This window comes from Bartonella sp. SD1336NMGDW (assembly GCF_042193565.1).
GTDB classification, from domain to species: Bacteria; Pseudomonadota; Alphaproteobacteria; order Rhizobiales; family Rhizobiaceae; genus Bartonella; species Bartonella grahamii.
The window spans coordinates 1-57671 of record NZ_JBHILW010000006.1 but is presented as its reverse complement, the minus strand read 5'-3'; the positions used below and the strand labels follow the sequence as shown (position 1 = coordinate 57671).

At 37.0% G+C, this 57671-nt stretch carries 42 protein-coding genes, 3 tRNA genes and 1 pseudogene (1 of these 46 running past the window's edge); 21 read left to right on the top strand and 25 right to left on the bottom strand.

Going from position 1 to position 57671, the window contains the following annotated elements; all coding sequences use genetic code 11:
* Positions 1-412, bottom strand: the 5' end (the start) of a protein-coding gene (locus ACFIKH_RS04905; RefSeq protein WP_375626936.1) for an NADP-dependent isocitrate dehydrogenase. It extends 803 nt beyond the left edge of the window; 412 of the gene's 1215 nt are visible here — the first part of the coding sequence; it begins with the start codon at positions 410-412; its stop codon lies beyond the left edge, outside the window.
* Between the two features lie 789 nt (positions 413-1201).
* Positions 1202-1276 (bottom strand) — tRNA-Glu (locus ACFIKH_RS04900).
* Positions 1277-2514: 1238 nt separating this feature from the next.
* Here ACFIKH_RS04900 and ACFIKH_RS04895 point away from each other — a divergent pair.
* Both ACFIKH_RS04895 and glpX read left to right on the top strand, forming a co-directional pair.
* Positions 2515-3831, top strand: a complete 1317-nt coding sequence (locus ACFIKH_RS04895; protein ID WP_375625979.1) for a homoserine dehydrogenase — start codon at positions 2515-2517, stop codon at positions 3829-3831.
* A gap of 143 nt (positions 3832-3974) precedes the next feature.
* On the top strand, positions 3975-4961 hold the full coding sequence (glpX, locus tag ACFIKH_RS04890; RefSeq protein WP_375625978.1) for a class II fructose-bisphosphatase: 987 nt from the start codon (positions 3975-3977) through the stop codon (positions 4959-4961).
* 104 nt (positions 4962-5065) lie between these two features.
* On the opposite strand, the gene ACFIKH_RS04885 is transcribed toward glpX, so the two are convergent.
* Complete coding sequence (locus ACFIKH_RS04885) at positions 5066-6172, bottom strand: branched-chain amino acid aminotransferase (protein WP_375625977.1); 1107 nt, start codon at positions 6170-6172, stop codon at positions 5066-5068.
* Positions 6173-6478: 306 nt separating this feature from the next.
* On the opposite strand from ACFIKH_RS04885, the gene ACFIKH_RS04880 reads away from it, so the two are divergent.
* Positions 6479-6754 (top strand): hypothetical protein, encoded by a 276-nt coding sequence (locus tag ACFIKH_RS04880; protein ID WP_375625976.1) that lies wholly within the window; start codon positions 6479-6481, stop codon positions 6752-6754.
* Between the two features lie 176 nt (positions 6755-6930).
* On the opposite strand, the gene ACFIKH_RS04875 is transcribed toward ACFIKH_RS04880, so the two are convergent.
* From ACFIKH_RS04875 to ACFIKH_RS04865, 3 genes are all read right to left on the bottom strand, one after another.
* Positions 6931-9468 (bottom strand): SPOR domain-containing protein, encoded by a 2538-nt coding sequence (locus ACFIKH_RS04875; protein WP_375671098.1) that lies wholly within the window; start codon positions 9466-9468, stop codon positions 6931-6933.
* A 151-nt stretch (positions 9469-9619) separates the two neighbouring features.
* Entirely contained in the window at positions 9620-11377 is a 1758-nt protein-coding gene (gene argS / locus ACFIKH_RS04870; RefSeq protein ID WP_375626928.1) for an arginine--tRNA ligase, read from the bottom strand.
* Positions 11378-11407: 30 nt separating this feature from the next.
* Entirely contained in the window at positions 11408-12610 is a 1203-nt protein-coding gene (locus tag ACFIKH_RS04865) for a deoxyguanosinetriphosphate triphosphohydrolase (RefSeq protein WP_375625971.1), read from the bottom strand.
* 108 nt (positions 12611-12718) lie between these two features.
* On the opposite strand from ACFIKH_RS04865, the gene ACFIKH_RS04860 reads away from it, so the two are divergent.
* From ACFIKH_RS04860 to glmS, 5 genes are all read left to right on the top strand, one after another.
* On the top strand, positions 12719-13042 hold the full coding sequence (locus ACFIKH_RS04860; RefSeq protein WP_015856510.1) for an iron-sulfur cluster assembly accessory protein: 324 nt from the start codon (positions 12719-12721) through the stop codon (positions 13040-13042).
* Positions 13043-13081: 39 nt separating this feature from the next.
* The gene (locus ACFIKH_RS04855; RefSeq protein WP_375671129.1) at positions 13082-14071 is read left to right on the top strand and encodes a carboxypeptidase regulatory-like domain-containing protein; all 990 of its coding nucleotides are present in this window, start codon (positions 13082-13084) and stop codon (positions 14069-14071) included.
* 46 nt (positions 14072-14117) lie between these two features.
* Complete coding sequence (locus ACFIKH_RS04850) at positions 14118-14903, top strand: cytochrome c biogenesis CcdA family protein (RefSeq protein ID WP_375648136.1); 786 nt, start codon at positions 14118-14120, stop codon at positions 14901-14903.
* A gap of 14 nt (positions 14904-14917) precedes the next feature.
* Complete coding sequence (gene glmU, locus ACFIKH_RS04845; RefSeq protein WP_375671096.1) at positions 14918-16267, top strand: bifunctional UDP-N-acetylglucosamine diphosphorylase/glucosamine-1-phosphate N-acetyltransferase GlmU; 1350 nt, start codon at positions 14918-14920, stop codon at positions 16265-16267.
* Between the two features lie 173 nt (positions 16268-16440).
* Positions 16441-18264 (top strand): glutamine--fructose-6-phosphate transaminase (isomerizing), encoded by a 1824-nt coding sequence (glmS, locus tag ACFIKH_RS04840; RefSeq protein WP_375625966.1) that lies wholly within the window; start codon positions 16441-16443, stop codon positions 18262-18264.
* Positions 18265-18656: 392 nt separating this feature from the next.
* Here glmS and recG read toward each other — a convergent pair whose 3' ends face one another.
* On the bottom strand, positions 18657-20765 hold the full coding sequence (recG, locus tag ACFIKH_RS04835; RefSeq protein ID WP_375671094.1) for an ATP-dependent DNA helicase RecG: 2109 nt from the start codon (positions 20763-20765) through the stop codon (positions 18657-18659).
* 392 nt (positions 20766-21157) lie between these two features.
* Between recG and dnaE the strand changes: the two genes are divergently transcribed.
* Complete coding sequence (gene dnaE / locus ACFIKH_RS04830) at positions 21158-24646, top strand: DNA polymerase III subunit alpha (protein ID WP_375671092.1); 3489 nt, start codon at positions 21158-21160, stop codon at positions 24644-24646.
* A 189-nt stretch (positions 24647-24835) separates the two neighbouring features.
* Here dnaE and ACFIKH_RS04825 read toward each other — a convergent pair whose 3' ends face one another.
* Both ACFIKH_RS04825 and ACFIKH_RS04820 read right to left on the bottom strand, forming a co-directional pair.
* On the bottom strand, positions 24836-26083 hold the full coding sequence (locus ACFIKH_RS04825; protein ID WP_375671090.1) for an FAD-binding protein: 1248 nt from the start codon (positions 26081-26083) through the stop codon (positions 24836-24838).
* 49 nt (positions 26084-26132) lie between these two features.
* Positions 26133-26381, bottom strand: coding sequence for a zinc-finger domain-containing protein (locus tag ACFIKH_RS04820; protein WP_375611536.1), 249 nt, complete (start codon positions 26379-26381; stop codon positions 26133-26135).
* A 326-nt stretch (positions 26382-26707) separates the two neighbouring features.
* Between ACFIKH_RS04820 and ACFIKH_RS04815 the strand changes: the two genes are divergently transcribed.
* On the top strand, positions 26708-28888 hold the full coding sequence (locus ACFIKH_RS04815) for an RNA degradosome polyphosphate kinase (protein ID WP_375626912.1): 2181 nt from the start codon (positions 26708-26710) through the stop codon (positions 28886-28888).
* 6 nt (positions 28889-28894) lie between these two features.
* Positions 28895-30412 (top strand): exopolyphosphatase, encoded by a 1518-nt coding sequence (gene ppx / locus ACFIKH_RS04810; protein ID WP_375626910.1) that lies wholly within the window; start codon positions 28895-28897, stop codon positions 30410-30412.
* A 272-nt stretch (positions 30413-30684) separates the two neighbouring features.
* On the opposite strand, the pseudogene ACFIKH_RS04805 reads toward ppx, so the two are convergent.
* Positions 30685-30871: pseudogene (locus ACFIKH_RS04805) on the bottom strand (helix-turn-helix transcriptional regulator).
* Positions 30872-31510: 639 nt separating this feature from the next.
* Positions 31511-32665 (bottom strand): ribonuclease D, encoded by a 1155-nt coding sequence (gene rnd, locus ACFIKH_RS04800; protein WP_375626908.1) that lies wholly within the window; start codon positions 32663-32665, stop codon positions 31511-31513.
* 132 nt (positions 32666-32797) lie between these two features.
* Between rnd and aspS the strand changes: the two genes are divergently transcribed.
* Complete coding sequence (gene aspS / locus ACFIKH_RS04795; RefSeq protein ID WP_375671089.1) at positions 32798-34591, top strand: aspartate--tRNA ligase; 1794 nt, start codon at positions 32798-32800, stop codon at positions 34589-34591.
* A gap of 781 nt (positions 34592-35372) precedes the next feature.
* On the top strand, positions 35373-37622 hold the full coding sequence (parC, locus tag ACFIKH_RS04790) for a DNA topoisomerase IV subunit A (protein WP_375651843.1): 2250 nt from the start codon (positions 35373-35375) through the stop codon (positions 37620-37622).
* Between the two features lie 341 nt (positions 37623-37963).
* Here the strand turns inward: parC and ACFIKH_RS04785 are convergent, their stop codons facing one another.
* The 10 genes from ACFIKH_RS04785 to rpe all read right to left on the bottom strand — a co-directional run bounded on the left by ACFIKH_RS04785 (position 37964) and on the right by rpe (position 47066).
* On the bottom strand, positions 37964-39220 hold the full coding sequence (locus tag ACFIKH_RS04785) for a multidrug effflux MFS transporter (RefSeq protein WP_375626902.1): 1257 nt from the start codon (positions 39218-39220) through the stop codon (positions 37964-37966).
* A gap of 67 nt (positions 39221-39287) precedes the next feature.
* Positions 39288-39620 carry a Grx4 family monothiol glutaredoxin gene (gene grxD, locus ACFIKH_RS04780; protein WP_375625948.1) on the bottom strand — a complete coding sequence of 111 codons (333 nt, stop codon included), beginning with the start codon at positions 39618-39620 and terminating at the stop codon, positions 39288-39290.
* A gap of 98 nt (positions 39621-39718) precedes the next feature.
* Complete coding sequence (locus ACFIKH_RS04775) at positions 39719-39952, bottom strand: BolA/IbaG family iron-sulfur metabolism protein (RefSeq protein WP_375625946.1); 234 nt, start codon at positions 39950-39952, stop codon at positions 39719-39721.
* Positions 39953-40012: 60 nt separating this feature from the next.
* Entirely contained in the window at positions 40013-42223 is a 2211-nt protein-coding gene (gene purL, locus ACFIKH_RS04770; RefSeq protein WP_375625944.1) for a phosphoribosylformylglycinamidine synthase subunit PurL, read from the bottom strand.
* Positions 42224-42517: 294 nt separating this feature from the next.
* The gene (purQ, locus tag ACFIKH_RS04765) at positions 42518-43189 is read right to left on the bottom strand and encodes a phosphoribosylformylglycinamidine synthase subunit PurQ (protein ID WP_375625942.1); all 672 of its coding nucleotides are present in this window, start codon (positions 43187-43189) and stop codon (positions 42518-42520) included.
* 11 nt (positions 43190-43200) lie between these two features.
* A complete protein-coding gene (purS, locus tag ACFIKH_RS04760) occupies positions 43201-43440 on the bottom strand; it encodes a phosphoribosylformylglycinamidine synthase subunit PurS (protein ID WP_375651844.1) in 240 nt (79 codons plus the stop codon).
* A 78-nt stretch (positions 43441-43518) separates the two neighbouring features.
* Positions 43519-44283: a phosphoribosylaminoimidazolesuccinocarboxamide synthase gene (purC, locus tag ACFIKH_RS04755; RefSeq protein WP_375651845.1), complete on the bottom strand. Its 765-nt coding sequence runs from the start codon at positions 44281-44283 to the stop codon at positions 43519-43521.
* A 172-nt stretch (positions 44284-44455) separates the two neighbouring features.
* Positions 44456-45004: an RBBP9/YdeN family alpha/beta hydrolase gene (locus ACFIKH_RS04750; RefSeq protein WP_375625938.1), complete on the bottom strand. Its 549-nt coding sequence runs from the start codon at positions 45002-45004 to the stop codon at positions 44456-44458.
* A gap of 68 nt (positions 45005-45072) precedes the next feature.
* Positions 45073-46380 carry an adenylosuccinate lyase gene (gene purB / locus ACFIKH_RS04745; protein WP_375626068.1) on the bottom strand — a complete coding sequence of 436 codons (1308 nt, stop codon included), beginning with the start codon at positions 46378-46380 and terminating at the stop codon, positions 45073-45075.
* Complete coding sequence (gene rpe / locus ACFIKH_RS04740) at positions 46380-47066, bottom strand: ribulose-phosphate 3-epimerase (protein ID WP_375625936.1); 687 nt, start codon at positions 47064-47066, stop codon at positions 46380-46382. Before rpe ends, purB begins: the two co-directional genes overlap by 1 nt.
* 145 nt (positions 47067-47211) lie before the next feature.
* On the opposite strand from rpe, the gene ACFIKH_RS04735 reads away from it, so the two are divergent.
* Both ACFIKH_RS04735 and dksA read left to right on the top strand, forming a co-directional pair.
* Positions 47212-47751, top strand: a complete 540-nt coding sequence (locus ACFIKH_RS04735; RefSeq protein WP_375611549.1) for a flavin reductase — start codon at positions 47212-47214, stop codon at positions 47749-47751.
* 313 nt (positions 47752-48064) lie between these two features.
* On the top strand, positions 48065-48481 hold the full coding sequence (gene dksA, locus ACFIKH_RS04730; protein ID WP_015856486.1) for an RNA polymerase-binding protein DksA: 417 nt from the start codon (positions 48065-48067) through the stop codon (positions 48479-48481).
* Positions 48482-48533: 52 nt separating this feature from the next.
* On the opposite strand, the gene ACFIKH_RS04725 is transcribed toward dksA, so the two are convergent.
* Positions 48534-49010, bottom strand: coding sequence for a hypothetical protein (locus ACFIKH_RS04725; RefSeq protein ID WP_375648123.1), 477 nt, complete (start codon positions 49008-49010; stop codon positions 48534-48536).
* 211 nt (positions 49011-49221) lie between these two features.
* On the opposite strand from ACFIKH_RS04725, the gene ACFIKH_RS04720 reads away from it, so the two are divergent.
* Complete coding sequence (locus tag ACFIKH_RS04720) at positions 49222-51756, top strand: response regulator (protein WP_375626893.1); 2535 nt, start codon at positions 49222-49224, stop codon at positions 51754-51756.
* 283 nt (positions 51757-52039) lie between these two features.
* On the opposite strand, the gene purN is transcribed toward ACFIKH_RS04720, so the two are convergent.
* Together purN and purM are read right to left on the bottom strand one after the other, a co-directional pair.
* A complete protein-coding gene (gene purN, locus ACFIKH_RS04715; RefSeq protein ID WP_375626891.1) occupies positions 52040-52651 on the bottom strand; it encodes a phosphoribosylglycinamide formyltransferase in 612 nt (203 codons plus the stop codon).
* Positions 52648-53739: a phosphoribosylformylglycinamidine cyclo-ligase gene (purM, locus tag ACFIKH_RS04710; RefSeq protein ID WP_375625928.1), complete on the bottom strand. Its 1092-nt coding sequence runs from the start codon at positions 53737-53739 to the stop codon at positions 52648-52650. Before purM ends, purN begins: the two co-directional genes overlap by 4 nt.
* Before the next feature lie 158 nt (positions 53740-53897).
* Here purM and ACFIKH_RS04705 point away from each other — a divergent pair, with 158 nt between their 5' ends.
* The 5 genes from ACFIKH_RS04705 to ACFIKH_RS04685 all read left to right on the top strand — a co-directional run bounded on the left by ACFIKH_RS04705 (position 53898) and on the right by ACFIKH_RS04685 (position 57090).
* On the top strand, positions 53898-55109 hold the full coding sequence (locus ACFIKH_RS04705; RefSeq protein ID WP_375625926.1) for an AI-2E family transporter: 1212 nt from the start codon (positions 53898-53900) through the stop codon (positions 55107-55109).
* Positions 55106-55795: a DnaA regulatory inactivator HdaA gene (gene hdaA / locus ACFIKH_RS04700; RefSeq protein WP_375626887.1), complete on the top strand. Its 690-nt coding sequence runs from the start codon at positions 55106-55108 to the stop codon at positions 55793-55795. Before ACFIKH_RS04705 ends, hdaA begins: the two co-directional genes overlap by 4 nt.
* A gap of 707 nt (positions 55796-56502) precedes the next feature.
* Positions 56503-56579: transfer RNA gene (locus ACFIKH_RS04695), tRNA-Pro, on the top strand.
* Positions 56580-56668: 89 nt separating this feature from the next.
* Positions 56669-56974 (top strand): ETC complex I subunit, encoded by a 306-nt coding sequence (locus tag ACFIKH_RS04690; protein ID WP_375626885.1) that lies wholly within the window; start codon positions 56669-56671, stop codon positions 56972-56974.
* A 39-nt stretch (positions 56975-57013) separates the two neighbouring features.
* A tRNA-Arg gene (locus ACFIKH_RS04685) sits at positions 57014-57090 on the top strand.
* A gap of 230 nt (positions 57091-57320) precedes the next feature.
* Here ACFIKH_RS04685 and ACFIKH_RS04680 read toward each other — a convergent pair.
* Positions 57321-57563: a hypothetical protein gene (locus tag ACFIKH_RS04680; protein ID WP_375670321.1), complete on the bottom strand. Its 243-nt coding sequence runs from the start codon at positions 57561-57563 to the stop codon at positions 57321-57323.
* Positions 57564-57671 lie beyond the last annotated feature (108 nt).

Here is a 57671-nt window from a genome sequence, read left to right as displayed (position 1 = left end):
GATCAGCAAAAGCGTGACGTCCGATGATAATTGGCTTTGTCCAGTTAGGAACAATGCGAGGGACGTTTTTACAGATAATGGGTTCGCGAAAAATGACTCCTCCTAAAATATTGCGGATTGTGCCATTAGGTGATTTCCACATTTTTTTTAGGTTAAATTCTTTAACGCGTGCCTCATCAGGTGTGATGGTTGCACATTTTATACCAACCCCATATTTTTTGATAGCATTGGCAGAATCGATTGTTACCTGATCATTGGTTGCATCACGATTTTCGACGGAAAGATCATAATATTTGAGATCAATGTCGAGATAGGGATGGATTAATTTATCTTTGATATATTTCCAGATGATACGGGTCATCTCATCCCCATCAAGTTCAACAACGGGGTTTTCTACTTTGATCTTTACCATTAGAAGTCCTTTTTTTTTAAGCGATACTACTTTATAGCACTTTCAAGTTTATAATGAAAAGTAAAAACAAGGGAAAAAAGCATTCAAATATGAGCTTTTAGAATATATTATCAATAGAGTGTAAAGTTTTTTTGGAGGGTTTAATTTTTGAAAAGAAGTGATGTGTTTACAAATCTATAATTATTCTATGATCGATGAAGAATCTGTTTACTAGATAAGGTAGTTAGATCACTGGGGAAGAGGGATTATGCATTTTTATTTATCAGAGATTCTATTTAATAAGTTGATCGTATTCTAAATTATAGTTTCTTGATTTGTTGTGTTAGGTGAATAAGAATCTATTTTTATATCGTATTTCAATTCTAAGATTACGGTCTGTTTGTTTATAGAAAAATTTAATGTGATACAAAGGCACTGTAATTAGAAATGCTTCATACAAAATGCGTTTTGGGGTAAATTTCAGTTTTGAAGGTTGGAAGAAACGTATAAATGATGTGGCTGGTTTTAATTTAAAAATTAACGGCATACGCAAGAATATGGTTTATAAACTTACCGTATCATGAGCTAGAACCCTCTAGTTTTTATATTTTATCGATTTTTATTGTTATCAACTGTGCGCAGTAAAGCACTACTATCGAAATGCAACAAAGAAATTAATCATCTAATGATTCTCGTATCTTTTTTACGAAGAGATCCCTTTAAAAATCTTATTCCTCGTTTTTATTTATACATTCCTCGTTTTTAAAAATACAAATAAAATGAATGTATTAAACATAGAAAAAAGGATTATGGTACGCCCAAGGGGAATCGAACCCCTGTTTCCGCCGTGAAAGGGCGATGTCCTAACCGCTAGACGATGGGCGCAAACCATTGATGAGGCTTATAGAGAGGATCTTTTTACTTCGCAAGCCCTCTATGTCATTTTTTTTGAAAAAAGTGTGTTTTATTGAATAATTTTTGAGCAATTCCTGTTTGGATTGTTTCTTTTCAGTTTGAGTAGTAGGCAAAAATGATCAAAACATTATTTTAAATGTGTTTATTTTTTGCATATTTTATCGTTTGTTATCTTTTCTTGCACATGAGAATATTATTTAACTTGCTTGAAAGAGCCTTTATACAGAAGATTTCTTATTTGAGCTTATCATAAAGCAAAAAACTGTATAAATTTATGAAGTATAAAGCAAATATTTATTACCAAATTAACAAATAATAATAATCATACAAAAGTTTTTTGAGGATTAAGCTATATATTACTTTTATTTTAAAAATATAAATATATTATGTATGATGAAAATGAGAATATTAAATCAATTTTACAGAATATATTAAAAATATTTTTCTTATCTTTACTTTTACATGTTTGTGAGAAATTTAAAATTAAAACCCCTTCATTTGTTCCCTCACATATTTGGAAGGTTATTTATTTGAAAATGAATTAGCTTGGGTGAAGGGCAGATTGAGGTTTTTGTCATTTCAATTCGCTAGTTTTTCAAAGGGGTGGCGATAAGTTTAGGTAAAATATTCGAGTTTTGCAAATTTATTCTCCATATTTATAATATGGCAGAATTATGGTGTGCACATATTAAGTTTTGTTTTTTACTTTAATGTAAGGTTCTATTTTGATATATGGGTGCATTAAAGATTTATAGTTCAAGCTATGGAATGGTAGGAAGGAATGTGTTATTATCTACTGCTCTACTTTGTTTTATCCATTCTCTTAATTTATCATATGAAAGAATGTTTTTTGTCCAGTACTTGTTGATTTAGAAGAGATGTTTTTATTCTTTCTTACCAAGTATTCAATATTCTTTAATTTGTTATTGATTATTTTTTAGAACTTTTTTTTATGGCAACTTGCATTTACTAGTTTTACAGATTTTCATTCTGAATTAGATATTTTATAAAGATTCTGAAATCTTTGAAGACAATAAATATTATATTTTTAGGAATGTTGATTGAACAAGCGGGGATAATTCTATTGGAGAACATGGAGTGAATAGAGCGGGGTATTTCTTTTGTTCTTATGGATGTAAGTACTCTTTGTGTTGATTGGCACATCATTTAAACGATTTTTCAGTGAAGATAGGGATCAGTGGTTAATAATGGCAGAAGCTTTAAAAGTTGGTGTTGCGGGACTTGGTACGGTTGGTACTTCAGTTGTTCGAGCTCTATGTGAAAAAGCGAATAGTTTAGCTTGTCAATGTGGGCGATTCATCAAAGTCGTTGCTGTTAGTGCGCGCGATAAAAGCCGTAATCGTGGAATTGATCTCAGTGATATAAAATGGTTTGATTCACCTGTGGAGTTGGCTGCTTCTGATGAGATTGATGTTTTTGTAGAGTTAATTGGTGGTGAATTAGATGTGGTGTACACCGCTGTTAAGAGAGCGCTTGAGGCAGGACATCATGTTGTAACAGCCAATAAAGCTCTTCTTGCTCGACATGGAGTAGAGCTGGCTATAATTGCAGAAAAAAAAGGTGTTTTTCTTCATTTTGAAGCAGCTGTTGCAGGTGGAATTCCTGTCATCAAAGCGATGAGAGAATCACTTGTCAGTAATCACATATCCCGAATTTATGGTATTCTCAATGGAACCTGTAATTATATATTAACACGCATGTTTACGGAAGGCCTTTCATTTAAAGATTGTTTAGCAGATGCACAGAGACTTGGGTATGCTGAAGCAGATCCAAGTTTTGATATTGAGGGAAATGATACTGCTCATAAATTAGCTTTGTTGACAAGCTTGGCATTTGGAACGGCTGTTTCGTTAGATGATGTTTATGTTGAAGGAATTCATAATATTTCGCAAATTGATATTCGGGCAGCTGATGAATTAGGGTATCGGATTAAGCTTTTAGGGGTTGCATTAAAAACGGATTCTGGAATAGAGCAACGCGTTCATCCAACAATGGTACCAACATCTTCAATGATTGCACAGATAAATGGCGTAACCAATGCTCTTTCTATTCAAAGTGATTTATTAGGTGAATTACTGTTTTCTGGTCCTGGCGCCGGAGGAATGGCAACAGCATCAGCCGTTATTGGTGATTTGGCTGATATAGCAAAAGCGCGTTCTGGTTTTCAGTATGCACCTGTTTTAAGACGTCCAGCATTAGAACTTGCTCCTCATAAAAAAGCACGTATTTCGCATCATGCAGGGGGGTATTTTATTCGTTTAAATGTTCATGATCGTACTGGTGTTTTTGCTGCGGTCGCAAGGCATATGGCTGATAATCACATCTCATTGGAGTCGATTGTTCAAAGATCTTTTGTAGAAGATCAAATTGAAAAAACAATTATTTTAATTACGCATGAAACAACAGAGGTGAATGTACGACAGGCACTTGCAGAAATTGAAAAAGATGGACATCTTGTTGCAAAATCTCAATTTATTCGTATTGAGCCTATGGCAGAGAATTGATAACTTTCTTGATAATGACAAAAAGGCAAGCTTGAGTCCTTTTGTCTCTTGTGGAAAATTTTCATCTTTGCCAAAAACTTTATTCTTAGTATTTAATAAGGACTCATATTTTTTCTGGTATTCATTCGGTAGGATTTTTTCATATGCCCACAACTCAGAAGATTTTAAATGGACTTGATCGTATTTTGACGCTTGAATTGGTACGTGTTACTGAACGTGCTGCTGTTGCTGCTGCACGCTGGCGCGGGCGTGGCGATGAAAAAGCTGCGGATCAGGCTGCTGTAGATGCAATGCGGCAGGAACTTAATCGATTGCCTATTGATGGTACAGTGGTGATTGGTGAAGGTGAGCGGGATGAAGCGCCTATGCTTTATATTGGAGAAAAAGTAGGTCTTCAAAGTGGATTGGCGATCGATATTGCACTTGATCCACTAGAGGGAACAACACTTTGTGCTAAAAATATTGCCAATTCTTTGGCAGTAGTTGCAATTGCTGAAAAAGGTAATCTCCTTTATGCTCCTGATGTTTATATGAAAAAAATTGCTATTGGTCCTGGTTATCCAAAGGGAGTAGTAGACATAGATGCTTGTCCTACCGATAATATCTATGCTCTTGCGAAGGCTAAAGGAGTGGCTGTTAATCAGATTGTTGTTTGTATTATGGATAGGCCTCGTCATGAAAAGTTAATTAATGAAGTACGAGCGACAGGGGCATCGATTCGCTTGATTGGGGATGGAGATGTTGCTGCTGTTATTGATACAACTGATCCAGAAGAAACAGGTATTGATATCTATATGGGGATTGGGGGAGCACCTGAAGGTGTTTTAGCTTCTGCTGCTTTGCGCTGTATTGGAGGACAGATGCAAGGTCGTTTGCTGCTAGATACAGAAGAGAAAATTGCTCGTGCAGCTAAAATGGGGATTAGTGATCCCAATAAAGCTTATACAATGGAAGAAATGGCAAAGGGTGATGTTTTGTTTGCAGCAACAGGGGTGACAGATGGCAATATGCTTTCTGGTGTTAAATTTACATCTCGTTACATTCAAACGGAAACTCTCGTAATGCGCTCCCATACGGGTACAGTCCGTAATATTAAAGCGCAGCATAGAGATCATTCAAAATTTGATTAATGTTTTCTTTTTTCGTCATTAAAAATAGAGGGAGTTTTTTAGGAAATACGCTTCCATGAATCTGCTTTCATGGAAGCGTTTATAGATATGAGAATATCTTATTATTATGAGAGCTGGACAGAATGAACCCAGCCATTTTTATCTTCTATGTTCCCTTTTTGAAGGCCAACCAATTGTGTACGAAGCTGCTTTGTAACTTCTCCAACTGTTTCATTTCCAATAATAAATTCTCCCCCTTTATATTTAAAACGACCAATTGATGTGACAACGGCAGCTGTACCACAAGCAAAGACTTCTTTAAGGTGTCCACTCTTTGCATCTTCTTGAAGCGCTGCAAAAGAATAAGGACGCTCTTCTATTTTTAAACCCATTTGTTGAGCTAATCTTAAGATTGAATCACGAGTTATCCCTGGAAGGATAGTTCCATTAAGTGTGGGGGTTACAAGTGTATTATTGTCCATAATAAAGCAGACATTCATACCACCAAGTTCTTCAATCCATTTATGTTCAATCATATCAAGGAAGAGTACTTGGCTACAATTGTTTTCGGTTGCAGTTTTTTGTGCAAGTAAGCTTGCTGCATAGTTTCCACCACATTTCGCAGCGCCTGTGCCCCCTGGACCAGCGCGGCTATAATCTGTTTCAATCCATACACTAACAGATTTTTCTTCTCCTTTGAAATAGGATTCAACTGGAGAGGCTATGATACAAAAAAGATATTCTTGAGAAGGGCGGACTCCCAAAAAGTTTTCATTGCCAAACATAAATGGACGGATATAGAGGCTAGCGTTGGGATGATCAGAAACCCATTTTTGATCAATTTTTACTAATTGATGAACGGCATCCAGAAAAATATCTTTTGGCAATTCTGGCATAGCTAAACGCCTCGCTGATTCTATAAAGCGTTGTGCATTGGCATCAGGACGGAAGAGCAAGATGCGCCCATCTTTTGCTCGATATGCTTTTAAACCCTCAAAAATTTCCTGTCCGTAATGTAAAACGGTACTTGCAGGGTTAATTTCTAAAGCTTTGTATTGAGAAATGATGGCATTATGCCAGCCTTTGTCTTCAGTCCATTGAATAGTACACATGTGGTCTGTAAAAAATTGACCAAAACCGGGACTTTTTAAAATTTCTTCACACTTTTCTTCTGACAGAGGAGATGGGTGTTTTTCTATTTTAAAGGGAAGCGACGATATAGGAGATTTCATAAAAAAACCTTTTGAGTATGTTTCATTTTTATTAATAAAAATAATGAGATATTTTGATCACAACTCTATTATTAACAAAACCTTTGTGTCAATGTTTTATTATAGAACACAAAGAGGTTTATTATAGAATTCAAAGGCTATGATAGATATTTTAATTCTACTCTCGCCTCTTTTTCTCAACTTTATGAAGTAAGCTGGAACTTTTTTCTATAATTATCGTTTTCTCAAAATAAGTATCTGAATAATTTCATATATGCATATTGTCTAGAAATTAAAAGGTAAGGGAATTGAGAAAAGGAATCTACTATGATTGATAAAAATTATCACACATATGAAGAACGTATGGCAGCAGAAAGAAGAGATAGTGAACAACGTGTTTCAATCGCTAAGGGTATTTTTGCTATTCTTCTTGCGATCGTTATTATCTGGTTTGTTTTTGGTTTTTTAGGATCTTTTTTTGCAAAATCTCCTGAACATAGTTCGCGTTATAATACTCCAGAAACAAGTCAAAGCGTAACAACGCCCAAAAAAGATTTAAATTCGCTCCCTCCTGTACCTTATACTTATAAGGGTACGGAATGACTTTTTCATAAATATAATCTTTTAGATAGGGCGAAAATCGACGTAGATTAAGGAATAAAGTCAGCACAAAGACATAAAAAAGATTGGACGATTTTAATTTCTGAAGTTTTTGATACGTAATTAAATGGTATGGAAATAAATCATGCAACGGTTGTTAAAACCGTTGCATGATTGGTTTAGCGTGTGATGAAGCAGCTTCCACCAGAACTTTTAATGGATTCACAAAGGATTATGGCTTCATTACGGTCTTGCGCTTGAATCCGAACACGGTAATAAGTACCTTTTCCTGGTATAAAAGCGGATTGAATATTTAAAGAACGGGCACCGATAAGGAATCCAAACTTAGATTTCATATTTTTTAAAGAATTTCTAGCTAGCTCATGCGTTGGTTGAGATGCAAGTTGTACGTAATAACTTTCTGAATTTTGTGCTGCGACTTTGTTTGATGATGTGGGGCGAGACGCGGCGGGTGTTTCAACTTGTGTATTTCTTTCTGCATGAGAAGGAATAGGGATAAATTTTTCTTCAATATTTGAGTTAGAAGTACTTTCTGCGATTATTTTATCAATATTATTTTTGAGATCAAGGTCTATTTCTTGATTGTTTATATCAGAATCATGCGACGAAACAAGGGACGAATCTTGAAGTTCATTAGGAGTTTGATCAATGTTTTCTTCAGACTGAGCAGCAGTTTTGCTCTTTGTTTGATGTACGGGAGCTAGTGTAACTGTACCATCTTGATTTACAATAACAGTTTGTACTTCTTGCGTGGGAATAGTATGGTTTATGGCTTCTGTGACTGCATCTTCAACATCAGATTCATTTAAAGAAGAAGATGAAGCGTTTGAAGATTCTTCAGGATTTAATTCTTTTAAATTTTCAGGTTGTTCAGAGTTATCAATAAGAAATTGTTGTGTGTTTTCTTGTTTTTCATTTTGTTCAGTTGTTTGCTTATAGATATCTAAATTATGTGCAACATCATTTTTCGGTTCAGTTGTTTCTGGTTTGAATTTAAAAGGCGCATTATCAGCGTGGATAATGATCGTTTCTTCATTTTTTTGTGATGACATAAAAAAGTGCGAATAACCAGCAAATCCAATTCCTATTAAAATAAGTATAAAAATACCTTTAATGAAAGTTTTACCAAAAATAAAACTTTTTAAGGGAGGAGGAGCTGGTGGATGCGTGGGAACTTCATCTGAGCTTGTGTATGATGAATTCTCGCTAAAAGGGGGAAAATTATATTCCATATTGGCAGAAGAAAAATAGTCGGAATTTTGTTCTTTAGAGTTTATATAAACACCTTCTTTTGAATTTTGCATAGACTGATGAAAAACTTCACTAAAAACCTCATTTTTCTGTTGTTTTTGAGAAAAATTATCCGTTGGGACATTTCCTACATTAAGTACATCAGCAAATTCTTCCTCTAAACCACCACTAGTTGGCACATCATATTCTGGCGCTTCATACGGGACTTCTGGAACCATAATAGGGCCAGTTTTTTCTACGATTTCCTCTGAAAATTTATAAGTATCAACATTGGGAGGGGGAGTATCTCTGTGCGTATAGTTATGGGCAAAAAAGCCATCCGTTTGTTTTGTATTCAAAGAGGCTGATGAGGAAAGAAACTCATCTGAATTACTTTCATTATATGAAATTTCTCTATTTGGGTTAGAGGTACTTTCGGTGTTATTGATGTATTGGGCTTGAGCCTCATTATATATTGGAACTTTTTCGCTATAAGTTTCTTTTTGTGAAGGGTTTTCTTCAAAAAAATGGGGATAATTGGTTGTATGATCTTCTTGTGAAGCCCCCTTTAAATAAGATTGTCTATCAACTGGTGGAGAATCCAAAGGTGAGGAGAAGGTACTTTTTGTTTGATTTCTTGCAGTGTTTTGTCTTTCTGACATAAGGTTAGAAGATGAGAAAAACTCATTTGCCTCTGTAGAAGAGGAGACATCAGGATAAGAAGAGGAGACATCAGAATAATCTTTTTTGATCCAATTTTCTTGATCAGCTGAAATTTTATAGGGATGGTTTACAGGAGTGTCATAGAGGTTTTGATTGTCATCATGAGTTTGTTGTATATTCGTAGCTTTAGGCTGTTGTGAATTTGTTTGTGAAAAACGATTGGTTTGTTCAACAGATTCTGGAATCTCTTTCTTATTTTCGCGCCTTTCAGATTTATCAAAAAAGAAATTTTCTGATTCTGATTGTGAAATAAGATTACTTTTTTTATGAAACGAATCAGCACTGGTTGCTGTTGTTTTCTCTTGAGGGGATTGGTTCTTTGGGATTGGTAATGGAGAAAGCTCATCTAAAATTTGTTCTTCATCATGGCTGCTAGGTGAAGAATATTTCTCTTCAGATAAATTATTTTGTTTTGAATGGTTGAAAGAAACAGTTTGTGCAATATCTGAGGCTGTTGCGTTGCTGGTTGCATGCAAGTCCCATTGTTTTTTTTGATCATCAAACGGTAAGTTATGTGCTAAATTATTTTCAAGTTCTTCTTCTAGAAAGGACAAATCAAAATCATCATCATGGGATGATGTTTCGGGGTGAGATGTTGATCGATCTGTCTGTAAAGAAGATTGCTCATTTTGGTTTCCGCTTTGTTTGTGCGGATTAAAAATGCGCGTAAGCCTTTCCAAAGGATCATGGTGTTCATGATCGTGTTTTGTTCCGTGTAGATTTTTGCGATCGTTATCGCTCATAGCTTTTCTCACATGGTGATTTGCACTTACGTGCAATCAATGGTTGATTTTGATTTGTTATATTAAAATTATAAATTTTCCCCCTCTCATGCAAGGATACATGAAAAAGTTTATCAATAGAGTACCTATTGTATGTATTTATAGAACTTTTTCAACGCATTTCTATTGGTGCTTCGACTCCTATGATGGTAAGTCCTGATGATAAAATATTGATAACAGCTTGTATCAACCCCAATCTTGCAAAGGATAACTCTTTATCATCAGGTTGAATAAAGCGTAAATTGAGATTTTCACTCCCTTTATTCCAATGGGTGTGAAAGCTGGAAGCAAGGTCATAAAGATAAAACGCTAATCGATGCGGTTCCTTATGAACGACGGCCTGTTCAATGATACGTGGATATTCAGAAAGTTTGCGTATTAACAATATTTCATGGTCATCTGTTAATCGATGAAGATGGGCGATTAATGTATCATTTGAAAAGCTTTTAATATGAAGCGCTTCCTGTGCTTGACGAAAGACTGAGTGACAACGTGCACTTGCATATTGTACGTAAAAGATGGGGTTATCTTTTGATTGTTCTGTTACTTTTGCAAAATCAAAATCAAGAGGTGCTTCACACTTACGGTATAGCATCATAAAACGCACAGGATCACGCCCAACCTCTTCGACAACATCGCGTAGAGTGACAAAAGATCCTGCTCTTTTTGACATGCGTACAGGATGACCGTTGCGAAAAAGTTTTACCAACTGACATAAGAAGACGCTTAATTTAGCTTTATCCCCAGAAATTGCTTTTGCCATTGCCTCTAGCCGCTTTACATAGCCAGCGTGGTCTGCGCCTAGAATATAAATCATTTCATCAAAATGACGATTAAATTTATCCCGAAAATAAGCAACATCAGCAGCAAAATAAGTGTAAGAACCATCAGATTTGACTAAAACACGGTCTTGGTCATCACCAACATTTGTTGAACGGAACAAAGTTTGTTCACTTGGTTCCCAATCTTCTGTATTTTTTCCCTTGGGAGGGGGGAGTTTTCCTTTGTAGATATAACCATTTAAAGTGAGGTCGTTGATGGTGTTACGAATGGCGCGTGCATTATCTGCATAAAGCATTCGCTCAGAGAAAAAGATATCATGATAAATATTAAGAGCAGCCAAATCTTCGCGAATCATGGTCATCATTGCATGAATTGCACGTTCTTTCACAAGAGATAAGGCTTCATCTTTATCCATCGTGAGGAGTTGGTCACCAAACTCTTGAGCAAGTGATTGTCCCAATGGTATCAAGTATTCTCCAGGATAGAGCCCTTCTGGAATTTCATTAATTTCTTGCCCAAGAGCCTCACGATAGCGCAATAGTACAGAGTGGGCGAGGACTTCGATTTGTTGACCAGCATCATTGATATAATATTCTTTCGTAATGTTATAGCCCGTAAATTGCAGCAAATTGGAGAGAACATCTCCAACAACCGCTCCGCGGCAGTGCCCTACGTGCATTGGTCCTGTCGGATTTGCTGAGACATATTCAACATTGACGCGTTTTCCTTGTCCCATTGGGATACGACCATAAGAAGTGCCTGATTCAAGCATGGATTTTATAGCATCTTGCCAAAATAATTTTGTAAGCTTTATATTTATAAAACCAGGACCGGCAACATCTATATTTTCGATAGAGGAATCATTTTTAAGAAGTTCTATGATTTTATCTGCAAGTGCACGCGGATTGATTCCAATAGATTTTGCAAGCACCATAGCAGCATTGGTTGATAAATGACCATGGGAGGAATCACGCGGAGGATCAACAGTGATTTTTGATAAATCTAGATCTTCTCCATTTTTCCCTTTTATATCAGATAATTCAATTGATCTCTTAATTTTTTTTTCGAAGTTTTTAAAGATATTCATATTTAGCTTCCATGATGATTCCAAAAGCCATTAGACGAAATTATCTGTATGGTCAAATAAACGGTGATATTCACGTAGAGCGTAGTGATCTGTCATGCCTGAAAGAAAGTCAGCAATCAAACGTGCTAACTCTTGATTTTTTAAGTGCACTGTTTTGTTCTGCCAACTTTCAGGCATTGTATTTGGTTTTTCATAATAACAATTGAATAATTTTTGTACAATGCGTTTTGCTGCATTGCGACGACTAAGAACTTGTTCATGGTAGTAAAGATTTTTAAATAAAAAGTTTTTTAGTTCTTTTTCATAAACAGTCATTGTTGGTGAAAAGGTGACAATAGTTTGTTTTGCTTGGTGAATATCGTTTATGCTTGCTGGTTTGATGCGTGCTAAATTTTCTTGTGATTGTTTGATAACATCTTCAACCATGGTTGTTATTTGTCTTCGTACAAGTGTGTAACCACGACGCGCTTGGTCGAGATGGGGGTGCTCATCTGTTATATCTTTTAATATTGCTGCTGTTAGTGAAACATGTTCAAATTGATCGAGTGTTAAAAATTGCGAACGTAGACCATCATCAATATCATGCGCATTGTATGCGATATCATCTGCAATAGCAGCACATTGCGCTTCTAGTCCTGCAAAACAATCGAGTGCAAGGTCTTGCTTTGCATTGTATTGTAAAATATCGATAGGAACCTCCTTATTCTTCGCGTGAGGACCTAAAAGGGGACCATTATGCTTTACAAGTCCTTCGAGGGTTTCCCATGTAAGGTTAAGTCCATCAAAATTTGCATAGCGCTGTTCTAGTTTTGTGACAATGCGTAATGCTTGTGCATTATGATCAAAGCCACCATAATGTATCATGGCTTCATTAAGCGCATCTTCTCCAGCATGGCCAAAGGGCGTGTGTCCAAAGTCGTGAACAAGGGCAATGGCTTCGGCAAGGTCTTCATCAAGACAAAGGGCACGGGCTAATGTTCTTGCAATTTGAGAGACCTCTATGGAATGGGTTAGGCGAGTACGATAATGATCGCTTTCATCAGCAATAAACACTTGCGTTTTATGTTTAAGACGTCGAAATGCATTAGAATGGATAATACGATCTCTATCTCGTTGAAAAGGTGAGCGTGTGGCGCTCATCGTTTCATGAAATAATCTACCACGGCTTGTTTGCGGATGAGCACTGTACACTGCTCGAGATTGGTAATTGAAGTTGATATTGCCTATATCCATTGCAAGCTGCCCATTATCATCTTAGAATTGAGAGTGGTTTATGACAAATAAACTTCTCTTTGAATATGGGATACTCTTTCTTGATGGTTTAATGCAAGGATATATAAAATGAATGTGAAAATTTCAGATGTTGCTGCCAAAAAAATTGCACAGATACTTTTGCGTGAACCCGATAAAATAGCATTGCGTATTTCTGTTGAAGGTGGTGGGTGTTCTGGTTTTTCTTATAAATATGACTTGGTTTCTGAAATGTGTAAAGATGACCTCGTTCTCAAAAAAGATGGGGCAGTTGTGTTTATTGATTTACTATCACTTCCTTTCATGGAAGGAGCTGAGATTGATTTTGTTGATGATCTTATGGGGCAGTCTTTTCAAATCCATAATCCCAATGCTGTTTCATCATGTGGTTGTGGTGTAAGTTTTTCAATTTAAAATGATGGCTTTGTGATATTGTTTCTTGAAAAAAATATCATGTTGGTCAACAATGTGAAAATGGGTATTCTTATAAAAATAGTGCACCGATGTGTATGGTTGTGCGTGGTGCTTGCTTTATTGATCTGGAGCCACTGTGCTTTTTCTGAAGAAGGAGAAGGGAAAGATCAGCAGCAGGGACAATCAAGGAGTTTTATTGTAAAGTCTCAAGAGCAGGAAAAAGAAAATGTAGCATCTCAAACACAACTCATTTTGAATGCTCGATTAACAAATAGTTATCCGGATATTGAAAAAGGGCTTGTCTGGCGGGTTTATGCCCCTATTATAGGGATTGATAATAAATTACCATTAGTGGCAACCTATAAGGGGGGAAGTGCGCGTTTTGATCTCGAACCAGGAAGTTATCTTGTTCATGTCTCATTTGGTCATATGAGTGCTGTGCGCCATATTCGTTTAAAAAATGGACAGAGTCTTGTAAAAAACTTTAATCTTGAGGCTGGTGGTGTCATTTTAAATGCAACACTGCTCAATGGTGTAATGAATGAAAAGGAATTACGTTTTACCATTTATGAGGATGAAAAAGAAAATGATGATACGGGGGTGATTTTATCAAATGTTAAACCCCAATCAGTTGTGCGTTTAAAAGCTGGCCGCTACCATGTTGCTTCCCATTATGGTTCTATTAATGCGACGGCTCGTTCGGATATTCAAGTGGATGCTGGTAAAGTGACAGAAGTTACCCTTGAACATCAGGCTGCTCAGATTGTCTTAAAGCTGGTACGACAAGAAGGAGGGGAAGCGCTTGCAGATACCAGTTGGTCTCTTGCTAATGATTCTGGTGATATCGTTTATGAAACAGTTGGTGCTTATGTTTCACTCGTGTTAGCGGAGGGAGAGTATATTGCAATTGCTAAAAATAAAGATAAAATCTATCAGAAAGTTTTTTCAGTCGTTTCTGGTCATGATGAAGATATAAGTGTGGTGGCGAATGAGCAAAATATGCAACGAATTGATGAAGATGTGGATTGATCGTTGTTCATGGGGGTAAACTATGATGAGAGACGGGGTATGAGTTTTGATTGAAATTTCAACAGTTGGTGTGTTTTTTGCTGGGGCACTCTCTTTTTTGTCGCCCTGTGTTTTGCCATTAGTTCCTCCTTATTTGTGCTATATGGCAGGTGTTGGTATTGATGATTTTCGTTCAGAAAATCGTGATGAGAAAGTCTTTATAAGGTGGGCTTTATTGTCTTCTGTTATTGCTTTTGTTCTCGGGTTTACGACTGTTTTTGTTGTTTTAGGTGCCAGTGCTAGCACAATTGGGAAATTCATCGGTTATTATCGTGATTGGTTTGCCCTTGCTGCTGGAATTGTCATTATTATTTTTGGTTTAAATTTTTTGGGGATTTTCAAGATCACTTTTTTATTTCGTGAAGCGCGTTTTCAGACCCAAAAAACACCTGCTGGTCCTTTAGGCGCGTATATTATTGGTTTAGCTTTTGCCTTTGGTTGGACACCGTGTATTGGCCCCATTTTAGGTCCTATTATAACGCTTGCTGGAACAAAAGAAACTGTGGGAGAGGGAGCTATCTTATTAGCGGTTTATGCATTAGGTCTTGCTATTCCTTTTATGTTGGCAGCTTTATTTTCGAGCAGTTTTATGCGATTTTTAGGAGCTTTTCGTATTCATTTAGGAAAAGTTGAAAAAATTATTGGTGTTTTTCTTATTCTTACAGGGATTTTGTTTTTAACAGGCTCTATGCAGGATCTTTCATTTTGGCTTTTAGAACATTATCCTTCGTTGAGCTATATTGAAGATATTCGTTGGCACGATATTATGATTTTTTTTGGATTTTCTCGTTAGTCTTATGTGTTTTTATGGTTAGAAGTTGTCTTTCTATTGTTCTTGCTGCAGGTGAGGGGACGCGCATGAAATCGTCTCTGCCTAAGGTACTTCATAAAATTGCTGGATTGCCTCTTATATGCCATGTTCTAAAACAAATAGAATTGGCAGGCTCTTCACAATTAGCAGTCGTTGTGGGATTTGGTGCTAAGGAGGTTACGCACGTTGTTCAGTCATTTGTAAAAGATGCGATGATTTTTGAACAAAAAGAGCGTTTAGGAACAGCTCATGCTGTTTTGTCTGCTCGTTCAGCTTTGCAAAAGGAAGTGGATGATGTTCTCATTGTTTTTGGGGATACTCCTCTCATCCAGCAAGATTCATTGCACCAGATGCGTGTACAGCTTGCTGATGGAGCAGATGTTGTTTTTGCAGGTTTTCATACCCAAAATCCAACAGGTTATGGGCGTCTTCTTGAAAAAAATGGTCAATTGATCGCAATTGTAGAAGAAAAAGACGCTAGCGATGAAGAAAAAAAGATTTCTTTTTGTAACGGTGGAATACTTGCTATGCGTGGAAAACATGCACTTTCTCTTTTAGAGCAAGTTAATAATAACAATGTGAAAAAAGAATATTACTTAACAGATATTGCTTCTCTTGCAACACGTGAAGGATTAGATGTGCGTGTTGTTGAAGTTCCTTTTGAAGATATTGTAGGAATTAATAACGGTCTTGAGCTTTCTGAGGCTGATTCTTTATGGCAAAAACGTAAAGCGCGCGATTTAATGTTATCGGGTGTTACGCTTTTAAAACCAGAAACACTCTATTTTTCTTATGATACAGAAATTGAACCAGGGGTGGTGATAGAACCAAATGTTTATTTTGGATTAAGCGTGAAAGTACAATCTGGTGCTGTTATTCATGCATTTAGTTATCTCGAAGGTGCTGTGGTTGGTAGGGATGCACAGATTGGTCCCTATGCACGTTTGCGTCCTGGAACAGAGTTGGCGAAGTCCGTAAAGATTGGAAATTTTTGTGAAGTCAAACAAGCTAAGATAGGAGAATCTTCTAAAATCAATCATTTAAGTTATATTGGTGATGCTGAAATTGGTGCACATACCAATATTGGAGCCGGTACGATTACGTGCAATTATGATGGATTTAACAAATATAAAACCATGATTGGTGATCATGCTTTTGTTGGGTCTAATACGGCACTTGTTTCCCCATTGGTAATAGGGGATGGCTCTTATGTTGCTTCAGGAAGTGTTATTACTGAAAATATTCCTATGAACAGTATGGCTTTTGGGCGTGCACGGCAGGTAATAAAAGAGGGCTACGCGACAAAATTTCGAGAGCGCTTGTTAGAAAACAAACAGAAAAAATGATTATTTTCAGCTTATTCCTTTGTTTCGTGTTATTCTAACGATCGATAGGATGTTTATTCTTAAAGATTGCCGTACTCCATGTTTGAATTATTTTATTATTTATAGTTTTAAATAAAGGCTGTTGGATTGTTTTATAAGATTTAAATCTTAAAGATGTGGGTTGGAGCTTTTTAATGTGTGGAATTATTGGAATTCTTGGAAAGAGGTGTGTTACGTCTTCTTTGGTTGAGGGGTTAAAACGTCTTGAATATAGAGGGTATGATTCATCTGGGGTGGCAACGGTCCATAATGGGCATCTTTATCGTGTACGTTCTGAGGGGAAGCTTGTTCATTTAGAAGAAAAATTAAAAAAAACACCTCTGGAGGGAAGTTTAGGGATTGGTCATACCCGTTGGGCTACGCATGGAATTGCTGTTGAACGCAATGCGCATCCCCATGTGACTGAAAAGCTTGCGATTGTTCATAATGGTATTATTGAAAATTTTGTAGAATTGCAAAAGGAACTCATAGAGGATGGTTATATCTTTGAAACAGAGACGGATACGGAAGTTATTGCACATTTAATAACGCGTGCATTAAAAGATGGTCTTTCTCCGCAAGAAGCTATGCGTACCAGTTGGAAAAGGCTGCAGGGGGCTTTTGCTATTGCTCTTATTTTCGAAGGTGAAGATAACCTTATGATTGCGGCTCGTTCTGGTCCACCTCTGGCAATTGGTTATGGAAAAGATGAATTTTTTGTTGGGTCAGATGCGATTGCTTTGGCACCATTCGTTGATTATATTAGCTATATGGAAGACGGGGATTGGGCTGTTCTCACACGGGAAGGCGTCACAATTTATGATGTATATAATCAACCGGTAAAACGTCCTGTGACAACATTACTTGAAGAGGCTTTATTGATTTCTAAGGGTAATCATCGCCATTTTATGCACAAGGAAATGTTTGAACAACCTGAAGTGATTTCTCATAATTTGGCGCATTATCTTGATCTTGGAAATTATGCCGTTCGACCTTTTAAGAATTTGATTGATTGGAAAAATATTCATCGCCTCCTTTTTGCGAGTTGTGGAACGGCTTATTATTCAACCTTAGTTGCGCGCTATTGGTTTGAGAAATTTGCCGCTTTAAGTGTTGATAATGATGTTGCTTCGGAGTTTCGTTATCGTGAACCTCCTATAACATCTGATGTGTTGTCGCTGTTTGTTTCTCAATCAGGTGAGACAGCTGACACATTGGCTTCTTTGCGTTATTGTCGTGAGCGGGGTGTAAAAACAGCAACAATTGTGAATGTAGAGCAATCAACAATGGCAAGGGAGGCTGATTTTATTCTTCCAACACTTGCCGGACCGGAAATTGGTGTTGCGTCAACAAAAGCTTTTACCTGTCAATTGGCAACGCTTGCTTCACTAGCACTTAGTGCTGCTAAACAACGTGGCTATCTCTCTGTTCAAATGGAACAGCAATTGGTTCAACAATTGGCAGAAGTTCCACGTATTTTAAATGAGGTCTTAAAATTAGAGAGCAAAATTGAATGTATTTGTCGTGATTTAGTGAATGCAAAAAGTGTTCTTTATCTGGGACGTGGGACTTCTTATCCGATTGCTTTGGAGGGAGCCCTTAAACTGAAAGAGCTTTCTTATATTCATGCTGAAGGTTATGCGGCGGGTGAGTTGAAGCATGGACCAATTGCTTTGGTGGATGAGACAATACCTGTTATTGTTGTTGCACCTTATGATCGGTGGTTTGAAAAAACTTTTTCTAATATGCAAGAAGTGGTAGCGCGTAATGGTCGTATTATTTTAATAACCGATAAAAGGGGAGCAGAAGTAGCTTGTCTTAAGACTTTATCAACGATCACTTTGCCAGAAGTTCCAGAATTTATTTCTCCTATTATTTATGCACTCCCTGTTCAGTTAATCGCTTATCATACGGCTGTTTTATTAGGAACAGATGTCGATCAACCCCGTAATTTGGCAAAATCAGTCACGGTTGAATAAAAGTATATTTCTGAATCTTTGGAAGAATAATCAAGTGTAAGAAACTGATTGATAATGATAGCTTATTTTTTCCACTTTTCTCTGTTGAACGAGAATACCGGAGACGGGATTTTTCTTTCTAAATTCTTTACGATAAAACAAAAAATATTTTCTTATCTGTCAAAAAATAGATCAGCTATGTGAATATAATGATAGAAAAATGCGCAATATTTCTTCTACTGTTTTAATGCAAGAATAATTTAGATTGAAAGAAAAGATGCTGTTGTTGGGTTGTTACTCTTTCATGAAGCATAAAGATGGTAAGGGATTGCATAGATTGTTTATGGGTTATTCTAAGAGAGAGAACCGTATTTGAACAGAGAGGTATTTTAATTTTTATTAGAGGGTCTTTATTATCCTGCTCGCAAGAGGCGTGTAGCATCATCGTGTCCGAAAAGATAAAGCAGCAACCGTAAAGCTTGTCCTTGCTGAGAAGAAAGATGAGGATCGCGTTGTAAAAATAAACGAGCATCTTTTCTTGCCATTGACAAAAGATCACTATGAACAGCAAGGTTTGCTATATGAAATTCAGGGACTCCGGATTGTTTTGTACCTAAAAGCTCTCCTTCGCCTCGCAGACGCCAATCTTCTTCAGCGATTTCAAAACCATCTTCTGTATTGCGTATAATATTAAGGCGTGTTGCTGCTGTTTTAGTCAGTGGATCTTTATAGAGCAAAATGCAGGAAGATTTTTTATCGCCTCGTCCTACACGTCCACGCAATTGGTGCAGTTGTGAAAGGCCAAAATGTTCGGCGTGTTCGATGATAATGATCGAAGCATCTGGAATATCTACTCCCACTTCAATAACAGTAGTTGCAACTAAAATACGTGTATTTCCACATTTAAAAGATGCCATAGCGGCTTCTTTTTCTGCTGTAGACATTTTTCCGTGGATCATACCAACGTGTGCACCAAAGCGTTCATGGAGAAATGCAAAGCGGTTTTCAATTGAAGTGAGATCAAGAGCTGTCGATTCCTCCACTAAAGGACAAATCCAATAGAGCTTTTCTCCTTTTTCTAATGCAATTGCGATTCGCTCTATAAGCTCATGAAGACGTTTCAAAGAAAGCATTGCTGTTGTAATGGGTTGTCGTCCCATTGGTTTTTCTGTAATTTTAGATACATCCATATCACCAAAAGCTGTTAAGACAAGTGTGCGCGGAATGGGCGTGGCGGTCATAACCAGCATATCAGGTTTATTGCCTTTTTCTGTAAGAGCGATACGTTGATGGACACCAAAACGGTGTTGTTCATCGATAATGGTTAAGGCAAGATTGTTATAAGTAATGCTGTTTTGTATGAGAGCATGGGTTCCGATGATAATAGAAACTTGACCTGATAGAATATCATTCAAGATATTTGTCCGCAATTTTCCTTTTTCTCGCCCTGTTAAAAGAGTTGTTTGTAATCCGACTTTTTCGGCAAGAGGAGCAATGGTGGAAAAATGTTGCCTGGCAAGCACTTCGGTTGGTGCCATTAAAGCTGATTGTCCTGAATTTTCAGCAATTTGTGCCATTGCCATCAATGCAACAACAGTTTTTCCTGCGCCTACATCACCTTGGAGCAGTCTTAGCATCGGTTCTGGCGAAGCAAGATCATTCGCGATATCTTCTACTGCTTTTTTTTGTCCGGTTGTGAGTTGAAAGGGGAGGACATTAAGCAATTTTTTAGTATAAATTCCTGTTGATGGTCGAGAAGTGCCAACAAGAGATTTAGTTTTTAAACGCACGAGTCCTAGCGCCAATTGACAAGCGAGCAATTCATCATAGGCAAGACGTTTGCGTGCTGTACTTTCTAGGGATAGATCGTTGGGATTAATGGGCGCATGGATACGGCGTAAAGCAACAGAAAAAGAAGAAAAATTTTGCTGCTTTTTTACATTTTCATCTATCCATTCTGGGAGCAGAGGAATAAAATCAAGAGCGTTTTGTATGGCCCGTCTTAGTGTCTTTGCAGTTAGTCCTGCAGTAGAGGGATAGACAGGTTCGATGAGAGGAATCTGATTTGATTGTTCGCTTGGCGCAATATAGTCGGGATGCGCCATTGAAAATTGCCCATTAAACCATTCAATTTTTCCTGATACAGTGATTTTTTTTCCTTCAGGGAGTTGTTTTTTTAGCCAAAGAGGCTGAGCGTGAAAAAAGACTAAATTTATTTTTCCTGTTTGATCATGGGCAATAACACGATAGGGGATTTTGTTATGACCACGGGGCGGTGGTTGATGTTGATCGATGATAATTTCGAGCGTAACAGTGTCTCCTTCTTTTACAAAAGCGATGCTGGGACGCATTCTGCGGTCTATGACGGAATGGGGCATTAATTGAAGAAGATCAATAAGGGTTGCTTCGCGTTGTGTAGGATTAACATTTAAGAGTTTGGTCAGTAAACCATAGGTTTTAGGTGTAATACCAGAAAGAGTTCGAATAGAATTAAAAAGAGGGGTAAGAAGATTTGGAGGCATGAGCAAATTTAACCTGCTCTTTTTGTTTTTTCTAGACCTTTAGAAGAGCTTTTTGGGGATAAAGTCATAAAGAGGAGGTTGCTTTATTTACATATTATTTACACATTGAATTTTAGGAAGAAAAATTAATATTTAAAGATAAATACAATAAAAGGGTGTAAAAATTAAAGTGCTTAGATGAGGTGTATTGTTTTTCTTTTTATTTTAGCTGTTTATTTGCTGTGAATAGAAGCATTTTCTTGATAGAACTCTCTTATAAATATTAATAAAATTGGGATATTGCTCCTATGTAGGATGATGAACTTATAGCTTTAAAGTTATGATAAACAGGAGTTTTTTTCTTTTATAAGGGGTGCTGTTTGGCATTTATTTTGTAGTGGGAAATTGTGAGAGTGGTAAAAAATAAAAATAAAACGCAAGAGAACAAAAATTCTCTTCCTCGCTTTATTCATTTGAGAGTGCATTCAGCTTATTCTTTACTCGAAGGGGCTTTAAAAATCCCTCAAATTATTCAACAGGCGATTTCAGATCATGCACCAGCGGTTGCTATTACCGATACCAATAATTTATTTGGTGCTTTGGAATTTTCACAGCATTGTCTTTCTCATGGGGTCCAACCTATTATTGGTTGTCAGCTTACTGTTGATTTTTGTGATGAAAATGATCATTCAGGTTTGGCTAAATGGCGTAATTCTGCTAATTTTTGCTCTATTGTTCTTTTGGCTGCTAGCGAAACCGGTTATGCTCATTTGGTTCGTCTTGTCAGCCGTGCTTATCTTGATAAATGTGATACTGATCCTCCTCATATTAAAGCTAATTGGTTGTCGGCACACAGTGAAGGAATAATTGCTTTAACGGGAGGTAAGGGAGGACCTATTAATCTTTCTTTGGCGGAAGAGAAAAAAGAACATGCTGTTGAGCGCTTGATTTATTTGAAAAAATCTTTTGCTGATCGTCTTTATGTGGAATTACAACGGCATGGCTCTTATGATCGGAGAGTAGAGGCTGATCTTATTGAATTGGCTTATGCGCATGAAATTCCTCTTGTTGCGACAAATGAAGCCTTTTTTCTGAAGAGAGAAGGGTATGAAGCGCATGATGCGCTGATGGCTGTTTCAGAAGGGCAAATAGTCTCTAATCCAGATCGCAAACGTGTGACGCCAGATCATTATTTGAAGTCACAAGATGAAATGGTTACACTGTTTTCGGATCTTCCAGAAGCTTTAGAAAATAGTGTTGAAATTGCATTGCGTTGCCATATTGCCACACCTCTTCGAAAACCGATATTGCCTCGTTTTATAGAACAATCTGCTAATTCAGAAGCTACTTTAGAAGTAGAAGATAGTGAGTTGTTAAATCAGGCTAAAGCTGGTTTGAAGATGCGGCTTGAAACAATTGGATTGGCTGAAGGGTATACGATTGCAGATTATGAGCAGCGGCTTGATTATGAAATTTCAGTTATTACGCGTATGCAATTTTCGGGATATTTTCTTATCGTTTCAGATTTCATAAAATGGGCAAAGGTTCATGATATTCCCGTTGGACCAGGACGGGGTTCTGGTGCTGGTTCACTTGTTGCTTATGCATTGACGATAACTGATGTTGATCCATTGCGGTTTTCTCTTCTCTTTGAACGTTTTCTCAACCCAGATCGTGTTTCGATGCCAGATTTTGATATCGACTTTTGTCAAGAGCGGCGCGAAGAAGTTATTCAATATGTTCAAAAAAAATATGGACGTAATCAAGTTGCTCAAATTATTACCTTTGGTAAGTTACAGGCACGTGCAGTTTTGCGTGATGTGGGGCGTGTTTTAGAAGTTCCTTATCGTCAGGTGGATTATCTTACAAAATTAATTCCTGCCACACCAGGAAGTCAGGTAGAATTGGCTGATGCTATTAAGGATGAACCTAAATTTGAAGAGGAAAAGAAAAAAGATCCCGTTGTTGGACGCGCATTAGATATCGCACTCCAGTTGGAGGGACTTTATCGTCATGCTTCAACTCATGCTGCTGGGATTGTTATCGGAGATCGTCCGCTTTGGGAGCTTGTCCCGATGTATCGTGATCCTCGTTCTGATATGCCTGTTACACAATTTAACATGAAATATGTTGAACAGGCAGGGCTGGTAAAATTTGATTTTCTTGGATTAAAAACGCTTACTGTTTTGAAAATGGCAGTCGATTTTGTTGCCAGAAAGGGGATTAAAATAGATTTATCAAATATTCCTCTGAATGATGAAACAACCTACGCTATGATGGCACGTGGTGAAACGGTTGGTGTGTTTCAGGTGGAAAGTTCTGGTATGCGCAAGGCGTTGATTGGAATGAAGCCAGACCGTATTGAAGATATTATTGCGCTGGTCGCACTTTATCGTCCAGGTCCAATGGAGAATATTCCAACCTATAATGCACGCAAACATGGGGAAGAGGAAATTGCTTCTATTCATCCTAAAATAGACCATCTGATCAAAGAAACACAAGGTGTTATTGTCTATCAAGAACAGGTGATGCAGATTGCTCAGGTGCTTGCTGGCTATTCGCTTGGAGAAGCTGATTTATTACGTCGTGCTATGGGGAAAAAAATTCATGCTGAAATGCAAAAACAGCGTACGCGTTTTGTTAATGGAGCTGTTGCAGGTGGTGTGGATAAAGATCAAGCTGATATTATCTTTGATCTTTTAGCAAAATTTGCCGATTATGGTTTTAATAAATCGCACGCTGCTGCTTATGCAATTGTTTCTTACCAAACAGCTTATATGAAAGCAAACTATCCCGTTGAGTTTTTAGCTGCTTCAATGACATATGATATGACGAATACAGATAAGCTCAATGATTTTCGGCGTGAAGCATTAAGGTTGGGTATTGAAGTTATTGCACCTTCTATACAAACATCTCATCGTGTTTTTGAGGTTGGTGATAACTGTATTTATTATTCTCTTGCTGCCATTAAAGGTGTGGGAGAAACTGTTGTGGATCATATTGTTACTTGTCGTGGGAATAAGATTTTTAAGGATTTGGAAGATTTTTGTGCGCGTATTGATCCTCGTATTGTTAATAAGCGTGCGATGGAAAGTTTAGTTTGTGCTGGTGCTTTTGATTGTTTTAACATTGCACGTGAGGTTTTATTAGCCAATCTTGGAACCCTTCATGCGCGTGCACTTCGTATTCTCGATGACAATTCTAGCGGGCAGGTTGATATATTTGGAATGGCAGGCGGATTAAAAGAACCATTGATTTTATCGCAAACAACCCCTTGGTTGCCGGCTGAGAAACTTTATCGAGAATTTCAAGCTATAGGTTTTTACTTTTCTGCGCATCCTTTGGAGGAGTATCAAGCTATTCTGGACAAAAAACGCATTCAGACTTGGGGTAATTTTGCCAATGCCGTTAAAGGGGGAGCAACGGCTGCACGGCTTGCTGGAACTGTTGTGGCAAAAAACGTGCGTAAAACAAAATCTGGTAAAAAAATGGGAATTATTCATTTTTCTGATACAAGTGGACAATATGAAGCAGTTCTCTTTTCTGAGGCACTATCGGATTATGAAGAGATGCTAGAACCCGGAAAATCTTTTATTATTACGGTAAGCGCAGAAAATCGTTCTGAAGGAGTTAGTTTGCGAATTGAAACAATTCAGTCTTTGGAAAATGAATCATTACAACAGCATAAAATGATGCGTCTTTTTATAAAAACAGTTGATATGCTTCCACAAATTGAACAAAATTTAAATCTTGGGGGAAATGGAGAGGTTGGGCTTATTTTAATTCAAGAGGATGGATTGCGAGAAGTCGAAATTGCGCTTCCTAAGCGATATAAGGTAAATTCACATGTCGCAAATGCGATGAAATTAATTCAGGGTGTTGTTGATGTAGAACTGAGTTAAAGAAAGATAAAGATGGGAGCTGATTTTGAGTGGTGTTTTTGCTTTTAGGAGAGCTAAAAATTGAGCTTTTAAAATCGGATTGTATATTTTAAAAAATATAGCCTTTATTTGAGTGAATTATGATGGGTTTTAGTGTCATAGAGTCAAAAAATCTCGTTCTTTCGTAATATTCAAAGTACTGGAAAAATTTTATAAGTTTTTATCATTATTTTTTATGGAATTCATTGCATCATACATGTAAAGCCAATTGAGATCTGACATAATGCTCTCTGGTGTACGAATTTTCATCATGAGATTGCGTGCAATTGCTATGGGACCGGTTGCGTGATAGGCTAATCTATTGAAATCTCCGCGTTTTTTTACTGCTGCAATACGGGGGGTGCGTGTTGTTTCGTAAAGCGAAAGTGCTTTCGTTAATGAAAAATCTTGCAATGAAAGTGCTTCTGCTAATGTGGCAGCATCTTCGATTGCCATAGCGGCACCTTGTGCTGCAAAAGGTAAGGCAGCATGTGCGCAATCGCCAACAAATACTTGTCTCTCTAAACCGATAAAACGATTTTGTTTCATTTGAAAGAGTGGCCAATAGCTCCATTCATCAATATGATCAAAGATTTGTAAGATTTTTGAATTCCAATCTCTAAAAAGAGATTTGAGTTTTTCTTTATCTCCTTTATGAGCCCATCCTTCTTTTGAATTTTCTCCATTTGTGATGGCGACAAAATTAAAAATTTTTTCTGACGATTGAATGGGATAGACAACAAGATGATTTTTTGGTCCCATCCAAGCCGTAATTGTCTTCATATTTTGCAATGAAGAACGAAAGTTTTGAGGAAGATTATCAAATGTTGTTGTTGCACGCCAAGCAATAAAGCCACTAAAATTTGCTCTTTCATGAAAAGGAGATTGTTGCCGTAATGTTGACCAAACGCCATCACATCCGATCAGGAGGGGTGTTGAATGAAGCTGTTCTGTTGCTGTATCTGTTTTTATTGTTGTGATTTTAATGTTGCTTGCAGATTGGGTAGAAGATACAATCGTTTCGCCTGCTTTGTATTTGATCAAAGGATTTTCAATCACTGCATTATATAAAATTTTTTGTAAAGCTGCGCGGTGAATCGTCATATAAGGGGCTTTCCAATATTTTTCTGTTAGATTGATAAGATGAGCCCGTAGATGTATTTTTAAAGATAGTCCATTTTTTAACTCAAGAAAATGTGGGATTGTCGCGACTTCAGCGAGTTTATTAAGAAGTTTCCAGCGAGCAAGAATAGATGTTGCATTTGGTGTCAGTTGAATACCAGCGCCTATCGTTTCAAGTTGTTTGCACTTTTCGATAATGGTGCTTGCAATTCCTTTATGAGCGAGTGCTAAAGCGGTGCTTAAACCAGCAATTCCTCCTCCAACAATGATGGGTGATTGTTCCACAAACGATTTCATATTAAAGCAGAATTAAAAGAGTGGTTATTAAGAAAGCCAAAAAACGCGATTATAATAGCTTTTCTGGATGATATAAGCATCCTGTTGGGTTTGTTTGATCGTATGATAGCGAGGGAACATAACGATAAAGGGTTGAGCAGTAAGGGCAAATTTTCTCATCTGCTGCTCCCATGTCGATAAAGATATGAGGATGATCGAATGGGTGTGTAGCGCCTACACACATAAATTCTTTCACACCAATTTCGATTGTTTTATATCCAAGGTCATTTTGGAAATGAGGGATATTGTGATCAGCCATGGGGTACAAACTCCAGAATAAATTGTCTCATCAGCTATGATTGGGCTCTTCTATTTTATAGGCGTGAGTTTGTAATAAAGCTTATGATAATGCAAGCTGCTTTTTAAGACAAATTTCTCCTATTTTATGCTATATTATAATAATTGTCTTACTTTTAGTGCTTTGCGCATAGAAGATAGTTCCAAGTATTTTTAAATATTAAATGGAAAAATGATAAGGAAAGTTAGGCATTGATATATTATTATGATGATAACATGTTATCAAATGTTATGTGAGATATTTTGTCAAGGATTTTAGAAAATATAAAAGAAAATTATTTAGGATATATGGAACAGAGGGTGGTAGATAAAATTTCTATATCGAATATAACAATGAAAAATCCGGTACGGTTTATTAATCGAGAGTTTTCATGGCTACAATTTAATAATCGTGTTTTGATGGAAGCGGCTAATGCGAGACATCCTTTATTAGAACGTCTACAATTTCTTTCTATTTCAGCTGCAAATCTTGATGAGTTTTTTATGGTTCGTGTTGCAGGATTAGCCGCTCAAATTCGTTCTCGCATTACAGCGTGCAGTGCAGATGGGCACACTCCACAGGAACAACTTGATATTGTATTAGCTGAAATTTCAAAGCTGCAGGCTCACCAACTACGAGAATTGAATGTTTTACGTAATGAATTAAAAAAGAATGATATTGAAATTATTTGTTCTGATGATCTTTCAGAAATTGAAAAATCATGGCTTGAAAAATATTTTCTTGAGACAATTTTTCCTGTTTTAAAACCTTTGCCTGTTGATTCTACTCATCCTTTTCCATTTATTCCTAATTTAGGGCTTTCTATTGCGCTTCAATTGTCTGGAGAAACTGATCAGAACTCTCACATAGTGTTGTTGTCTATTTCAATGCTTTTGAGGCGTTTTATTCTTCTTCCTCAAGAGGGTAATCATTTTCGTTTTATTGCATCTGAAGATGTTATTTGCCTTTTTATTAAACATGTATTTCCTAACTATGAGGTTACAGGAATTGGTATATTTAGAGTAATCCGAGATAGTGATATTGAAGTAGAAGAAGAAGCTGAGGATCTTGTTCATTTTTTTGAAACTGCTCTCAAAAGGCGGCGCCGTGGGCAGGTTATTCGAGTTGAGTTTGACGCAAGAATGCCAGAGAGTTTACGCCAATTTATAGCGAATAGTCTCGCTGTCCCTGATAATTGTATTAATGTTCTTGATGGATTTTTAGCGCTTAATATGGTATCAGAAATTGTTTCTATTCCTCGTGATGATCTCAAATTTATTCCTTATATTTCTCGTGTTCCAGAATGTATTCGTGAACATAAAGGGGATTGTTTTGCGGCTATTCGTGAAAATGATATTGTGATTCATCACCCCTATGAGACATTTGATGTTGTTGTCCAATTTTTACGTCAAGCTGCTTGCGATCCTGATGTTGTGGAAATCAAACAAACACTTTATCGTACATCAAATGATAGCCCAATTGTTAGCGCTTTGATTGAAGCAGCTGAACAGGGAAAGTCTGTGACTGCTTTGGTAGAACTTAAAGCACGTTTTGATGAGGAAGCAAATATTCGTTGGGCGCGGGATCTTGAATGTGCTGGGGTTCAAGTTATTTTTGGTTTTATTGCATTAAAAACTCATGCTAAGATGTCATTGGTTGTGAGACGTGAGGGAAAACGTCTTTGCTCTTATGTTCATCTTGGAACAGGAAATTATCATCCCATTAACGCTAAAACTTATACCGATCTTTCTTTTTTTTCCACGGATGATGATATCGCTCATGATGTTGCGTTATTGTTCAATTATATTGCGCAATATGAGCGTCCAAATGAAACAATGAAGATTGCTTTTTCACCCTTAACATTGCGTGGTCGTATCTTAGAGCATATTGAGGGAGAAATTGTTCATGCACAACAGGGAAGGTTTGCTGCTATTTGGATGAAAGTTAATGCATTGGTTGATCCTGAAATTATTGATGCTTTATATCGTGCCAGTCAAGCAGGGGTGCGAATTGATTTGGTTGTGCGGGGGATATGTTGTTTACGTCCTCGTATTCTAGGAATTTCGGATAATATTCGTGTAAAATCAATTGTCGGGCGTTTTCTTGAACATAGTCGCATTTTTTGTTTTGGGAATGGTCAAGATTTGCCTAATGAAAATGCACTCGTTTACTTAGGCTCTGCTGATATGATGCCTCGTAATCTGGACTATCGTATTGAAATATTGGTTCCAGTTTTTAATAAAATAGTGCGTCAAAAAATTCTTTTACAGATTATGTTGGCTAATATTATTGATAATCAGCAAAGCTTTGATATACTTAAGGATGGAACATCAAAACGTATTACGCCGCAGATAGGTGAAAGTCTATTTAATGCGCAGGAGTATTTTATGGCCAGTACAAGTTTTGCAGGGGAAAATGAGTCTTTTGAGTCTTCTGTTTCGCGCTTGGTTGCGTTGCATCGGCAACAAGCCGAAATACATAAAGACTAAAATCCAATGACATATAGAGATGCTCAAGGTCGGTTAAAAGGGTGTAAGCCTGTTGCTGTTATTGACATTGGCTCAAATTCTGTTCGGTTGGTTATTTATGAGGGGCTTGTTCGCTCACCAACAGTTTTATTTAATGAAAAGATTCTTTGTGGTCTCGGTCATGGTGTGGCAAAAACGGGATTTTTAGAAGAACAATCGATGAAAATGGCATTGCAAACACTGAAACGGTTTCGTACGCTTTGTCGACAGATTGGGGCAGATGAGGTCTATACTTTAGCAACAGCAGCAGCACGAGATGCAAAGAATGGCGTAGCATTTATTCAGCATGCTGAAGATATTTTGCAAAATAAAATATATCTTCTTTCAGGAAGTGAAGAAGCTATGTATTCAGCATATGGAGTTGTTTCTACTTTTTATCAACCAAAAGGTATTTCTGGAGATCTTGGTGGTGGAAGTCTTGAGCTGATTGATATTGATCATTCTGATGTTGGTGAAGGGATAACTCTCCCATTAGGTGGTTTAAGGCTACAGTATATGTCAAATAATGATAGTGCTGTAGCTACAAAAATTGTACATGAGCAATTTTATAAATCGTCTGTTGTTCGTACTCGTAAAGGTACAGCACGTTATTTTTATGCAGTAGGGGGGACATGGCGTAATTTGGCAAAACTCCATATGGCAATGAAACACTATCGGCTCCCTGTTATGCATGGCTATGAAGTTGAAGCCGTTGAAATGGAGAACTTTTTACGTCTTGTAGCACGTGGCAATATTGATAATTTGAGAGGGATTGCAGCGATTTCTCAGAATCGTCGGAAACTTTTATCTTATGGGGCAATAGTTCTTATTGAACTCATTCAGTGTATGCAGTTTGAAAAGATAATTTTTTCAGGTGCTGGCGTTCGTGAAGGTTTTCTTTATTCACGATTGCCGCAGGCGATTCAGCTGTCAGATCCTCTCATTGCAGCATGCACAGAAATGGCTATTTTACGGGCACGTTCACCAAAACAAGCAGAAGAACTCATTGATTTTACGACGAATGCTTTTGAAGTTTTTGGAATTTCAGAAACTGAAAATGAATGTCGTTATCGTCAAGCTGCTTGTCTTCTTGCGGATATTGGTTGGCGTATACATCCAGATTATAGAGGTAATGAAGCAGCAAATCAAATAGCTTTAGGATCTTATCCAGGAATTTCCCATGAAGGGCGCCTTTATGCGGCGCTTGCTGTTTTTTTTCGCAATACGAGTTTATTGGTTGATAAAGAATCTCTTCCCATTTTTCAATTAGCAACTCAAAATATAATTGAGAAAGCACGTATTCTTGGCGAAACTATGCGTATTGCTCATCTTTTTAGTGCTTCTGTTGCAGGAATTTTACCTCATTTATTGTGGCATAAAAAAGCAGATCATATTATCCTGCAGATCCCAAAGAATTACGCTGGGTTATTAGGAGAACGTCCTCTTGGACGATTACAGACGTTATCAAAAATAATAAAACAACCTCTCGCTTTTGAAATTTTTTGATTTTTTTCCTAATTTATTCGTGTTTTATGTCTTATAATAGGGCTATTGACGAGGGATAAACTAGCTAACCTATCATCATGAGCTGGACAATAGGACTTGTTCCATAACTTTCATACCAGACACCACGCAAGGCATTGGTAATGCTCTGAGCATTCATAAAAGAAAACATAATTTTTTATTCTGTTATTTGCGTCACAAGATGGATTTTTCACTTCATAAGCTTCATGTGAAAATGAAAGCCTTGTCCATTTTTACCTGAAAAGGTTTTCTTTTTATGCTGCGTCGTTATAACGTTTCTGTTTAGCTTGCTCGATTATATTGATAAGATTCGATTGTAACCAACGCGATAAAAAAACAAACTTTTAAAGGTTTTGGGAGAGATCCATTGGTTACATGACACCGGAATGTTGAAATACTCATATGAAGCAGTTTTGCACTTTCACGGTCTGTCAAAAGAATATCATTTCAGTCATTATAAAATCCTTTCACTATAAAAAATAGAAATAAATCATAACTATTTATTAACCATGATTTTTTGAAAGGCGTTTAATCTATAAAAAAACAGCGCTTTATCATATAATTTCTTATGTAAAACTTTATGAGTCTTATTGAGATGGAATGAGAGAATCTTATGATATTCGGGGGTCTAATTTAATATAAATAACGCTAGATTATCTTTATAAATCAGTATGTTGTCTTTGTTAGGTGTTTTAGTTGTTATGCTGGCTGGTTTTTGATTGTTATATTGCAATCTCGGTAGTTTTTTAATACGATATGGGGACGTAAGATATTATATCTTTGTTTGTTCCTATTGCTAGGCTGCTATTTTTGTAATGAGTGCGCTTTTATTATCAGAACTTTTTCTTTTCAAAACTTTTAAATAAGGAGCTGTCTGTTTTTTTTAGATTATTTTTAATAGGATTGCTATTTGATTGACTGGGTAAAGATTTAGCTGTCATTTTTAATAAGAGTTCACTATTTAATTTTTAACTTTGTCAGAAGTAGGCTTTATTTATCCTGTTTGCGTTGGTCTATAGGGCATACCAATTGATGTAGATAATGAGTAGCGTAATGGATTTTTCAAAATGAAAATGTAAATTAAAGCTGTTTTGTGCTTATTTTTCCATCGTTAAAGTAAAACCCTATCTGTCCCTTTAGCAGTTGTTCGGCTTTTTGACCAAATATTTCATAGCGCCAGCCATTCATAGCGGGAATATTTTTCTTTATTCCTCCATTGGCAATTTTTTCTAAATCATTAGATGTTGCAATAATTTTAGGGGCAATGCTGTTTTCATTTGCAACAATTTTTAATAACACTTTGAGTAGATCGATAACAGCGGCTGTCGTATCATTGAGTGGATTATGTTTAGGAATGGGGGGTAAAGTAGAAAGATCCACCTCTAAGCCTTCATGGACAGCTTTGATTAATGATTGAGCAATTGAGAGTTTATCCCAGTTCTTATTAAGACTGCGCAACCGTTTTAATGCAGATTCATCTTTTGGTTGTTGGGTTGCTATTTCTATAAGACATTCATCTTTTATGATATGACGACGTGGCATATTGTATTTTCGTGCTTCACGTTCCCGCCAAGCTGCTATCTTTTGTAATACAGCAAGTTCACGTGGCTTTTTAATTTTTCCTTTCACTTTTTTCCATGCTTCATCTTCTGGCATATCATAGGTCTTAGGATTTAAAAGGATTGTTATTTCATCGTCCATCCAGTGAGCACGTTGATTTTTTTCTAACCTTTTTTTCAATAATAGGTAAACGTCTCTTAAGTAGGTTACATCGGCAAGTGCATAGAGCAGTTGTTTTTCAGACAAAGGGCGGTAACTCCAGTCTGTAAAGCGGGAGGATTTATCAAGATGATGCCCCGTGCAGCGTTGTACAATTTGATCATAGGAGATAGAATCACCAAATCCACAAATTGATCCTGCTATTTGCGTATCAAAGAGAGGGGAAGGAATAACACCTCCAAGATGATAAATTGTTTCAATATCTTGGCGCGCAGCATGAAAAACTTTTACAACTTTTTTATCGATCATAAGGTCAAAAAAAGGTTGTAAATCAATATCCGGTGCTATGGGATCAATCAAAACTGTGATATCTGGTGATGCGAGCTGGATTAAACACAGTTGAGGCCAAAAAGTTGTTTCGCGGATAAACTCAGTATCGACTGTTACAAAATCAGAGGTATGTAGAGCGTTAAGTGCAATTTCAAGATCGGTTGTTTGTGTAATAAGATTCATCATTTTATTATAATTCGATAAATTAAATTTGTCCTTTATTGACTTTATTTTTGAGTTTTTATTCTCATATCTTGACAAATGGTTATTAAAAAGCGTTTGTAGCGCATATGAATATTATAATCAAAGGCAAAAAATATGCACCGTTATCGCAGTCATCATTGTGCGGCTCTTCGTAAATGTGATGTAGGAGCACAAGTCCGTCTTTCGGGATGGGTTCATCGTGTTCGTGATCATGGCGGAATTCTTTTTGTGGATTTACGTGATCATTTTGGAATCACACAAATTGTTGCTGACCCTGCTTCGCTGGCTTTTAAAGTTATTGAAAAAGTGCGTTCTGAATGGGTTATTCGTGTGGATGGAGAGGTATGTGCACGTTCCGATGAGGTTATTAATGCAACGCTTCCAACAGGTGAGATTGAAATTTTTGCACAAGAGGTAGAAATTCTTTCAAAATCTGATGAACTTCCTTTACCGGTTTTTGGTGAGCCTGATTATCCAGAAGATATTCGATTAAAATATCGTTTTCTTGATTTGCGTCGGGAGACTATGCACAAAAATATCATGCGTCGGACTGAAATTATTGCGGCTATGAGACGGGCTATGCAAAATAATGGTTTTACGGAATTTACGACGCCACTTTTGACAGCTTCATCACCGGAAGGAGCACGTGATTTTTTGGTCCCAAGTCGTGTTCATCAAGGAAAATTTTATGCGCTACCGCAAGCACCACAGCAATATAAACAATTGTTGATGATGTCAGGTTTTGATCGTTATTTTCAGATTGCTCCATGTTTTAGAGATGAAGATCCAAGGGCCGACCGTCTTCCTGGTGAATTTTATCAATTAGATGTTGAAATGAGTTTTGTTGAGCAAGAAGATGTTTTAGCAACTATGGAACCTATTATGCGTTCTATTTTTGAAGAATTTGCAGATGGAAAAACTGTGACACAAAGCTTTCCTCGCATTTCCTATGATGAAGCAATGCGAAAATATGGTTCTGATAAGCCTGATCTACGTAATCCGATCATTATGGAAGATGTTTCTCAGCATTTTTATAATTCTGGTTTCAAAGTCTTTGCTCAAATTTTAGCGAATGATGAGAATGCACAAGTGTGGGCTATTCCAGCTAAAACGGGTGGAAGTCGTGCTTTTTGTGATCGTATGAATGTATGGGCACAAGGCGAGGGGCAACCAGGGCTCGGTTATATTTTTTGGCGTGAAGAAGAAGGAAAATTGGAAGGAGCAGGGCCTATCGCCAAAAATATTGGTGAACAGAGGACTGAAGCAATCCGTATACAGCTTGGACTTGAAAGTGGTGATGCTTGTTTTTTTGTGGCTGGAGATCCAAAAAAATTCGCATCTTTTGCTGGAGCAGCCCGTACACGGGTAGGGGAAGAATTAGATCTTCTCGATAGAGAGAGTTTCTCTTTGGCGTGGATTGTTGATTTTCCATTTTTTGAATGGAATGAAGATGAAAAAAAGATTGATTTTGGACATAATCCTTTTTCCATGCCTCAAGGGGGAGAAAATGCTCTTGAGACCCAAGATCCTCTTACTCTTAAAGCTTTTCAATATGATCTTGTTTGCAATGGTTATGAAATTGCATCAGGTGGAATTCGTAATCACTTACCAGAAATGATGCTTAAAGTTTTTGAACTTGTAGGACTTTCTAAGGAAGTTGTGAAAGATCGTTTCGGTGGTCTTTATCGTGCATTCCATTATGGGGCTCCGCCACATGGTGGCATGGCTGCGGGAATTGACCGCATCATTATGCTGTTGCAGGGTGTTAAAAATTTGCGTGAAGTTGCTTTATTTCCTATGAATCAACAGGCACTTGATCTTTTGATGAGTGCTCCGTCTGATGTTTCTCCTACACAATTACGTGATTTAGGAATCCATATGGCTCCTACTCACAAAAATAGCTCATAAAATTGATTATGGATTGTTTTCATCTTTTCTACGTAGAGTGAAGTTTTGATGCCTCTCAAGAGCATCATGTGTGTGTGTGTATGCTGTTTGTGAAATTTAGATAGACAAAAACGCCATTGTGTTGATTCTTTACGAGGCATTTTTATTCCTTGTTTTTATAGTGGCTGTTTCCTTTGTGATAGGTGAGGAAATGATTGTGATTGTTTTATCATGAATACATTAGAAATGAGAGAATTCTGTAATATTTGGAAGTCTCATTTTAGTTGAAAAAAAATGAATTATCTTTATACGACAATATATTATTTATTTTTTATTGAAGTTTTTACAATGTTGTAGCAGAGAATTGTGTTTCTTCGTTTTTATGAGAATAATGCGGTTTTCTATTCTATGGACTTACTCTGAAAAGTTTAAATTTTATAAGCTTTGAATATTTTTTTAGTTTTTCATGGAAAAACTGAATGGGGTTGTTATACAATTTATCTTTATAATAAAAGATGATGTTTGAAAGGTGCTTTTGTCATTCCAAAAAGAATGAAATAACTCTTTGTGAGCAGTTAAATTATTATCGGATTTGACAAAGCTTTCAATAAATTACTTAGAACAAGGGGGGAAGGACATGTATAAATTTTTCAAATTGATATAATTTTCTGTTCATGTTCTAATCGCAGCGTTTGTTTTTATGTAATTGACTTTTAATAAAAAAGTCGACTCATAGAAGATTTCATTAAATAAATCCTATAAAATAATTTCTTATTATTGTGGGAATTGTTGTTTTAATACTATGTCTGATAAAATGAATTTACCTTTTGATAAAGAACACATTGAACCAATAGAATTACGCTCTGCTTTACAGGAACGTTATTTGGCTTATGCACTTTCTACGATTACACACCGTGCATTGCCTGATGTACGTGATGGATTGAAGCCTGTCCACCGGCGGATTGTTCATGCGATGCGTCTTCTCAAACTAAATCCTGGACAGTCTTATGCGAAATGTGCGCGGATTGTCGGTGATGTCATGGGAAAATTTCATCCTCATGGGGATGCGTCTATTTATGATGCTTTGGTGCGCTTGGCTCAAAGTTTTGCTGTTCGTTATCCATTGGTTGATGGGCAAGGCAATTTTGGTAATATTGATGGTGATAATGCTGCTGCCATGCGTTATACGGAAGCACGTATGACTGAAGTGGCTGCATTGTTACTTGAAGGAATTAATGAGAATGCTATTGATTTTCGTTTAACCTATAATGAAGAAGATGAAGAGCCTGTTGTTTTACCAGGAGCTTTCCCTAATCTTTTAGCAAATGGTTCTTCTGGTATTGCTGTTGGTATGGCAACATCTATTCCACCCCATAATGTTGCTGAGCTTTGTGATGCAGCGCTCCATTTTATTGCGCATCCCGATGTAAATGATGAGGAATTAAATCAATTCGTTCTTGGTCCTGATTTCCCGACGGGGGGAATTTTAGTTGAACCTAAAAAAAGTATTGAGGAATCCTATCGTGTTGGGCGTGGATTCTTTCGCTTGCGTTCACGTTGGCATCAGGAACCTGGTAGCCGTGGTTCTTATGTGATTGTTGTGACTGAAATTCCCTATCAGATTCAAAAGTCACGTCTTATTGAAAAAACAGCAGAGTTATTGCTTGCACGCCGATTGCCAATGCTTGAGGATATCCAAGATGAATCAGCAGAAGATATCAGAATCGTGCTGGTTCCTAAAAATCGGTCGGTTGATCCGGAGCTCCTTATGGAGTCTCTTTTTAAATTGACTGACTTTGAAGTAAGATTTCCCCTTAATCTGAATGTTTTGTCTTTGGGAAAAATACCCAATGTTCTTTCTTTGCGAGAAAGTTTGCAGCAATGGCTTGAACATCGTCAAGAAGTGCTTATTCGTCGCTCTCATTATCGGCTTGATCAAATTGATAGCCGATTGGAAATTCTTCATGGATATCTTATTGCCTATTTAAATCTCGATGAGGTCATTCAGATTATTCGTGAAGAGGATGAACCGAAAAAGAAGCTGATTAATCGGTTTGAATTAACAGAAAATCAAGCTGAAGCTATTCTTAATATGCGCTTGCGTTCTTTGCGTAAACTTGAGGAATTTGAAATTCGTAAAGAATTTGAAAGTTTGAAAGCTGAAAAAGAAAAACTACAGAATTTATTAGCTTCTCCTATAAAACAGTGGAAAATAATTTCAGAAGAAATCAAAAAAGTTCGAAACACTTTTGGTCCTGAAACATTCTTAGGGAAAAGACGTACGACGTTTGAAGAGGCACCAAGACATGATCTTGATGATATTCAACAAGCAATGATCGAAAAAGAACCGATTACTATTGTTATTTCTGAAAAGGGGTGGATGCGTGCTTTGAAGGGACATTTGACCGATTATAAAGCGCTTTCTTTTAAAGAAGGAGACAGTTTAAAGTTAGCATTTCCAGCATTTACAACCGACAAGATTGTGCTGATCAGTACGGGTGGAAAGTTTTTTGCTATTGGTGCAAATAGTTTACCTGGAGGGCGGGGACATGGTGAACCTATTCGTCTTTTAGTTGATATGGATGATGAGCACGATGTTCTCACAGCTTTTGTGCATCACGCCGAGGAAAAATTGCTCTTGGTTTCATATCACGGTAATGGTTTTATTGTTTCTTCTGCAGAAGTGATCGCTAATACACGAAAAGGAAAGCAAGTGATGAATGTGAAAGCTCCTGATAAGGTAAAGCTTTGTGTTCCGGTAAATGGTGATCATGTTGCTGTAGTCGGTGAAAACCGTAAAATGCTTATTTTTTCTATTGAACAAATACCAGAAATGAATCGCGGTAAAGGTGTTCGTTTACAGCGTTATAAAGAAGGTGGTGTTGTTGATGCCAAGACTTTTAATTTATCAGAAGGCTTAAGTTGGCAAGATACAGCTGAACGAATCTTTAACCGCCAGGCGGACGATCTCTTTGAATGGATGGGAACGCGTGCGGGTGTCGGGCGTTTGGTTCCAAAAGGATTTCCAAAATCAGGAAAATTTATTAATTAAATGTATTTTATAAATGGGAAAATTCCCTATGGTTTTATGATTGTGTAAGATATTAATTTATAAGGATAATTTATTATTTTTATATTGAAATAAAAATCTAAAGCGTGAGGTTTTTTCTATTTTGATCTTGTTTAGGTTAAATCAATCAAAACTGTTTTTTAAACATTACAGCATTTATGGGTGCTGTCGTGAAATGATTTGATATTTTGAGAGCTGTACCCTTAAACAAACAATGTGAATGTTTAACACAAGAGTGTTCTATTTGGAGATGTTTTATTTGTCTGATAGGTTTATCTCCTTATTGTTCAAGAGAGATGTTATTAATTTTTCGTAAGGGATATTTATTCGTTAGGATTGCTATGATATTGCCTAAAAAGATGTCCACGTTCCGCCCATAAGACGAGGAGTATGGCAATCAGACTAAGAAAGAAAAATCCTGCCGAATTAGGGATGGTCGTCTCATTAAATTGTTGAGCAATAAAAAAACTGAGACCTGTGCCAATAGATGTTTGCAGAAAACCAGATATAGACGACGCGGTCCCAGCTATTTCTCCTACAGGTTCAAGAGCGAGTGTATTGAAGTTTGCCATAATACCACCGCAGGCAAACATCAGTATACAGAATAACAGCATGTAAAAAGCAAAAGGAAGAATACCATCTGTTAAGATAGAGCCAACAAACCATACACATGAAGTGATACAAAAAAGTAAAAGCATCGCGTGAGCGATACGCCGCATTCCAAGGCGTCCAACGAGTTGAGAGTTAAAGAAAGATGATAGAGCTTGAAATGCAGCACCAACTGCAAAGGCAATAGGGAACCAAAGTCCTAGATTATAGATCCCTTCATACGTTTGTTGTGATGTATTAACGGCAGTAAAGATACAGCCTAAAATAATCGAAGTTGCTAGTGTATAGCAAAGTGTTGTGCGATTGGTTATTACAATCCATAAATTATGTTTGACTGAAGAAAAGGAAAGAGAGCGTTGCGCATAAAGAGTTTCCGGCAAGCGGAATTGAATCCAAATCATCAACCCGAAACCAATCATTGCCATGAATATGAAAATAAATTGCCAGTTTCCAAACAGTAAAATGATCTGTCCTGTTGCTGGTCCAATCATTGGTGCAATAAGGAAAACCATCATCACGATAGACATCACTTCTGCCATTTTCCGACCACTATAGAGATCACGTACAATGGAAACTGTGAGCACGCGCATAGCAGCTCCTCCCATACCTTGTAAGGCACGCAAAATAAGCAAGAGAGAAAAATTTGATACAAAGGCAGAACCAATCGCTGCAAATGAATACAAAGCAAGACCAATAAGAATAATCTTACGGCGCCCATAACGATCACTTATGGGACCAAAAAATATCTGTGTGACGCCATAGCTGATAAGATAACTAGAAATGATATAATGCTGATCGTTTTCATTGATAACATTTAAACTGTTTAAAATGTTGGGCATAGCTGGCAACATAATATCAACAGCTATAGAATTGATGGCCATGAGTGAAGCAATGAGAATAACAAATTCTTTATAGCCAATTTTTTCTCTAATCGCATCACTATGCTTTTGTTCGTCGACTGAATATGACATATGCACCCTTTTAATAAAAGTTTCGACTGAACACGATTCTATAAGAAGCAAATAAAATGAGAGACATCTATGATTTATTGCAAGGAATGTCTTTTTCCTTTAGCAGTTCTTGCAATTCGTTATTTTGAAACATTTCTTTAACAATATCACAGCCGCCAACAAATTCACCTTTGATATAGAGTTGCGGAATTGTTGGCCAATTTGAGTAGTCTTTTATCCCTTGACGCAATTCGTTAGAAGTTAAAATATTAATTCCTTTATAATTTAACCCTAAATAATCAAGGATTTGAACGACCTGCCCAGAAAATCCACATTGTGGAGCGTCAGGCGTTCCTTTCATGAATAAAATGACATCATTTGTTTTAATTTCGTTGTCAATAAAATCATGAATAGTAGTCATCTCTATTCCTCAATAGTATAAATTCTTGGAAGTGTGCATTCACGCTCATATTATTTCTAATAGTATTGAGTGAATGAATGCAAGAAGAAATTTTTAAATTATTTGGGAATACTCGTTTGCAGTGCTAAAGCGTGCAAGTCATTTCCCATATTGCCTTTAAGAGCATCATAAACCATTTTATGTTGTTGAACACGGGTTTTACCACGAAAACTTTCAGAAATAACTTCTGCAGCATAATGTTCTCCATCTCCAGCAAGATCACGAATTGTTACAGTAGCATCAGGAATGCCTTCACGAATAAGCGTTTCAATTGCATGGGCACTCATTGCCATCATTATTCTCCTATGTATTCATTTCTTATAAAGGCTGTTGCTTAAGAGAAAAAACAATTTTTACTCTTCACCCATAAATTGTGGAAACCAGTTTTCATAGGCTTTTGTGAGTTTGTCTACTGAAAGTGTTAATATCCCATCTATATTGAGAGAAGTCCCCTCAACTTGACCTAGCTCTGTTAAAGTAACTGTATTGATTTGTGCACGCTCTTTAAGACTATTGAGAGAGTGAGGTTTGACGGCTAAAAGATAACGTCCTTGGTCTTCTCCAAAAAGTTCTGCATGATGGGGTGATTTATTGCTTAACGTTACTTTGATTCCTTTACCTGCTTTAATCACCATTTCGGCAAGTGCTATCGCCAATCCCCCGTCAGAAAGGTCATGGGCAGCGTGAATAAAACCGCTATTAATGGCATCTCGAACAAATTGACCATGTTTTTTTTCAAGTTGTAAATCTACAGGGGGGGGGGCACCTGCATCAATATTTAAAATGTTACGTGCATAGATTGATTGTCCTAAATGAGAGCCGCAATTTCCTACTAAAACAAGAATATCTCCATTTTGCATACCACTTATTGTTACCATTTTAGACCAATCATTAAGAAGGCCTACACCAGCAATTGTAGGGGTTGGAAGAATGGCTTCCCCATTTGTTTCGTTGTAAAGAGAAACATTGCCTGAAACGATAGGAAAATCGAGGATTCTACAAGCTTCTCCTATACCTTTAATAGCCAAAACCAGCTGTCCCATAATTTCAGGTTTTTCAGGGTTACCAAAATTGAGATTATCTGTAGCAGCCAGTGGTGTTGCACCTGTCGTACTAATATTTCGCCAGCATTCTGCGACAGCTTGTTTTCCTCCTTCATAAGGGTCTGCTTCACAATAACGAGGTGTTACATCAGAAGAAAAAGCAAGAGCACGTTTGCTGTTGTTTCCTACACGGATAACGCCTGCATCACCTCCTGGACAAACAAGGCTATTTCCTTGGATAAGGGTATCATATTGTTCATAAACCCATCGCCGTGAACTTTGATCAGCAGAATTCAATAAGGATAGAAGGGCATCACCAAGATTTTCAACCTTTTTGACGTCTTCTGCTTTCAAGGGTGTTTTTTTTGCCGGCTCACTCCAAGGACGATCATAAACAGGTGCTTCATCACCAAGCTCTTTGATGGGAAGATTGACAACTTCTTCCCCTTGATGAAATACACGAAAACGTAAATCATCGGTTGTTTTCCCAATGATAGAAAAATGTAGCCCCCACTTATGAAAAATTGCTTCTGCTTGCTTTTCTAGTTCTGGTTTAAGGACCATGAGCATACGCTCTTGACTTTCAGACAGCATCATTTCATAGGCTGTCATATTTTCTTCTCGAACAGGAACTGTATCGAGATTAAGCTGTATCCCTAAATTTCCTTTTGCACCCATTTCAACGGCAGAAGAGGTGAGTCCTGCTGCTCCCATATCTTGAATAGCAACAACGGCTCCAAGTTCCATGAGCTCTAAACATGCTTCAAGGAGACATTTTTCTGTAAAAGGATCACCTACTTGAACAGTTGGGCGTTTTTCACTGATTGAATCATCAAATTCAGCAGAAGCCATTGTTGCTCCACCGACACCATCACGTCCTGTTTTTGCACCAAGATAAACAACAGGGAGTCCAATACCTTGCGCTTTAGAATAAAAAAGGGCGTCTGTCTTTGCAATACCGGCGACAAAAGCGTTAACAAGGATATTGCCATTATAACGCTTATCAAAATTTACTTCTCCACCAACAGTTGGAACGCCAAAAGCATTGCTGTAACCACCAATTCCAGAAACAACACCAGAAACAAGATGGCGTGTTCTTGGGTGATCAGGAGCACCAAATCGCAATGCATTCATAGCAGCAACAGGACGGGCTCCCATTGTAAAGACATCACGTAAAATACCACCAACACCTGTTGCTGCACCTTGATAAGGTTCAATATAAGAAGGGTGGTTATGGCTTTCCATTTTGAAAACAACACATTGCCCTTCGCCAATATCGACAACACCAGCATTTTCACCAGGTCCTTGGATAACACATTTTCCTTCTGTCGGAAGAGTCTTTAGCCATTTTTTAGATGATTTATAGGAACAATGTTCGTTCCACATTGCAGAAAAAATTCCTAGTTCAGTAAATGTTGGTTCTCTACCGATTAACGTCAGGATACGTTCATATTCATCTTCTTTTAGCCCGTGTTGTGCAATGAGCTCTGGTGTAATAGTGATGTTATTGCAAGGCTTCATGAGTATTTATCCGTCCAATTAATCGAAATTTAGCATTTTTATTTTTTTAATCTAGCAGCTTATATTATAAGCAATACTGTTGTTTAATAATAAAAATATTTATAGACAGTAAGCTGAAGATTTTGTTCGTTTGTTTGGTGGGATTTAAGACTAAAAATGGTCTTAAATAATTATGTGTTTAAAAAATAATATCCATTGTTGTTTGTGAAAAGCTTTGTTCATAGATTTACGATGCGAGAAATGGTATAGATCCTTGTTTTTTAAAAATTATGGAGCGCGAGTATTTTTTCAGCATCATCCATTTACTAACTCTAAAGCACTTTGAAAAAGTAAACGACCGTCAATACCTCCGTGGGCGGGTTCAATAAAGTTTTCAGGATGAGGCATCATACCAAGAATATTACCAGCTTTATTAACAATACCAGCAATATCTTTCATTGAGCCGTTCGGGTTTGTGTTTTCTGCATAGCGAAAAACAATTTGTTCATTATCTTCCATTTGCCTTAGTGTTTCACTATCAACAAAATAATTTCCATCATGATGGGCAACAGGACAACGAATAATTTGTCCTTTAGAATAATATCGAGAAAATTTTGTTTTGGCGTTGACGACTTCAAGTTTGATTTCACGACAAACAAATTTTAAAGAAGCGTTACGCATTAAAGTCCCAGGTAATAATCCTGCTTCCAACAAAATTTGAAATCCATTACAGATACCTATTATTGTCGTACCTTCTTGTGCTTTTTCACGAATGGCTTTTAAGATGGGAGTTCGCGCTCCAATAGCACCACATCTTAAGTAGTCGCCATAGGAAAAACCACCAGGAATAATAATAATATCTACATCTGGAATTGTTGTTTCTGTTTGCCAAATTTTTAGTGGCTCAACTCCCGTTATATGATGTAATGCTGCAACCATATCTCGATCACGATTTAATCCAGGAAGTTGAATGATGGCAGTTTTCATGAGCGTTTCACTTAAAAAAGTTCGATTGTATAATTTTCAATGACAGTATTTGCGAGTAATTCTTCACACATTTGTTCAAGTTTTTTCTTTGCGGTTTCAGAAGGTAGATCATCAAGAACAATATCAAAAACCTTTCCTTGACGAATGGATTGAATGCCTTCGAAAGCTAAACTTTTTAAAGCACCGAAAATTGCTTCTCCTTGTGGATCAAGAACGCTTTCTCTTAAAGTAACCGTAATGCGTGCTTTCATTTTTTGCTTCCTGCTTGTTAAAAGAACCTCTCCTTTGAAGAGGGGTATCTATATAAGGTGATGTTTTTTACCTTGTTTTTACTTTACGAGAACGGGACCAGTTGGTCGTGTTGGTTCGTTTTCATTCATAATACCAAGACGTTTGGCAACTTCTTGATAGGCATTAATAAGCCCACCCATATCACGACGAAAACGATCTTTATCCATTTTTTCTTGTGTTTGCATATCCCATAGTCGTGCAGAATCAGGTGAGATTTCATCAGCAAGAACAATGCGCATTGTTTCATCTTCCCACAGGCGACCAAATTCCATTTTAAAATCAATTAATTGGATGTTAACACCGGCAAAAAGCCCAGAAAGAAAATCATTAATACGAATTGAAAGTTGCATGATATCTTCTATCTCTTGTGGGACAGCCCACCCAAAAGCTGTGATATGTTCTTCCGTTACCATGGGATCATCGAGAGAATCATTTTTATAGTAGAACTCAATGATGGATTGCGGAAGCGGGGTTCCTTCTTCTAAACCTAAACGCTTAGCAAGAGAGCCGGCAGCAACATTGCGAACAACAACTTCCAACGGAATGATTTCCACTGCTTTAATAAGCTGTTCGCGCATGTTTATACGTTTGATAAAATGTGTTGGGATGCCCAAACGCCCAAGATGGCTAAAGATATGTTCCGAAATTCGGTTGTTTAAAACCCCTTTTCCGTCGATAATTTCATGTTTTTTTGCATTAAAGGCAGTTGCATCATCTTTAAAAAATTGAATATAAGTCCCTGGTTCAGGTCCTTCATATAAAATTTTAGCCTTGCCTTCATAGATACGGTGGCGACGATTCATCATGATTCTCTATTTTCTTGAGAGGTTTTTAATAACATTGGTAAATGATACTATCCTAATTGATAGAATTTCTCAATGATATTGCTATGATACTTTTATAATTTTTGTCATTACACGTCTACCCAAAGGTGAAGATACATAAGCGATGAGAAAGAAGATCACCTCTTTTGGATCAAATTTTTGCAAGAAAGTGAGAGAGGACCATAAGCCCTTCAGGCCAAGGTCCGTGTCCGGATTCTGCGTTAATATGGCCAGAATACCCAGCATCAACAAAGAGCGATCCCCAATCATTGGCAATTTTTTCTGCTACTGAAAATTGACAAAATTCATCGTTGCGACTGGCTATGACAATAGAAGGAAAAGGAAGCTTTTGGCGATGATAGGGGCCAAATGTCATTAAATGTTTGGGACGTATTTTCTCATTGGCGACATCTGGAGGAGCAACAAAGAAAGCGCCACAAATTTTTTCTGTATTTTGTACAGTTGCGTGAATAGCACTGGGAACTCCTAATGAATGAGCAATAAGCATAACAGGCCTTTGAGCTTTTGCAATGGCGGTTTTAACTTTGTTAACCCACTCTTCACAAACAGGCTTTGACCAATGGAGTTGTTCAATGCGGCGGGCTGTCGACAATTTTCTTTCCCAGCGTGTTTGCCAATGATCTGGACCAGATCCTTTGTAGCCAGGAACAATAAGAATATCGAGTTGATTTGCTTTCATGAATTGTTTTCTTTGTTACAACAGATTTTTGATCATAGGTGGAATAGATTTGAGGTTTCTATGTCGCTTTACTGTTCTTCAAAAACACGTTTAAAAATCGTATTGATATGTTTGGTGTGGTAAGAAAGATCAAATTTTTCGCGAAGTTCTTCTTCACTTAAAGCTTTGATAACATCTTTGTCGTTGAGGAGTTCTTCTAAAAAATCTTTTCCTTGTTCCCAAACTTTCATCGCATTTCGTTGTACAATCCGATAAGAATCTTCACGACTGATTCCTGCTTGCGTAAGTGCTAAAAGCACCCGTTGTGAGTGAACAAGGCCACGGAATTTATTGAGATTTTTTTGCATATTTTCTGGATAGACAATGAGATTTTCAATGACAGATGTGAGGCGAGAAAGAGCAAAATCAAGTGTAATAGTCGCATCTGGAGCAATATAACGCTCAACAGATGAATGCGAAATATCGCGTTCATGCCAAAGTGCAACATTTTCCATGGCTGGGAGTGCAAATGCACGTACCATGCGGGCTAATCCAGTTAAATTTTCTGTTAAAACTGGATTACGTTTATGAGGCATCGCCGATGAGCCTTTTTGCCCAGGTGAGAAATGTTCCTCTGCTTCCAGAACTTCTGTTCGTTGTAAATGGCGTATTTCTATCGCTAACCTTTCAATAGAGGAAGCAATAACACCAAGTGTTGCAAAAAACATAGCATGACGATCTCTTGGTATTACTTGGGTGGAAACTGGTTCAGCACGCATCCTCAAGGCTTTTGCTACATGTTCTTCAACGCTTGGATCGATATTTGCAAAAGTTCCTACAGCTCCTGAAATCGCGCAAGTAGAAATTTCTTCTCGTGCTGCAAGAAGACGTTTGCGACAACGGGAAAATTCAGCGTATGCAAGAGCAAATTTTACTCCAAATGTTGTTGGTTCAGCATGAATGCCATGGCTCCGCCCAATGGTGATTGTCTCTTTATGCTCAAAAGCACGTCTTTTTAATGCCTCAAGAAGTTGATCTATATCCTCTAGCAAAATATCACTAGCACGCATCAATTGAATATTCAGTGTTGTATCGAGAACATCAGATGATGTCATGCCTTGGTGGATAAAACGTGCCTCGGGTCCAATGAATTCAGCTAGGTGGGTCAGAAATGCGATAACATCATGTTTGGTAATTGCTTCAATTTCATCAATGCGATTGACATCAAATTTAGCTGCTGCGCCTTTTTCCCAAATGACTTTGGCGGCTTCTTTCGGAATAATCCCTAAGTGAGCAAGGGCATCACAGGCATGGGCTTCAATTTCGAACCAAATACGATATTTTGTTTCAGGAGACCAAATTGTTACCATTGCAGGGCGGGAATAACGTGCGATCATCATTTTTTTCCTTGTTGTGAGAGGATTGCGGCTTGGCGCAATGCACTCATGCGTGTTTTGTAAAGCTCTTTATTTCCATCTTTATAAATTGCAGAGCCTGCGACAAATACATTTGCTCCAGCTTTTGCAGCTATCCCAATTGTATCAACGGTGATACCACCATCAACTTCAAGATCAATAGGGCGGTTTGCAATCATGCTTTTAACGCGCTTAATTTTATCTTTTATTTCTGGAATAAAACTTTGTCCACCAAAACCGGGATTGACCGTCATGATGAGAATGAGATCTAATTGATCAAGCAAATATTCAAGTACATGTTCAGGGGTGCTTGGATTGAGTGCAATTCCTGCTTTTTTTCCCATTTTTTTGATTGTTTGTAATGAACGATGAAGATGTGGACTTGCTTCAGCATGAATGGTTATAATATCTGAACCCGCTTTTGCAAAAGCTTCCAAATAAGGGTCTACTGGTGCGATCATCAGGTGGACATCAAATATTGCTTTGGTTAATGGGCGTAGAGCCTTGACGATTTCAGGACCAAAGGTGATATTAGGAACAAAGTGTCCATCCATGATATCAAGATGAAGCCAATCTGCACCAGCATCAACAACATCTAACATTTCTTGTCCAAGTTTAGAAAAATCAGCAGCCAAGAGTGAAGGCGAAATGAGATGAGAATGGGGCATTAAAATCTCCTTGATTGGCTGTTTTTATCATATCGCAGTGTATACACAAATATCTTTTGTGTTATGACGGAAAAGAAAAAATATGTATTATAGATCTTTTTATGGAAAGATCGCTTGAAATTTTAAAGCTTTATAAGTGAAAGATATGTCGAATCATAAAACATATTTGATGCCTGAACTTCAACATAAACATACTATCGCGGTTTCTTCCCAAGAATATCGAGATGCCATGAGTCTTTTTGCAGGAGCTGTGCATATTGTGACAACAAATGGTATTAAGGGAAGACGCGGGGTGACTGTTTCGGCGTGTTGTTCTTTATCTGATGATCCTCCGACCCTTCTTGTTTGTCTCATGCGCCATAATTTAAAGAATCAGGTGTTTATGGAGAATGGAAATTTTTGTGTTAATAGCTTGGCAGGAAAGCATCGTTCATTAGCGGATGTTTTTTCGAGGCGTTGCAATTCTACACAAAATGAGCGTTTTGATGTTGCTCAATGGGGAGCTTTGCAAACGGGAGCGCCTAGTCTTTCAGACGCTCTAGCATCGTTTGATTGTCGTTTGATTTGTTGGCATGAGCACGCAACCCATTGTGTTTTGATTGGTGAGGTTGTTGCAATCAACTGTAATAAAGAAAAAGATGCTTTGATGTATTTGAAACGTGAATATCACACTTTGCCTTTATAAAGATTTTATTTTTTTGCATTGCTGAAATGATTTATTATTGCCTCATTTAGATTTTAAACAATGAGAAAGCAGGGGAGAGATCACTCTGATATCTGAATATTAGATTTCCTTCTTTTTGAAGTTTCTCAGTAAGCAAGAAAAATATTCTGGATGAGATTTGATCAAGAATCCAACCTAAATAGAAAAGCGATTAAATCTAAACAGTGTATTTAGACATATTTGTAGATTGTTATGAAAAACATTTTACTCTTGTGTTGATGGGTATTGCACAATATATAGACCGCACATAGCATATGTGGAGGTTTTTTATTGCATGAGCGAAGAGATTGATGGTCAATATCGCCCCAGTGAAGATGAGCCTTTTATGAATGAGCGGCAAAAGGCGTATTTTCGTGCTAAATTGGTTTCTTGGAAGAATGATATATTAAAAGAAGCTCGTGAGACTTTGGAAAATTTGCAGGAAGAGAATGTTGGTCAACCCGATTTGACTGATAGGGCTTCTTGTGAAACTGATCGTACAATCGAATTACGTGCGCGTGATCGTCAGAGGAAACTTATTTCAAAAATAGATGCTGCTTTAGAGCGCATTGATAATGGGACATATGGCTTTTGTGAAGAAACCGGCGAACCCATTAGTATAAAGCGTCTTGAGGCTCGACCGATAGCCGTTTTATCATTGGAAGCGCAAGAACGTCACGAACGACGTGAAAGAGTTTATCGCGATGATTAAGGTCATTGAAATGATAAACAAACGAAACTCGTGGTGATAAAATTGTATATTTTTATTTTTGAGGGGTAGGAATGAATAAAGATGGTTCTTGCCTCCCCTCAATTTCGGCGGTGATTGCTGAATCTTTTACTGCTTGATTCGTAAAAGGAGAGGGATTTTTATCCGTTATATCGTTTCTTTCTGTAGGGGCGGAATTTGGATGTGTGTGTGTTTCTCTCTTTTGTATTTTGGATGTACTGGTAATATCGGATTCTACAACCACATCTGTTAATCCACCAATAAGGAGCAAATGTTCTTTATTATCGCAACGGACTAAAATAAGGCGGCGTGCTCGATCTATAGAAATTACTTCACATAATGCTAATCGTGATAGACTTTTTTTTCTATTATTGCTGAATCTTCCCGTACTTAAACGACGTAAAAACAAGATAATTATGGTAATAGCCACGATTGTTATTATAAAAAACAAAAAGCTTATCGTTATCTTCGCAGCAGATACACCTATTTGCTCTGATAACCAGATATACATAGATTTTCTCCCATTTTTGTGTGAAAATATCGTTTTTATTGAGATAAATTTATAAACACACCCTTAAAAGGTTCACTTAAATACAAGAAATAAAATTTTTAACATTAAGTGAGCTTTCTTTGAAAGATAATATCATAGTATATACTTTATAACAATGAATATAAAGGAAGTTTTGTGATATAAGAAACAGCTAAATCTAAGGCAATGAGAGATGGATAAAGGTTTTGATAATAATAAAAGATCAGCGTCTTCTGTTCATCGAAGAGTTGTGATTTTTGGTATTGTTTTTATATTATTTTTTCTTTTCATTGTGGGTATTTTAGGTTTTTTTTATCCACAAAGCTATTTGCAAAAGGCTATATTGATATCTTTTTTGATTCTAGCAATTATCGGCGTTGCAACACTCGTTTTGTGTGGAATGGGAATTTTAAGATACCATGTGTGGTCGCATGAAGATTTTGATTTTAGCATCTTTAATCGGAGCGATGATGCAATTGTAATCTCTGACCTTTCTGGTTTTGTTTATTATTCTAATCAAAACTATCGAAAAATTGTGACTTATAAGCCTGAAGTGTCTTGTTATATGGTTATTGCTGATCTTCCAGGAGCTGGTGCACTTTCGTATCGCTTAAAGGTTGCAGCCTGTAATAATCTTGCGGCGCAAGAGGAATTAAGAGTAGAACAACCAATATTTACCGATTCTACACCAAAAAAATCTGTTTGGTATAATATTTCCATTCAACCTATCACAAAACAGAAAAAAAAGCTTTTATTTTGGCGTATTGCTGATATTTCGCATTTACAACAAACACGAGAAGTTTTTTTCTCGAACCTTCAAGAAGCTATCAATCACTTGGATCAAGCTCCTATTGGTTTTGTATCAGTTAATACACAAGGAACTATTCTTTATGCGAATGCGATTTTTGCCGAATGGTTTTCAATTGATTTAGCGAATTTCTCAGTTGGTCAATATAATTTTGATTCGTTATTTGATAGCGTTGGCGCTAAGAGCTCATGGAGTGATATCTGTTTGCAAACCAACAGATATCAAAGTTCAGGTTACTCTTTACCTTATAAGTTTTCGTTATGTTTAAATTCGCAAGCGACTTGTGAGAAAATATTCCATTGTCTTATCTCTGTTTCTTCTCTCTTAGAAGAGGAAGCCGTTTATCGTATTGTGATCATTCCACAACAAATACAAAAAGAAGAGGACGACCAATTAAAATTACCCACTATATTAGGAGAATATTTTGATGCGAGTCCTTTTGCAATAGCCGTGGTAGATCATGAAGGGCAATTGGTTCATATGAATAAAGCTTTTTCATCACTCACGGGATGTATGGACAAAGCTGTCAATTTTTATGACGTTATTTCTCGTCGTGATTGTGTGCAGTTAGAGCGTTCTTTTCAGAGAATTGCGACAAATAAAAATTATTTTGTTTCTCTAGAAACTGTTTTAGAAAAAAATGAAGAATGCCATTTACGGCTCCATATTATGTCTGTACCACCCCATCATGGTGATGCATTGCAAGATTTGCTTATTATCTCTGTGATTGAAACAACCGAACAAAAAACGCTTGAAGATAAAATGATGCAAAGTCAGAAGATGCAAGCTGTCGGACAATTGGCTGGCGGCATTGCTCATGATTTTAATAATGTTTTAACAGCAATTTTAATGTCGTGTGATCTTCTTTTAAATACGCATCGTAGTTCTGATCCTGCTCATGCTGATCTGATCAATATTAAAAATAATGCTAATCGTGCAGCTGCTCTTGTACAGCAATTATTAGCTTTTTCTAGAAAGCAAACACTTCGACCTGAAGAAGTTGATTTTACTGAATTTTTATCAGATATTCGCAATCTTATTTTACCACTTTTGGGGAATAATGTTCAGTTAAAAATTATCCATGGAAGAGATTTGTGGAGTGTTGAAGTCGATCAAGCATCTTTTCAGCGTGTTATTATGAATTTGGTTATTAATGCGCGTGATGCCATGTTAGATGGAGGTATTGTTACGATTGCGACAAACAATATTACAAAGCAACAAAGTGCTGAATTTAATCATCTTGGTTTAGAAATTGGTGAGTATGTACAATTGACTATTTCAGATACAGGGGCTGGTATATCTGCTGCTATACAAGAAAAAATGTTTGAGCCATTTTTTACAACAAAAGAAGTTGGAAAAGGAACAGGACTTGGTTTATCAATGGTTTATGGAATTATCAAGCAGAGTGGTGGGTGCATTTATTGTGAAAGTAAAGAAGGTGAAGGAGCAACATTTTATATTTTTCTTCCCCGTTATATCCCCAATATAAAAGGAAAAACTTCTCAAAAGATTGAAAAAGATGAAGAGAAAGATAAAAATATAGACTTAACAGGGTCTGCAACTGTTTTATTGGTTGAAGATGAAGATGCGGTTAGAATGGGGGGGGTAAGAGCTCTTCAAATGAGAGGATATACGGTTTTAGAGGCAGCGAGTGGGGTGGAAGCACTCTCTATTCTTGAGAAACAAAAAGGAGCTATTGATATTATTGTTTCCGATGTGGTGATGCCAGAAATGGATGGACCCACTTTATTGAAGGAAGTACGTAAAAACTATCCTGATATCAAATTTCTTTTCGTTTCTGGATATGCAAAAGATGCATTTGCTAAAAATCTTCCACAAGATGCTGTTTTTGGTTTTTTATCTAAACCTTTTACACTCAAACAGTTAGCTCTAACAGTTAAAGAAACACTTTCATCATGAGGCAAAAATTTATGCAATAGAAAAATTGCGTATTTAAGATTTTTTAGGCGAAATACGAGAGTATTTTGATAAATAGAACTTGTGATAATGTCATAGAACTGAATAAAAAAGAAGAATTTGAAAATTTAATTAAAATTCAAAAAAAACACACATTCTGTGCAAAAATTTATGAAAAGATAGGCTCTATTACGTCAACATTTAATAGAGATTTTCAATTATAGACACTGAGCACGAATTATATGTAAAACATTGAAAAATGCTTATTAATAGATTGTTGATACACTCAAAAAGATAAAAGCTGTTGCTGCGCATCTACCATTTTGCTCTTCCCTTCAATAAATGCTTTTAAGGCTTCGGGGTAGAGTTTATGTTCTGCTTTAAGAACTCTTTGTCCTAAGCTCTCAGCAGTATCATGAAGATAGACTGGAACGGCTGCTTGGGCAAGGATTTTTCCTGCATCCATGTCTTCTGTAACAAGGTGAACAGTGCAACCCGTGATTTTTACGCCTGCTTGTAAAGCTTTTTCATGTGTGTTTAAGCCTTTAAATGAAGGCAAAAGAGAAGGATGAATGTTTAAAATTCGTCCTTCGTAAAGTTTTACAAAACGTGGCGAGATAAGGCGCATATATCCTGCAAAGCAGAGAAAATCTGGTTTATATTGATTTAAAATCGTAAAAATACTTTCTTCATGCTCTTCTTTTGTTTTGTAAATTTTGCGATCAACAATATGAATAGGTAAGTTATGGTTTCGCGCCTTTTCAATACCGTCTGCACGCGGATTATCGCAAATAACCGCGATGATTTCAGCAGGATATTCCTTTTGTTGACTAGCTTGAGCAAGGGCGACCATATTGGATCCATTACCAGAAATGAAAACGATGATTTGTTTTTTCATAAATGCAGTACCCCTTTATAAAGTATTCCTTTATTTTGATCTTGGCGTTTTGTTAAAATGCCAAGAGGAGTTACGCTCTCTCCTTTTCTTTCAAGAGCTTGCGTAATTGTTTCAGCTGCATGCTGTGCTACGATAATGATCATGCCAATACCACAATTGAATGTTCTTAACATTTCTGTTTCTTCTATTTTACCTTGTTTGGCAATCCATGAAAATACTGCTGGAACATTGATGGTAGAAAGATGAATTTCAGCGCAGAGAGAAGATGGAACAACACGTGGAATATTTTCAGGAAAGCCTCCACCCGTAATATGAGCAAGAGCTTTAATCCCTTCGTATTTTTTCATGATGGGAAGAAGCGATTTTACATAAATGCGTGTTGGTGTAAGGAGTGCTATACCAAGGCTGTTTTCGGGAGCAAAAGGGGCAGGGTCATTCCATTTGAGATCATGTTGCTGGATGATTCGTCGAACAAGCGAAAAGCCATTGGAATGAATTCCAGAGGCGCTTAGACCTAATATAATATCACCTTCTGTTAAATCTTTTGAAGGGAGTAGCTTGCTGCGTTCGCATGCTCCTACAGCAAAACCGGCTAGATCATAATCTCCCTCTGCATACATTCCTGGCATTTCTGCAGTTTCTCCTCCAATAAGAGCAGCACCGGCTTGTTTACATCCTTCTGCAATACCAGAAACAATTGCAGCACCTTGTTCAGGGTCAAGCTTTCCAGTTGCAAAATAATCCAGAAAAAAGAGAGGTTCAGCCCCTTGTACGAGTAAATCATTGACACACATAGCCACAAGATCAATACCTACAGTGTTATGGTGACCTACTTCAATGGCAATTTTTAATTTTGTTCCCACACCATCATTGGCTGCTACTAGGATAGGATCCGTAAAGCCAGCTGCTTTTAAATCAAAAATTCCACCAAAACCGCCAATTTCTGCGTCTGCTCCGGCTCGTTTTGTCGCGCGTATAAAGGGTTTAATTTTTTCTACCATGGCATTACCCATATCGATGTTTACACCGGCTTTTGCGTAGGTAAGACCAACTTTGGATTTATTATTTGTAAGATCTTGGTTGCTCATTGGAGCCTTCCTTTAATGGAAAATCGGGTTTTGATATTATGCAATGCCATGATAGAGTTCTCTCTGCAAGAGATATTGATAAGAAAATAAGCAACTTTGCTTGTACCTTATTTTGAAGATGTTTATAATTTTTTGTGAAGAATTTTTTAGGATATTTTATGAGCAAGATATCAGATAATCACGGTCAGTCTTCTTGGCAACTTATGAAAAAGAAAGTGAGTGAGAATACATCTCGTGATCGTTATAAGACTTATGTGCCAGCGTATACTCAATTACCGTTGCCGAATAATATGAAAAGGCAAATCTTTTTTTGGCTTGGTACGCTGATTTTTTTCATTTTTTTTATGTTTGTTTTTGGATCGATTTTGCTTCCTTTTGTGGCAGGGATTGTGCTGGCTTATTTTCTCAATCCCATTGTTCAATTACTTGAAAAATTTGGTATTCGACGGGTGTTTGGGACTGTCCTCATTACCTTATTTATTGTTGTTACCTTTGTTGCTGCTTTAGTTATTTTGATTCCTGTTATTAGTTGGCAAATACAGCAATTCATGAGTGATGGTTTACCTGTTTATATTAATCGTATTCAAACCTTTTTTGTTGAGCATGATTTTGATTGGATAAGGCGCTATTTTGGAAGTGATCCAAATGAATTACGGAATAATATTAAAGGATTTTTGGGAGAAGGTTCTGATTTTATTACGTCTCTTTTGAATTCACTTTTAAAGTCAGGAAAATCTATCGTTAATATCGCTAGCTTATTTGTTGTGGCACCTGTGGTGGCATTTTATATGTTATTAGATTGGCCGCGTATGGTAACAGCAATCGATTCGTTAATACCGCGTGATCATCTTGAAACCGTTCGGAGTATTTTTCATGAAATGGATAGAGCTATTGCAGGCTTTGTTCGTGGACAAGGAACAGTTTGTCTTATATTGGGAGGCTATTATGCTATTGGTTTAACGATTGCAGGACTCAATTTTGGTCTTTTAATTGGTATGTTTATTGGTCTTATTAGCTTTGTTCCTTATATCGGCACAATGAGTGGTTTGGTCCTTTCTGTTGGTATTGCATGGGTCCAGTTTTATCCCAATAATTGGGGAGGAATCATCGTTGTGATGGCACTTTTTTTAATTGGTCAATTTATTGAAGGTTATATTCTTCAACCCAAGCTTGTAGGTTCATCAGTGGGATTACATCCCGTATGGCTGATGTTTTCACTTTTTGCTTTTTCTTCACTCTTTGGTTTTACTGGTATGCTTGTTGCTGTTCCTGCGGCAGCGGCTGTTGGCGTTTTAGTTCGTTTTGCTCTTCATACTTATCTTAGTTCTCAGATGTATTCGCGAAGGGGAAATTCGGAGCCGCTAAAATGAATGGGTGTGAAACGCAATTATCTTTAAATTTTCCTTATGATCCGATTTTTCAATTTGAGGATTTAGTGGTAACGGAAAGCAATCGTATGGCTTTTCAGCTTATTGATCACTGGCCCAATTGGAGCTTACCTATTGCAGTTTTGGTTGGCAAAGAAGGATCTGGAAAAACGCACTTTTCTAATATATGGCTCCAAAAAGCAGATGCTTTCAGGATTCAGCACAATGAGATTGATCAGGCTGTTACTGTGGCTTCTTTAGGCAGATCATTTTTGATAGAGGATATTGATGCAGATGAAATCAAAGAGACAGAACTTTTTCATTTAATTAACAGTATTAAGCAAGCAAATCTTGATGCACGACAAGCTACTTTATTGATGACGGCACGGACACTTCCTTCCGCTTGGAATTTAAAGTTAAATGATCTAAAAAGTCGTCTTAATTCGGTGATGTTCGTTGAAATTAATCAGCCTGATGATGCATTATTAACAGCTGTTGCATTTAAGCTTTTTTCCGATAGGCAACTTATTGTACATCCAGACACGGTTTATTATCTTGTAAGTCGTTGTGAACGTTCTTTATTTTCATTGAAGCGTGTTATTGATTCTGTTGATCAGTTGGCATTACAAAGAAAAAGAAAAATAACACGTGCTGTTATTGCTGAAGTTTTGAATAGAAGAAATCCGTAAACACTCCCTATCATGGCTTACTTATTCTGTCTTTCTATTATCGTTTCAATATGTGGCAAGACAAGTCATTTAAATTTTCTTCTTTTTTGATATCCGTTAAGAGTGAAAAATAGTATTTTTTACTTTAGTCATGTGTTTATCTTAAATAGCTTTGAGATTTTATTGTATGATGTTGACTTTTTTCCATCTTTGCATTTGAAATTTTTTCTAAAAAAAGCGCTTTATTTTATTTATAATGGAACTTTCGTGCTTTGAAAAAATGTCTGTTGTTTATGGATTTGGATTGTAGAAGATTCTAGAATTTTTATAAAAGAGTTCTTTGCAAGATAGAAAAAGAGGGGAAAAAGCTTAATACAGCTGATTTTTTGGCTTGTGTTCTCTTTTGGAAAGTTTTTCTATGATATTTAAGTCGTTTTTTTCTAAAATTGTATCTGTAGAATGCGTTTTGATACAGTGAGAGTTTGCTTAAAGCAGGATGAAAATTATGAAATCCTTACAGAGAAATTCGTTATTTTTTAATATAGATTGGATTCTTTACGGAGGTTGTTTTCTATTATTTGTCAATAAATATGTTATTGAGTAGGGAAAAAATTTTTAAAACGTGCTTTTTTGTAAAGAAATGCAATAAAATTAAAAAAAAGTGTGTTTTTCTCTTGCACTTCTGTTGTGAAAATTTTAGGAAATGTGCATCAAGTAAATGTAAATGGCGGAGCGTAGCGCAGCCTGGTAGCGCACCTGATTTGGGATCAGGGGGTCGTAGGTTCGAATCCTATCGCTCCGACCATATTTGATTAAGTGTGTGAGAATGACCCAATTGGGTACGTGTGGTGGAAAACTATCATTCAAGCGTTGTGTAATCTGAAGGAAAAAGGCATGATCGCACGTATTTATAGTCCTGCTAAGACAGCTATGCAGTCAGGTAAGGGGAATAGAGGTTTTTGGATTCTAGAGTATGAGCCGGTGAAAGCAAAAATGCTTGAACCTCTTATGGGGTACACGGCAACGTCTGATATGAATAATCAGGTGAGGATCAGATTTAATAGGAAGGAAGAAGCGATTGCTTTTGCGCGTAAGAATGCTATCTCTTACCGTGTAGAAAAGAAACGTACGTCGATTCGACGTGCTATTTCTTATTCTGATAATTTTCGCAGTGATCGGCAGCACTCTTGGACACATTGAATTAAAGATGCTATTTTGAATTGAGAAAATAATCAGTTGGGTCCCGTAGCTCAGCTGGATAGAGCAACGGCCTTCTAAGCCGTGGGTCACAGGTTCGAATCCTGTCGGGATCACCATCCGGTTTTTACCCATGTATAATGTATTTATTCTTTGTAATCTTTTTTAAAGTTCGGGAACATTAACAAAAGTTCGGGAATAGGATTTTCCAACATACTTTTACAAAGCTCATCTGTTTCCTCCAATGTTCTCTAATAATTTTTTAAATTCTTTGAGAACCACTATTTTAAATGTACAAAGATATTGTCTATCGCATCCATAAAGACAAGCAAAATTAATAATCCATTTTCTAAAGAATTTCGCGCGTCTCAGAGTATGTGTAGAGTCGAATATTTGGTTTTTGTGTAAAAATATTTACTAATGCATCCATAAGGCGTGCAAAATCAATGATAAGCAAAAAGAGGATGAATGCTATCCACTTCATCAAGCGAGACATCATTTTTACACTTTGATAGGTGACGATCATTTCCTGAAGTATTTCTTTTTCTGCTTCTGTAAGCTCTATATCGTCTTGTGTTTTTTTTCTAGCCATGTTTCCACCCACACACACACGTTCACCTTGTTTATTGTGCTTTAAGATCTCTCTTGCTAAGTTTGAACTGATGGCGTTCAGATCTTGCTTATCTAAATAAATTGGCAA

Coding starts and splice junctions, on each gene's coding strand:
- ACFIKH_RS04895 (WP_375625979.1), top strand. CDS start 2,515: ATGGCAGAAGCTTTAAAAGTTGGTGTTGCGGGACTTGGTACGGTTGGT.
- glpX (WP_375625978.1), top strand. CDS start 3,975: ATGCCCACAACTCAGAAGATTTTAAATGGACTTGATCGTATTTTGACG.
- ACFIKH_RS04885 (WP_375625977.1), bottom strand. CDS start 6,172: ATGAAATCTCCTATATCGTCGCTTCCCTTTAAAATAGAAAAACACCCA.
- ACFIKH_RS04880 (WP_375625976.1), top strand. CDS start 6,479: ATGATTGATAAAAATTATCACACATATGAAGAACGTATGGCAGCAGAA.
- ACFIKH_RS04875 (WP_375671098.1), bottom strand. CDS start 9,468: ATGAGCGATAACGATCGCAAAAATCTACACGGAACAAAACACGATCAT.
- argS (WP_375626928.1), bottom strand. CDS start 11,377: ATGAATATCTTTAAAAACTTCGAAAAAAAAATTAAGAGATCAATTGAA.
- ACFIKH_RS04865 (WP_375625971.1), bottom strand. CDS start 12,610: ATGGATATAGGCAATATCAACTTCAATTACCAATCTCGAGCAGTGTAC.
- ACFIKH_RS04860 (WP_015856510.1), top strand. CDS start 12,719: ATGAATGTGAAAATTTCAGATGTTGCTGCCAAAAAAATTGCACAGATA.
- ACFIKH_RS04855 (WP_375671129.1), top strand. CDS start 13,082: ATGTTGGTCAACAATGTGAAAATGGGTATTCTTATAAAAATAGTGCAC.
- glmU (WP_375671096.1), top strand. CDS start 14,918: ATGGTTAGAAGTTGTCTTTCTATTGTTCTTGCTGCAGGTGAGGGGACG.
- glmS (WP_375625966.1), top strand. CDS start 16,441: ATGTGTGGAATTATTGGAATTCTTGGAAAGAGGTGTGTTACGTCTTCT.
- recG (WP_375671094.1), bottom strand. CDS start 20,765: ATGCCTCCAAATCTTCTTACCCCTCTTTTTAATTCTATTCGAACTCTT.
- ACFIKH_RS04825 (WP_375671090.1), bottom strand. CDS start 26,083: ATGAAATCGTTTGTGGAACAATCACCCATCATTGTTGGAGGAGGAATT.
- ACFIKH_RS04820 (WP_375611536.1), bottom strand. CDS start 26,381: ATGGCTGATCACAATATCCCTCATTTCCAAAATGACCTTGGATATAAA.
- ACFIKH_RS04815 (WP_375626912.1), top strand. CDS start 26,708: ATGGAACAGAGGGTGGTAGATAAAATTTCTATATCGAATATAACAATG.
- ppx (WP_375626910.1), top strand. CDS start 28,895: ATGACATATAGAGATGCTCAAGGTCGGTTAAAAGGGTGTAAGCCTGTT.
- rnd (WP_375626908.1), bottom strand. CDS start 32,665: ATGATGAATCTTATTACACAAACAACCGATCTTGAAATTGCACTTAAC.
- aspS (WP_375671089.1), top strand. CDS start 32,798: ATGCACCGTTATCGCAGTCATCATTGTGCGGCTCTTCGTAAATGTGAT.
- parC (WP_375651843.1), top strand. CDS start 35,373: ATGTCTGATAAAATGAATTTACCTTTTGATAAAGAACACATTGAACCA.
- ACFIKH_RS04785 (WP_375626902.1), bottom strand. CDS start 39,220: ATGTCATATTCAGTCGACGAACAAAAGCATAGTGATGCGATTAGAGAA.
- grxD (WP_375625948.1), bottom strand. CDS start 39,620: ATGACTACTATTCATGATTTTATTGACAACGAAATTAAAACAAATGAT.
- ACFIKH_RS04775 (WP_375625946.1), bottom strand. CDS start 39,952: ATGGCAATGAGTGCCCATGCAATTGAAACGCTTATTCGTGAAGGCATT.
- purL (WP_375625944.1), bottom strand. CDS start 42,223: ATGAAGCCTTGCAATAACATCACTATTACACCAGAGCTCATTGCACAA.
- purQ (WP_375625942.1), bottom strand. CDS start 43,189: ATGAAAACTGCCATCATTCAACTTCCTGGATTAAATCGTGATCGAGAT.
- purS (WP_375651844.1), bottom strand. CDS start 43,440: ATGAAAGCACGCATTACGGTTACTTTAAGAGAAAGCGTTCTTGATCCA.
- purC (WP_375651845.1), bottom strand. CDS start 44,283: ATGAATCGTCGCCACCGTATCTATGAAGGCAAGGCTAAAATTTTATAT.
- ACFIKH_RS04750 (WP_375625938.1), bottom strand. CDS start 45,004: ATGAAAGCAAATCAACTCGATATTCTTATTGTTCCTGGCTACAAAGGA.
- purB (WP_375626068.1), bottom strand. CDS start 46,380: ATGATCGCACGTTATTCCCGCCCTGCAATGGTAACAATTTGGTCTCCT.
- rpe (WP_375625936.1), bottom strand. CDS start 47,066: ATGCCCCATTCTCATCTCATTTCGCCTTCACTCTTGGCTGCTGATTTT.
- ACFIKH_RS04735 (WP_375611549.1), top strand. CDS start 47,212: ATGTCGAATCATAAAACATATTTGATGCCTGAACTTCAACATAAACAT.
- dksA (WP_015856486.1), top strand. CDS start 48,065: ATGAGCGAAGAGATTGATGGTCAATATCGCCCCAGTGAAGATGAGCCT.
- ACFIKH_RS04725 (WP_375648123.1), bottom strand. CDS start 49,010: ATGTATATCTGGTTATCAGAGCAAATAGGTGTATCTGCTGCGAAGATA.
- ACFIKH_RS04720 (WP_375626893.1), top strand. CDS start 49,222: ATGGATAAAGGTTTTGATAATAATAAAAGATCAGCGTCTTCTGTTCAT.
- purN (WP_375626891.1), bottom strand. CDS start 52,651: ATGAAAAAACAAATCATCGTTTTCATTTCTGGTAATGGATCCAATATG.
- purM (WP_375625928.1), bottom strand. CDS start 53,739: ATGAGCAACCAAGATCTTACAAATAATAAATCCAAAGTTGGTCTTACC.
- ACFIKH_RS04705 (WP_375625926.1), top strand. CDS start 53,898: ATGAGCAAGATATCAGATAATCACGGTCAGTCTTCTTGGCAACTTATG.
- hdaA (WP_375626887.1), top strand. CDS start 55,106: ATGAATGGGTGTGAAACGCAATTATCTTTAAATTTTCCTTATGATCCG.
- ACFIKH_RS04690 (WP_375626885.1), top strand. CDS start 56,669: ATGATCGCACGTATTTATAGTCCTGCTAAGACAGCTATGCAGTCAGGT.
- ACFIKH_RS04680 (WP_375670321.1), bottom strand. CDS start 57,563: ATGGCTAGAAAAAAAACACAAGACGATATAGAGCTTACAGAAGCAGAA.